This is a genomic window from Lactobacillus gigeriorum DSM 23908 = CRBIP 24.85, from assembly GCF_000296855.1.
Lineage (GTDB): Bacteria > Bacillota > Bacilli > Lactobacillales > Lactobacillaceae > Lactobacillus > Lactobacillus gigeriorum.
This window is the reverse complement of record NZ_CAKC01000037.1, coordinates 1-57671: the sequence shown is the minus strand read 5'-3', so window position 1 is coordinate 57671 and position 57671 is coordinate 1. Positions and strand designations below refer to the sequence as shown.

The following is a 57671-nucleotide window of genomic DNA, read 5'->3' as shown; positions in this document are numbered from 1 at the left end:
AGGCAAAGGGTCGACTTTTTATATTTCCTTACCATATGAACCAATGAGTGAAGGGGATGACTGGGATGAAGTTTAAATTTAAACTGAGCGAAGTATTGTTGGTGACAGGTACGATTGCTGCCATTGTGCTTTCGATCGTGTTATGGATTTTCATCATGACTAACGATCAACGTTTCAGTCGTCTGAGTCAAACTAACAATGCCATTTCTCGTCAGCAGACCAGAAGCAAAAATACTAAATCAAACTATGATTTATATATTCCAACTAAAGCCTATGGCTTTATGAAAGGAAAACCATACAGTTTGTATGATTCCAAAAATAATTTGTCTTTTGAATTTTCAAATAATTTACAACAAGCTACGGTTAAACGCATTGTTAAAATGAGTGGAAGTGTTGCTAATTATAGCGTTTTAATCAATAATCCTAACTTTTTACAGCTATCTTACCCAGATAAAGTAACATTTAATATGTTTGCTGATTTTGGTAATAAAAAGGATAACCGTGAATTTAATCGCTTCTTTATTACTAGCTCCAATAAATGGATTTATGTTGGTAACGATCAAACTAGCGCGCTTTATCGCGTTTATTTGAAAAATGCTAACTTTGATCGCCTGCGCAGATATGCTAAGAATGCCAGCCAAAAAGTACCGATCAGTTTTTATAAAATTAGTACCGGATATGCGACTTTTTATACTCAGCCAACTAAGCTTAAAGTCTATAGCTATTTAACTAATCGACAATCGGATGCTTACTTTGTTTCGCGTTTGTTGGGAACGTCAGGTGTATCAAGCCGTACCAATAAAAAGGGAGTAACCACTTATTCATTAAGCTATTACACGAGACTATCAGTTCCAACTATCCGTAGCGATGGACCAAATAATTATGTTTACACTCATTATGATAAAAAAGATAATCCTGATGCTGAGGTAAGTCTCACTAATAAGCTTTTGAATAGTATTGATTACGTGCACCAATTAGGATTGACTGAACAAGATCTCCGCTTCTTCGATGTTGACGATAATGGTGTTAGCTATACTAACTATATTGAAGGGATGCCAGTATTTTTAAATCAACATGACTTGCAAATCGTGGTTGGCTCATCATCTGATTCAGCTACGACAGTTACTTTTAACAGTTTAAACTTCCAGATTCCAATTCCTTTCGATGGTCGCACTACGACTCTAGAAGCTACTAGAAAAATGTTGAACGATCTTGAAAATCATGGAATGCGTGAAAATGAGGTGCAACGAATTGTTGTGGGTTATCGAGTAGAAAAGGATAATAGCTATAACAATTTAGTTAATCTAATTCCAACCTACTACTTGAAAGCTTATGGTGAATGGAAAAGTGCTGAAGAATGGGCTAAGCAAGACATGAATCTTTATAATTTAGCTGCTGATCGGAAGGGGGATAATTAGAATGGATCATAGAAGAATAGAATGGTTATTTTTAATTGTCTTCGTATTAATCGATATCTATCTAGCTTTTGAAATTTTGCGTTCACCTGTTAATTTAGGTAGCGTTGATACCAGCGATACAAGTACTAGTAGTATCAAGATGGAGATGCGGGCGGATGGCATCGACTTACCGGCTAAAATTTCAGAAAATCAAGCTTCAGGATATTACATGGCGATCAAAAATCGCGATTATCTGTCTGGAAAAATATCTGATTTAACCAAAGTCAATGCCACCTACTCTAAGTCTGACAATAGTATTACTGCTACCCCAAAGCTTTCATATCTAGTAACTGGTAAAGGTAAGGCTGCGATCAAAGCTTTAAATACCTTTAAAAACGATCCACATAATGTTCCTTACGGTAAGCAGTATGTTTACGAACCAAGTATGTCGGGGTCTGGAATTTATACTTTTGTACAAAAATCAGAATATGGCAAAATTTACGATAGCTCTGCCCAATTGGTGATTACGGTCAAAGACAAGGTGATTGATAGTTACATGCTAACTTATATTGGCCCAGTCAGTCCGGTGCGAGAATTGCAGTCGACAATATCACCATGGCACGCGATTAAGGCGATGTATTTAGATCGTGAATTGGCTAATAATTCAAGAATTGTAAGAGTAAAATTGGCTTATTCTAAATTGACGGTTGTTCGTGGTAGTACGATCTTCTTACCAACTTGGTTAGTTTGGGTAGAAAATAAAACAACCAAAAATACAAGCTTAAAGCGGGTTAACGCCTTTACGTCACAGGTATTGCCAGCTAGTTCAACTTACAGCTTAGAAAAATAATAGGGAAGGAAATTGTCTAGTGCAGGTTTCAATCTTAGCTAGCGGTTCAACTGGAAATACCAGTTTGATAGTTACTAAAAAACATAAAATTTTGATGGATGCTGGTTTATCAGGAAAAAAGACGCAAACTCTTTTGGGACAAGTAGGTGTTGATCTTAGTGAGATTGATATGGTCTTTTTGAGCCATGATCATAGTGACCATAGTGGTGGATTAGGGGTACTAATGCGTAGATATCCACAAATAAACGCTTTTGCGAATTCAGGAACTTGGCAATACCTTTTGAATACCAATAAAATTGGTAAGTTACCGGTTGATCAAATTAATGTCATTGAACCTGGCCAAAGTAAAATCTTCGATGATTTAGAAGTTACTGCTTTTGCGACTAGCCATGATGCAGCTGAACCACAGTACTACGTCTTTACTAGCGAGGGTAAGCGGATAGCATTTTTGACGGATACTGGCTATGTTTCTGAAGAAGTTGAAGATACGATTAAGGCAGCTGATGCATACATGATGGAATTTAATTATGATCCTATGATGCTAAGAGACGGCCCTTATTCATGGTCGCTAAAAAGTCGGATTTTATCAGATGTGGGACATTTATCAAATGATCAAGCAGGACAAGCACTTGCGGATGTAATTACTAATCGCACTAAGCACATTTATCTATCGCATTTAAGTCGACATAATAATACGGAGTATCTTGCTAAAGAGACTGCATGGGAGATGCTGGATCAGGGGGATGCCGAAGTCGATCAGGACCTGAAACTTATTATGACCGAACCTGATGAACCAACAAAATTGACAGAAATTTAACAGATTCGCCGAAAATAGTTCACGCAATCTTCAAATTTGCTGGGTATATTATAGTCATCAGATGAAGGGAGATAATAAAAAGATGGAAAACAAAAACATGCAAAACAATGAACAAGTAAAAACTAAGAGTACTAAAGGATTTTTCGTAAAGACTGCCGCAATTGGCTTGGTTGCCGGAATATTAGGTGGTGGTGCTTCATATGCAGCAATGAATGCGATTAACAATGGTTCAATTACTAATCAACCAACGCAAACTACTGTAAGCAATTCAAGTGCCCAACTTTCAAAAACTAGCGCTAAGAATAGCAGTTCAATGACTACCGCTTATGATGATGTTAAAGGTGCAGTAGTTTCTGTCATCAATCTAAAGCGCTCAAGTGGACGTTCAAGTAGCAGCATTGCTAGTCTTTTTGGTAACGACGATGACAATGACTCATCAAGTAGCAATGGTAAGCTTTCAACTTATGCTGAAGGCTCAGGGGTAATTTACATGAAAGCCAATGGTAAAGGCTATGTAGTAACCAACAATCACGTGGTTTCTGGTGCTGATGCCGTACAAGTAATGTTAAACAACGGCAAACCTGTTGATGCGAAGGTAGTAGGTACTGATAGCACCACTGACTTGGCAGTGTTATCGATTGATGCTAAATATGTAACGCAAACCGCTGAATTTGGTGATTCTAAGAGCTTAGTAGCTGGACAAACAGTTATTGCAGTAGGTTCGCCACTTGGTAGCGAATATGCTTCGACAGTAACTCAAGGGATTGTTTCTGCTCCAAGTAGAACCATTACGACTTCTTCAGCTAACCAACAGACAGTTATTCAAACAGATGCTGCCATCAATCCTGGTAACTCAGGTGGTCCACTTGTTAACTCAGCTGGTCAAGTAGTAGGTATCAACTCAATGAAGTTGGCCCAATCTTCAGATGGTACCTCAGTTGAAGGTATGGGTTTTGCAATTCCATCTAACGAAGTGGTCACAATTGTTAACCAATTAGTTAAGAATGGTAAAATTACGCGTCCACAATTGGGCGTTAAGGTAATTACTTTAGGTGAAATTCCAGAAGCTTATAAAGCTCGCTTAGGTATTACTACCAAACTTGAGAGTGGTATTTATGTAGACTCTGTAACGAAGACTGGAGCAGCTGCCAAAGCAGGAATGAAGGCTAAAGATGTTATTACCAAAGTTGACGGTAAAAAAGTCAGCGACGTAGCTTCGTTACACAGTATTTTATACAGTCACAAGGTCGGAGATACGGTAACTGTAACTGTAAACCGTGATGGTAAAGACGTTAACCTTAAAGTGACGCTACAAGGTAACTAAAAATCGTAAAATCAATGATCAAAAAAGAGGTGATCAATGGCTCTACTAAGCCGTTGGTCACCTTTTTGTTAACTTTATAAATGTGTAACATGATAAAGTTCGTAATTAAAACTTGTCAAGTTCTCAGAGTAAAGTTAACATGTTGATAATTGTGGAAAAAACTGTGGATTGTGGATAACTATGGAATATTTACCCAGAATTACTTGTTGATAACCTGTGAATTGTGTGTAACTTAATTCGGATTTAGCACTTATAAAAACCGCTAACAAACTTGATTTAATAAGCACAAATAGGTAAAATTTGTGAAAAGTAGTTATCCCAAGGCCAAATGTGGGAAAATAAATCAAAAAATTTTTTAAAAACTGGTATAGTACAATAACTAGTATAAATAAATAGATAACCACAAAATATAGATTCTTATTTTTCACAGGTGTGGATAAACTGAGTGGAAATCTTGTACATGAAGGGGAAAATGTATGAATATCAAAATAGTCTGTGTTGGTAAGTTGAAAGAAAAGTACTTTAAAGATGCAATTGCGGAATATCAAAAACGCTTGAGCCGGTTTGTAAAAGTAGAAATTGTTCAAGTACCAGATGAAAAAGCGCCTGAAAAATTGAGTGCGGCTGAAGACGAGCAGGTTAAAGAAATTGAAGGCGAACGTATTTTAAGTAAGATTAAGGATAAGGAATATGTTTATGTAACAGCAATCAAAGGTAAAGAGCGGAGAAGCGAGGATTTTGCTAAAGAAATCCAAGATTTAGCTACTTATGGTCATTCCGATATTACTTTTGTGATTGGGGGTAGTCTCGGTACTAGTAAGGCAGTTAATCAGCGTGCAGATGATTTAATGAGCTTTGGCAAGCTAACGATGCCTCATCAATTGATGCGAGTAGTGTTAATCGAACAAATCTATCGTGCTTTTATGATTAATTCAGGTAGCCCATATCATAAATAAAAGCAGCTGTCTAAAAATAGACGGCTGCTTTTTAGCCTAGGGCAAATAAATTAATGTTGATAACTAATAAGATAATTCCGGCCCATAACCAGTCACTGAAGTTTAAAGCTATTGGAACAATCACTGATCGTTGCTGACCTTCGACGTAGCCGTGTGATTCCATTCCCTGAGCTAAATTTTCAGCTGAAGTAAGGGCAACTAATATCGCTTTAAAATAAAGTTGGGGCGACCAAAAAGAGAGATACATGCCACGCATCATTCCAGCAACTCTAATTTGTTTTACAGCGCTAGCCATTTGCGGGATGATGTTTAATGCTGCTAAAACGCCATAAGCAAATTTGCTTGGTAAATGGAGATTTTGTTCAAGTGAACGAGCAAAATCCACAGCAGTCGTGTCATGAGCCACGCAGGCAATCGTTAAGGTATAAACGTAAACCCTTGTTGCCAAGCTCCAAGCATAATAAGGATCGCTTTTTTTAGTGAACCAAAAGAGAGTCGCAAAAACGGTGAAGGCAGCTAAAAAAGGAACTAACAGTAGTAGCAGTAACTTTTTCAACTTAATTTTACGAACTAACAGGTAGCCGATTGCCAGAACAATTACAATTAAATTAGTATAGAAGCTATTTTTCAAAGATAGCTCAAGGGAAATAATAAAGGCGAGTAAAAATTCAATACTTGGATTCATCGATCTATCTTTCTACATATGATAAGTGTTGATTTTCAAAGACTAAATGATAATCGCACCATTGTCCGAGTTCGGCAATTTGGTGACTGATAATCAACATGGTTTGTTTAAGTTCGCTTTGACAGCGTTGCATTAACTCGATGACCTGATGGACTGATTCATGATCAAGACCACTAAGCGGTTCATCGATAAGTAGCACTTCTTGGCTGGAGAGTAACATTAACAAGATTTGCAATTTTTTCTTTTGTCCCCCAGACAGTGAGTAGACAACTTGGTCTTGGCGATCGTATAGGTCAAGCATTTTCAATAGTTCAGCTACTTGGTCTTCTGAATAACGAAGATGAGGATTATGCTGTTGACTTAGCTGCAGCTCATCGGCGACAGTCACTGTTAAGAATTGATCGCTAGCTGATTGAAAAATTTGACCGACATGAGTTAAGTATTTTCTAGCTGGAATTTTGCGAATCTCGCGTCCTTCATACTTTATAGAGCCTTCATAAGTAATCAGTTGCGTCAAGCCTTGGAAGAACGAGCTTTTACCAATACCGTTAGCACCAGTTATAAGCGTTGGTTTACCTTTAACGATATCCAACTGCTCTTGATTCAACAATAAGCGATTTTGCTTAATTTGGGTTTGCTTAAGGGTAAAAACGCTAGCCTGCTTGTCCGGCAAGGAAAAGTGCAAATCTGGGGTTTGTTCGGCGGTTGCAAAAAGCTGCTCCATCTCGTCATCATTTAAGCGCACTACGCGTTCTTGCTTGAAGGCAAAAATTTGATCGCAGATTTCCTGATAATCAGATAAAACATGGTCGCTAATGATAATCGTTTTGCCGTGATTGCGTAGCTCAGCTAATTTAGCAATTAAGAACTTTCTTGTTTCGGGGTCACAACTGGCAAATGGTTCATCTAGGATTAATAAATCAACATCCATGGCTACTAAAACAGCTAAAGCAACGCGTTGCTTTTCGCCACCGGACATCGTAGAAATTTTTTGATCTAATAGCCGTTCAATTTGTGAGAAGGCAACCGCTTCTTTCAAGCGGACTTGATATTCCTCAGGACCAATTTGAAGATTTTCAAGGGCAAAAATAATTTCTTCACGTGGAGTTGCCATGGTAAATTGTTGACCGGCATTTTGAAACATCATGGCTTGGCGGTGGCCGGCGAGATCAACTTGCCCATTGATTATTTGTCCACCATATTTAGGATACAGTTGGGCTAAGATTTTCATTAAGGTTGATTTGCCACAACCGGTAGGACCGATCAGTAGTGAAAAGCTCTTAGTAGGAATCGTCAAATTGAGCTGATTAAGTAATGGCTTTTTAGTGTCATAGCCAAAAGTGAGATTATTAATAGTGATAAATTTCATGCTGTTCTCGTTCAATAAAAAAATCGCTCCTTATAGGGGCGACTAACTAGCAATCAACATCATTTTCCCTTCGCTGGCATTATCCAGAACAGGTTCAATGGGTCTCATCTCAGCCTTGATAGGCACCCCGTTTTTCACAATCTATTGTACAGAAAGCGCTTGAAAATGTCTAACAATGTGATTATTTTAATGAAAAAAGACAAGGGCTTGCTTTATAATATAAATAAAAGCATAGTAGGGGGCAGAGTAATGGCAGCGATTATCTTAGAACAGTATTTAAATAATATTTTAAAAGTTCGGATTAACGAGGGCGATGAGTTAGCACTAACAGCAGCAGATGAAAAGTTCTCGTGGCTCACCTTATGGCTGGAAAATCAAACTACCGGGCTCCACTTCTACCAACCGATTAGCGATGAATTATTGTTTGCTTATCAAGGAAAAGTCAATTTAACTGTTAATGGTAAGGAGTTGGCTTTATCGCAAGGGGATGTATTGTTGCTTAAGGCTGGGAGTAGCTATCAAGTTGGCAGTGAAATTAAACGGGCACTCTTGCTTAAGTTCAAGTTTCAATCACAATTTTTCATTGAAAACTTTGTAGAAACTTTAGTTAAATCGCAAAGCGAACAGACTTTGAGCAATCGGTTTAAACAAACTATTACTCAGGATCGCAGTTTGTTGTTCACAACCCGAGGAAACAATAAGGTAGTAACGTGGCTAAATGAAATGGCAGAAAGCTATTTACAAGATACTGAGTTTGTCGAAAGCTTCTTGCAAGCTGATTTAACGCGAGTATTAATTAACCTGATTCGTCACAATAATTTGACTAATACGAAAGCAGGCGTGGTTAAGGTTAAATTCAGTCAAGCAGCACTAGATGATTATATCGCCGATCATTATCAAAAACTTACTTTGCAAGATGCAGCCACGTATTTTGGCTTTAATCGTAATTACTTCTCGAATTTAGTAAAGTTAAAAACTGGTAAAAGCTTTGTTGACCATGTTGATGAACGACGGATGCAAGAGGCTAAGATGCTGTTGGCCCAACCTGATATTTCTTTACGTGATATCATTACCCGCGTAGGCTATTCTAGCAAGTCCTTCTTTTATAAAAAATTTGGCGAATACTATCATATGACGCCGGCAGCGATGCGGAGCGAATTGTTCCGCCAAGCTAATATTAATCTTAAGTAAAAAGCTGAACCTCGAAATCATAAATACGAATTTCGAGGTTTTTTAATATGCAAAAAAGATTTGGGGCAAATTTTAAAAACTTTTGGATTGCATAGATTATAGATTGATGATAATATCATTTTGAATATTTTTTCATTTTATAGGCGAAAAAGAGGAGAAAAATCATGACCTTAAAATTTGCACCCAAAAATAAAGTCTTTTTATATGTGATTTTCGCAATTATAAATGCCTTAGGAAACGTTACGGTTGCATATACTTCTAAAATCATGTTGGATTTAGCTCAGTATCGTAAAGGTAAACTGAATGATCTGATTTTAGTAGCTTGTGTAGGTGCGGGAACAATAATACTTATCATGTTGGCCAACTTTATCTATAGGTACATAAAAGTGGATCTCGTAAGGACAATTAATGTTGTACTTAAGGATAAAACTATGACCTATCTGGTAAATAAGCGCGATGTTTCTCAAAAAGAGGGTCTGAGCTTAATGACCAATGATTTGAAACAGATTGAGACGCTAAAGATAACTAATGAATTAATGATTATTTCAGAATTGGTTTCATTTGTTATCTCAATTGTGGTGGGCATTTTAAATTCATGGATTTTAACTTTGATCTTCTTAGCTACTACCTTAATTCCTGGTTTTGTCCAAAAATGGTTTGCCAAACCTATCCAAAAAAGATCAGGGCAATGGGAAAAAGCTAATGCAGAATATACCCAAAAAGTCAGTGATGCATTAAACGGTTCAAGAACTACTAATTTATACGATGCTCAAGTCCCTGTAATTAGCCAAGTAGTGGAAAGTGCTAAGAGAATGGAGCTGGCTTTAAGAAGATTAAACTATGCTCAGCAAGGAGCTTATGAAATAATCGTGGCTGTTGCAGATATTTTCAGTTTTATTATTCCCTTTTTGGTAGGATCGATCTTGATGTATCAAGGATGGTTTGGTGCAGGAACCTTGATAATGATTGTTCAGTTATCAAACGAGTTTGTTAACCCCATCGTTAATATCTTCGATCAAATTAATGCTATTAAATCGACTAAACCAATGTGGGATAAGATCGAACCTGCGCTGACCTATAACTTTGTAGCAAGTCATGAATTTAGTGACATACTAGAAGAATTAGAAATAACTGATGTCAGTTACACAGTCAATGGGCGACAACTATTTAACAATTTATCATTGAAAATTGAACCAGGTCAAAAAGTATTGCTGATGGCTCCGAGTGGTTGGGGAAAAACAACTTTTCTGCAATTACTGATGGGTCAACTAAAACCAAGCCACGGCCAAGTAATAATTAATCATAAGGACATGTCAGGAAATTATCAAGAAGCCCATAATTTCTTTGGGTACATTAATCAAAGACCATTCATTTTCGACAATAATTTGAAATTTAACCTAACTTTGGGCCGAGAGGTTCTAGACGCTGACCTTAGCGAAGCCATTAAATTAGCTGGTTTAAGCGAATTGGTGGCGGAAAAAGGGTTAGATTATGAGCTGGGTGAAGCAGGAAGCAATTTATCAGGTGGACAGATTCAAAGAATTGAAATTGCGAGAGCTTTATTATTTAAACGTCCAATTTTGTTAGCTGATGAAGCTACAAGTGCACTAGATCCCGCAATGTCTTTAGCAATTCATAAAACGTTGTTGAATAATAAGGACATAACGGTTCTTGAAGTAGCTCATAAAATTACTGATGATGAAACTAAGATGTTTGATCGGATTGTTCACCTTGACAAATTGGTCGCTGAATAAAAAGCTGAGTCTCTCAAAGGAGGCTCAGCTTTTTTAGATATCACATTTGTTCTAAGCGTTTAATTCGTTCAGCTGTAGGGGGATGCGTATCAAACAAACCGGCTGCTTTTTTCAACGGATTTGAGATATACATTCCTGCACTTGAGGGGTCAACATATTGCATTGGTTGACTGCCTTCAATTTTTTCAAGCGCTGAAATCAAACCATGTGGATTACGCGTTAATTCAACTGAGGAAGCATCAGCTAAGAATTCGCGGTTGCGCGAAAGTGCCATCTGTGCGAGGCTAGCTGCCAAGGGTCCAAGAATTAGCACGAAAATAATTGCGACGATTTTAAAAATTGCTTCAATTGGACTGCTGTCTCGATCATCATCACGATCTCGACGACCACCGCCCCACCAAATCATACGACTGGCAATTCCAGAGATAAAGGAAATTACGCCGACTAAAACTACTGCAATTGTTGAAAGCCGGATATCGTAGTTACGAATGTGAGAAATTTCATGCCCGAGTACGCCTTCTAGCTCTTCCTGGTTCATCATTGCTAGTAAACCTGAAGTTACGGCTACAGCACTGTGATCAGGGTCACTTCCTGTAGCAAAGGCATTGGGACTGGCATCATTGATAATAAATACCCTTGGCATAGGAACTTTACCTACCATCGCCATATCTTCAACGATATGCCAAAGTGTAGGATTATCTGCTTCATGAATCTCTTGGGCGTGATTTAAGCTCATAATCATGTTAGCCGGATTTTGCATAACGATGAATAAATAAATTAAGCTTCCGATAACTGCGATAATTACGCCACTTGTTGGCGAATCGCTAATTAAATAGCCTAAGCCAGCACCGACTAATGCCAAGATAATAACGAAAACTACCATAATAATGCTACTCTTGCGTTTATTATGGCTAATTTGTTGATACAACATAGATAATCACTAATTTCTAAAATTTAACTTTTGGCACTTCTTTTTCAGCTTCTGGAGTTTCCAAGTAGTTAACCTTTTGGAAGTGGTGAATCTTGGCCACAATGTTTGATGGGAAAGTTAACAACTTTTGGTCATATTGAGCAGCACTCGAGTTGTAAAGTTGACGAGAATAAGCAATCTTATTTTCAGTGTTAGTCAACTCTTCCTGTAAACTTAGGAAGTTTTGGTTAGCCTTTAAGTCAGGATAATTTTCTGATAAGGCAAAAATAGTTTTTAAGGAATCTGATAACTGGTTGGAAACTTTAAGAGCTTCTTCATGGTTGTCAGCAGGAATTTGCGTTAATTGATTCCGCAAGCTGATAACTTGAGCTAGGGTTTCCTTTTCGTGGGATGCATAACCTTTAACAGTTTCTACTAAATTAGGAATTAAATCATTACGTCTTTTTAATTGAACGTCGATTTGACTCCAGCTTTCTTCAGTATAGACTTTTGCCCGTTGCAAACTGTTGTAAGTTGCAATGTAAGCAAAAACCAGAAGAACGACAATTGCTAAAATAATCCAAAGTAACATAGAGACCTCCATAATTAATACTTAATACTTAAATTATAGCGTAGTTCAAAGTAGAGATGTAGTTTTTAGTTTTAAATCCTAAATTATCAAAAATTAAAATATGTAACTCCTGCTTTTCGGCGATATAACTTTAAGATTATAGCCATAATCATCAACAACTCCACTTAAAATAACGACTAAAAATATTAAAAAATAATTGACTAATATCTATAAAAAGAGCAATATTAAAACAATCAAGTTAAATTAAATCAATTTTATTTTATGTAATAGTTTTTTCATAAATTCAATATTATTTGCAGTCGCAATGAATGCAAGCTATTTTGATAATTTGGAGAAGAAAAATGAAACAATTGTTTAAATATGTGCGACAAGAACCTGGAAAAGTTGCTGTTGTAACATTTTTAACGGCTCTTGCGTCAGCTTTTAGAGTGGGACACTCACTGATTCAAGTAATGGTCTTGAATAGTTTGATTAAGTTGAGTGTTCATGATTTTGTTAAGTATGTTTTATTTGACGTCTTAGTTTTTGCGTTGCTATCAGTAGTGCTAGTTTTTCAAGAAATAGCTAAGGCTTGGACAATTCAACATCTATCGTTACATCTGAGGCAGGATCTGGCACGAAAAATTTCGCGACAATCGATTGTACAATTTCAGAGTCGAGATACTGGAGCCTATTCTTCATGGCTAACCAATGATGTTAACATGATCGAAGGCCAGGGCTTTGAATATTTATTAAGTTCCATCCAAGTAATTACTGATCCGTTATTTTCTTTAATTGCTTTGCTTAAATTTAGCTGGACTTACCTACCATTGATTGTAGTATTATCCTTCTTCACGGTCTATTTCCCACAATTAGTGCGTAAGAAGTTGGCCCAATCCAACCTATCAACAACTAAAGCTAATGAAAGTTTATTAAACACTATTAATGATGTTTTGCGTGGCTTCTCCAACTTAATGATTTTTGGTGCTGAACGTGAAATCGAACGTCGAATCACTATAGCCACCAGAAACTTAATTGCTAAAAAGATTACGCAAGCTAAATATACAACCATGGCTAATAATATCGCAGGCTTTAGCAACATTATTGGTCAAACCTCAATACAAGCATGGACAGGCTATCTTGCATTAACTCATGTCGTTACCGTAGGTGTAATTGCCTCTGCAGGTGGATTGGCATACAACGTTTTCAATTCACTAGCAGTTATCGCACCAATTTTGACTTCTTTGCGTTCGCTTGATCCCGTATTTGAAAAGTACGATATTGGTGAAAATGCGCAACTCCAATCTACCCGGAAAATTGCGAATGACCAAAGTTTGAATCTAACAGCTAAAAAACTAAAATTCTCCTATAAAGATAAGCCAGTCTTTAAACAGGCTTTGAATTTTACTATTAAAAATAATGAAAAAGTTGCCATTCATGGACAATCAGGTAGTGGAAAGAGTACGGTTTTACGGATTCTTTCTGGACAATTGCCTAATTATCAAGGAAGCGTTGAACTTAATCAAGTCGAATTAAAAGATGCAAATTATGATTCTTTGCGTGATTTGATTGCTTACATTGACCAAACGCCATATCTGTTTGCTAAGTCAATTCGATACAATTTGACTTTAGGTCAAGACTTTGATGATGAACAGTTGAAGAAAGCATTGAAAGAAGCTGATTTGTTAGACTACGTCAATAGCTTGCCAGAAGGATTAGATACAGAGATTCAAGAAGGTGGAACTTCGATGTCCGGAGGGCAAAAGCAAAGACTTGCATTAGCTCGTGGTTTGTTGCGGAAAAAGAAGTTATTCCTGTTAGATGAATCGACCAGTAATCTAGATCATGAAAGTGCACTGGCAGTAGAAAATAATTTCTTAAAGCAAAAAGACATTGCGGTAGTCTTTGTTAGCCACCAATTGCATGAAGAAAACTTAGCTGACTTTGATCAAGTGATTGAGGTTTAACATGAAAGTTAAATGATCCTACGAAAGTAGGATTTTTTATTTGCCAGAAAGAAATACAATAGTAAGCAATCAAAAAGCTAATCCACGCAGTGTGAATTAGCCGATAATCATGTTTAATTATCTTAGATTAATAATAGTAGCCAGCCAACAATTGTTAAGATCAATAATCCTAAGAATTGCATCGCAGTCCATTCTTTGAAGAACTTAGATTTATCAACGCTAGCGTGTTGATTAAAGGTCTTAAGTACCAACATATTGGCCATTGAACCAACAGCTGAGCCAAAACCGCCAATATTTGAGCCAAGGAATAAAGCTTCAGCGTAATTGGTGAATTTACCAACTAAAATCGTTGATGGAACATTGCTCATAACCTGACTTGAAATAATTGAAGTCAAGTAAGTTGAAAGCTCTGAGTGTACCATCATATGAATGCCGCCAACTATCGCAGGAATCTGTTGGATATCGCTAATAAAGATGAAGAATCCAGTAAAGGTCAACAGTAAAGCATAGTCGATTCTCAGCATGATTCTCGGATTGATTAAGAGTGCTAACGCAATTGCAGCAATCATCGGATAGATGATTGGCACTACACGGAAAACGCCGAAAAAGAAGAAAATAAAAATCAGCGTTGTTAACAAGGTTGGTCGCCAACTGATACGAATGCTTTCAGTCTTTTGAACGGGGATGTCTTTTTTGGGAATGAATACAAAGACGATCGCCATGATGATCAATGAAACCAAGAGATATGGAATTGACCATTTGAAGAATTCGACAGCATTGACGTTATATCGACTGACCAAAAAGATGTTGTGGGGATTTCCCCATGGCGTAAATGCTGCCCCAATATTAGCTCCCATACCGATTAAGGTAACTGGTAAAATTTGCGGTAAACGATACTTTTTAGCAATATTCAAGTAGAGTGGAATTAAGGTCAAGACGGTAATGTCATTTCCTAAAAACATACCTGATATTATGGATAAAAGGGTAAACAAGATATTTAATTTCCGAGTATTGTCCGCAATGCTAGTTAACTTGTAAGCTAAAACATCCAACACGTGCAGATAAGCATAGATTTGGATGAGCGTTAACATAGCAGCTACCGAGAATAACGTATGGAAATTGATATCTGCTAACCTAGGCCTCGCAAAAAAGAGACTAATAATGGTAATAAAGATAGTTATTTGTAAGATTTTATCTTTCACAATATTTTTAAAGACGGTCATAAAAGGTCCCCCTTACATCTATAATCGTCTGAAAACCCTATGTACCATTGTGAGCCTTTTTACCAATGATAGCAATAATTAATTTTAGGTTTAGTGGGAATTTTTCGGATTTTCCTGAGCTGATTCTTTTAAAAAGTAAGAAAAAATTGTTATACTTATAGCAAAATATAGTTCACGATATGGAAGGATGATTGCAATGACAGTTACAATGAAAATTAAACCTGAAGCAGCCGAAATTCTTGAAAAACATGTTAAGAGTGACGATCAATTAGTTTTGTTGGCTTTAAACGACGGCTCAACTAAGTACTCTAAGATGGGTGGTACTTGTACCATTGGTGCTAACTTCCAATTTGTCTTTGTAAAGCAAGCAGATCCTGATTATACAATCAAAATTGAAAACAATCTTGACTTAAACCTTTACACTGCTGAACCAGAAATGGGCTTTTTGGAAGATAACTTGGTTGTGAATGCTCGTAATTCAACGATGAGTTTGTCAGATGATAGTGGAATCATCGATGGCGCAGTTACAGTCAGTGATTATGAACCTGAAGAAGTTACTGAAAAGGATCTGCTTGAAGGCAAGACCTGCTAATAATTTCCCAGGGAATTTTTGGTCTAACCTTGCTATATAGTGCTATTCATGCTAAACTAAACTAGATTTTCGAAAATCTGAAAGGAAGTATAGTACTATGCGTAAAGGTGAAAACTACAACACTGGTTGTGAACCAAACCAAAGACCTAAGAACAAGAGAAACGCAAAGAAGCGTGTTGCTCACGTAGCAGCAGTTGTTGCTTTCTTGAACAAGGCTGCAGCAGACGAAAACAAGTAGTTGCTGTATAAGATAAAGAATAAAAAGCAGTTTAGTGCAGAAGATGCATTAAACTGCTTTTTTGTTAGCAAATCGAGATAAATTGTAACTTTATAAAATCGCAATAATTTTTAATAAAAAATCTAGCCATGGATATTTAAAAGTGTATAATTTACTAGCAAAATTTTTATTGGGGTGAAATCGTGAAACTAAAAGACAATCAAGCAGTTAGCTTGGGATTCTTTGCAGCGATCGCTTTTCCGATGCTGATAATTTGGTTTGCCCAAAATTATACCAAGGATGTTCAGACGGGAGCAATCGCAATTTTATTGTTGGCAGTAATTGCGGGTTTAACTTTAACTGACATTTTGTTGAGTTGGCTGCTATTGGTATTGATGACAATTGCCGCAGCCGTTCTGTTGCTGGGGTACGTAGTCATTGCTCGGGCTGCGAAGCTGATTTTATTAGTTTCATTTCCAATTGAGGCGGTGCTAGTTTTTTATCTGCAACAATATATTATTAATTGGCATTCAATAGGAAATAATAAGGATTCAATCAATCGCTATGTTAACCGTTTTGATAGTAATGTTAAGCTATTAACAACCTATACTGCAAGAAAGGTTTATAACAAGATTGCTCAAAATATTAAGTCACGTCCGGATTTGGATCTTTGGGTACATGCGAGTTTAATCCAATGGACCAATCACGAGCAATATGCTCAAGGCAATCGCTATGAGCATGATCAAATTTTGCGTCAATTAGCTAAAATATTGAAACAAACCAGACTGTCAGCTGAAGGAATCTACTATTTAGGCAATGCTGAGTTCTTAATTCTATCCCCTGAGATTCAGGATAAGACAATCTCTGAGATCGATGCGGAAACCGATGCAGAATTAAACAAACTTAAGCGGGAAATTCCCGGTGGGATAAAATAGGCTAAAGTACGCGTTGATCAAAGCAATATTGCAAAATTATCTGACGATAAAGAATTAGAGAAGCACTGGCATCGTATTTTACGTATTCGCAATTGTTTATCGTAGTATCAGTACATGCCGTTACCTCAGTAATGCTAGATCGCATCTTTAAGCATGATAGTACTAAGTGGGTTAAAACTAAACGATTTGCAAATTAGGTGAGAAATGAGACAAAGGATTAATTGGTATATTTTTATTGGGATAATAATTGCTTTCACGGCGGTTTTATGGCTGGTTAGAATTGACAATGAAGAAAAAATTCGCGAAACTCTGGTCACTGATTGGCATAAATACTACGTTATGCGCGAACATAATTTAGCCTATGTGAATGCCACACCTAAGAAAAAGTATCAAAAGGTGCTTTCTGAGGGCCAAGGATATGGGATGGAAATTGCAGCTATGAATCCGAATGGAGATAAAGCTACGTTTGATCGCTTATATCGGTATTATCTTGATAATCGAGAAATGGGATCAGAATTAATGTCTTGGCGGCAAATTAAGCGTGATGGCAGTGGCATTATGACAATAATAGCGCTACTGATGGGGATGTGTTTATCGCCTATAGCTTGATTTTGGCAGCTCGGCGTTGGCATGATGAAACTTATCGCCATCAAGCAGTGAAACTGATCAACGACATTATGGCTAAGAAAGTCAACAATGAAACTAATTGTTTAACTGTTGGAAACTGGGCTGATCAAGATTCTAAGTATTATTATTTGCTTCGAACATCTGATTGTTTACCTAAAGAACTGACTGCATTTTATCAGGTAACCAAAGATGAACGCTGGTTGTTGATTAGAAAAACGATGTTGAAACGAATGCGTCAATTAAGCAATCAGAGTAAGAGTGGACTAATACCTGATTTTGCTTGGGTAAGCAGTACTGGAGTTAAAGCAGTCAAGGGTAAAGCCGTTAATAGCAAATATGATGGCGATTATGCTGCCAATGCTTGTAGAATTCCAATGAACTTAGCTGGTGTTAAGGACCGAGATGCGAAATACATTAGTCGCCGTTTGTTAAAATTCTTTAGTAAACAAAACACGGTGACAGCCGGATACACTATGGCAGGTAAAGCACTTAATGATTATCAATCTCGAGCTTTTAGTGCACCGATTTTTTTAGCTGCATCGGATTATCGCAATCAAGTTTTTGATAGTTTGTTTAGTTCTCAGAAATATGTTTTATTGCAAAAACTGACAGGAATTAATTATTACGATGCAGTTTTAGTAACATTGACAGCTTTGGAAAAGTAGCATTGGCTTTTAATAAATCACTTGACTAGTTCTAAATAATAAATTAAGATATAAGAAAATAAATGAATAAAAGCTGAGAAGATGAGTAAGCTGATTATCTTTTTAAAGAGAGCTGTATCAGGTGAAAGGCAGTAATTGCATAGTTAGCCGAACATGGTCTTCATATTTGGCATAAGTTGTAAGCGTCGTGTTAGCAACTTACGATTGACTTTCGATATTAAGTCAGGATTTTCAGTAGAAAAGCCAGTGAGGATTCTAGTCGTGAGGTTAGAATTAAATACAGGGTGGTAACACGCAAAGGCGTCCCTTCAGAGTAACTAACTTTGAAGTGGCGTCTTTTTGTTTAACAGCGAGGTAGAACAATGACTAGTTTGACAGAATTTGCAAAAGAACATTTTAAGGATTACAACGAATTTTTTGAATTAAAAACAATTGCGGCTCAACATCTCAATCAACAAAAAACAGCCGATTGGTTGCTTGCTAAATTTAAGCAGTTAAAGGCTGATGTAGTTGAAGAATGGAACGATCATGGTGGACCAAGCAACGTTTTTGCAGAATTCAAAGCTGACAGCGATAAAACGGTTCTTTTTTATAATCATTACGATACCCAGCCTGAAGGGGATATAGCTGATTGGGATAGTGATCCTTATCGGGTTACGGTGAAAGATGGTAAGCTCATTGTAAGAGGGGCTTTAGATGACAAGGGTGAATTAGTTACCAGACTAATTTTGATTGATTATTTGAAGCAGACTAATCAATTGCCAGTCAATGTAAAATTCTTCGTTGAAGGTGAAGAAGAGATTGGATCAAGCCATATTGTTGAATATACCAACGCATATCGTGATCGCCTAAAAGCAGATCTTTGCATTTGGGAAGGTGGCGCCAAGAATTCTAAGGGACAGCTAGTTGTTAGTGGTGGCTTAAAGGGCGTTTCTTGTATTGAAGTTAGCGTTGAAACTGCCAATACTGACTTACATTCATCTCAAGCAAGCTATGCTGAAAGTGCGCCATGGCGTCTAGTGCAAGGACTAGCTACCTTGCGTGAAGTTGGAACCAATCGAATTTTGATTGACGGAATTTACGATGATGTTGATCCAATTAGCGATGAAGAGCGAGAGTATGTAGAAAACTATGAGTTTGATTCAGCTAAAATTACGCAGGATTCGGCATTAACCCGACCTTTACTAACTGATGATCCCAAACTTGCTTTGGTTAATGAACCTACAATTACTATTAATGGCTTGACGAGTGGCTATCAAAAAGAAGGCGTTAAAACGGTTTTACCACGCTCTGCAAAAGCAAAAATCGATTTCCGCTTATCACCAAATCAAGATCCAGAAAGAGTAGCAGAATTAACGCAAAAACAATTGATTAAAAATGGCTTTTCAGATCTAAAGGTTAAATATCTTGTTGGTCAGCCGGGTTATCGTGCGGACATTACTGATCCTGTAATTCAGTTAGTACTTCAGCAAGCAAAAGAAGTTTATGGTGAGACAGGCGTGCAGTATGTGCTAAACGACTTTGTGGCCGGACCAGCTTATGCTTTTGGCAACAATCTTGGCTTACCATTGATTAATTATGGTATTGGAAATTCAAGTTCTAATATGCATGGTGCGAATGAAAATGTTCGTTTTAGTGACATTGAGCAAATTCTTACTCTGCATGAAAAAGTTTTACATGAGGTTAAACAATTATAAATATCAAAGACGATGAAAAAATATAAGTACATTTACTATTACATAAGCATACTTTACACAGTAGGCGTATCCTTATGGAGCGGGACAATCTATCTTTTTATGCGCCATGTTGGGTACAATTATAGTCAAATAAATTTATTTCTCAGTATTTTCTGGATCGTGACCTTTTTCGCAGAAATCCCATCTGGCTATATTGCAGATAGATTCGGTTATTTAAAGACTATTATCGTTAGCGCTATAATTCGGGCGATTGGACTCTTGATATTGGCATTTAGCCCATTTAATCTAGCATATATGGTTTTAAGTGGAATCCTGACTGCGATAGGAGATTCACTCCAATCCGGAACCATGGATTCATGGATTGCAAATAAATCATCAATTCATCATGCCAAGAATGAGCTTGGCTCGATCTATTCAGGTTATAGGATAATTGCGACCCCAATAACCATGTTAGCGACATTTGTTGGGGCAAATATTTTAGGAAATATTAATTTGCAGCTTCCCTTGATTGCTGGTGCCTTTTTCTTGATCATCACCAGCTTCACTATTCTTCCTTTGCTTAGATATGATAGTCAAAACTTACAAAGCAATGTAAAAATCTGGTCCGGGATGAATTTAGTTAGTGACGTCAAAGAAGCTGTTAAACACGAAAGAAAGACTTTAGGTCTGATCTTGCTATTGTTGCCGATCGCTATTATTTCATCTGGGCCTTTGGATCAATGGCAAATTTATTTTCAACATGGAAAATACGTTAATTCAGGCACGATATCTGTTTTCATGACTTTATCAGGGATGCTGGCTATAACTATCTACAATCGATTTGTTTCAAAGAAACAACTAAAAGATAACAATCAACTAAAATTAATTGTTATAAGCTCTGTCATGATGACCTTCACTATTTGGGCGGTTGTGATGACAAAATCAAATTATTATGCTTCCCTTGCTATATTTATGATACATACTATGTTTGGTAGCGTAGAAAATTTGATCGCTGGAGTCGTATTACAGACAGCTATTGAAACAGAAAATCGCAGAGCCACCATTATATCTGTGTCTAATGCGCTAGATGCAGGAATTGAAGTAGTTGCGCTAGCTGCTAATGGATATTTGTCTGATCGTTATGGAATTGGTCCGGCTTGGATTAGCCTTGCTATTTGTGGATTAGTGATTTTCTTGATAGGTTACTTGGTAAGTCGTAAAAGATTGGTGTGATAAATAATGGCATTAGAAAGATTTTTAAAGGACGGAAAATTGATAACCATTCCGCGTAAACAAAAGGCGAAAGAAGCATTGTTCGATGCTTTAAGCGAAAAGTTTGAATTTGACCGCGACTATAGCGAAAAAGAAGTCAATGCAATTCTGGCTGAAGTATATGATGATTATGCAATTCTGCGTCGCTATCTAGTTGACACTAAGCGTTTAGCCCGTGATGACTATGGTCATCATTATTGTAGAATAAAACTTGAAAAGTAAATTGTAGATAATCTTTCTTGCATCTGGTTTATAATTTTGGTAACATAGTAAAAATTTTAGCTAGATGGAGGGACTTTTTTATGGGATTAAATGCATATATTCAAGGTTTCAATAGTTTAGAGTCAATCGATCGAGCACCAGGCTACTTTAAGTATCATCATCATTCAGTAGCCGATCATTGTTTTAGAACGGCTGAATTAGCTCAAATGATGGGTGACATCGAAGAAGTTAAGGGTGGTCAAAAGGTCGATTGGAAAGCTTTATACGAAAAGAGCCTTAATCACGATTATACTGAACGTTTCATCGGCGATATCAAGACGCCTGTTAAATATGCAACGCCAGAATTGCGTAAGATGATCGGCGATGTTGAAGAAACGATGACTAATAAATTTATCAAAGACGAAATTCCTGCCGAATTCCAAGAGATCTACACCAAACGCTTATCTGAAGGGAAAGATGATACTCTAGAAGGTAAGATTTTATCAATTTGCGATAAACTTGATCTTTTATATGAAGCTTATGGCGAAATTGAACTAGGTAATCCAAATCCAGTCTACATGCAGATGTTCAAGGAAAGTTTGGAAACTATCAAAAAATTCGACGATCTTGTATGTGTGCAATACTTTATTAAGCATATCCTACCAGATTTATTTAAAGGCGATTTTGCCGGCAAAGACAAAATGCAACGAATTGCTTTTAGTATCTTGTTAATGGGTGAGTAGGGTGAAATTTCAATGTAGTTCTTGTGGCTTGCGCATGGCATCGTTGCACTTTAAGCAAGCAGGGTTAATGAATCCCAAATTAACTAGTATTTGCGATATTTGTATTCAGCGAGGGCGTAATCCTGAGGAATATGCTAATGATGCAGTCGCAACTTTTGCTAAAGCGTTGCTCTATGCTTTTATAGGAAAAGAAGATAAACAAGAAGTTGAGTGGATTGTTAAAACTAGACAATTGCAAAAGCGCTATGAAGGTTTTATTCAAGATTATGACAATAATCGTGTGGCTTTACAGCAACTAGCAAGAGTTGATTTCAATCAAGCAGTTATCGCAAGCCAAGATGGTGAGGGTTTTGTTCCTGATCCAGGACGCGAGTTTGCTTATAATCTAGAGCAAATGGGTTTGAAGGTCGATTTTCAATTGAATGAAGTTGATTATATTGATCGTGAACGCATTAGAGCTAAGTACCATTATCGTTGCCAATATTGTGGTCGAAGCGGTAGGAGCGTCGATCATAAAGATCCAGTCTCGCTATCGCACAACAATGATTTTTCTAACTTAATTCTTTCTTGCTCAGAATGCAATCGGATTAAGTCGGATATGCCATATGATTTATTTGTCAGCTTGAATGAACAGATTAAAGGTATCAATCAAAAACTAGTTAAGTATGAAAATAGCCTCGGAACTTTGAAAGAAGAGTTTCAATATCGTCGTAGCTATTTAGCTGCACAGGTCCATTTGAAGGGAGTAATCGCAGATCCAGAATTGAATGCGATTCGTCAAGAAAATAAAAAATTGCAAGATGCCATTGACACCTTGCAAAGTGATTATGATGAGTTGCGCCATGTTAGAGAGACATACTTTTCGACTCAGTGGCGACTACATGAATTAGAACAAAATCCTGATATTGTTTAGAAGTTAACGTTTGATTTCTTTGATGAAGTCAGGCGTTTTTTAATTGGCTTGATTCCAGGCATCGATCCATTCTGGGCTAGTGCCATCGGCGTTGATCAATGTAAAACCGATACCATTTAAATCACCATGAATATCATCATAATAGAATCTAGCTGAAATAGCTCCATAAGCATAGCGTTCTTTCATTCCAGTGAGTAGAGGAAACTCAATACTGTCGCTGTTTTCTTTAAACATATTGAATAAACGATCAGCTTTAGCTTCGGGAGTTTTAGGAACAGACCAAGTACCGTAATAAACGCCATATTTTGAGTCATTGCCAATTGCATCAGTATAGCTGAAACTATGTGCCATATTTAAACCCAAACGTGTTAATTCAGGAAGGAAACTACCAATATGTTGGTAATTTTGGCTTACCATATTTCCCAAAGACTTAAATTCTGGTGTTCCAGGTAAAGCAACTTGGTTGGCTAGATGAGTTAATTCCGCATTTGTTTTGTATTTAGGATATCCCTGCTGGCATACTTTTTAGCATAGTATTCATCCCTGGCAGTAATAGTCGGTGCCGTTTTAGTAGAAGATTTAGTTAAATTTTGACGTTCTGAGTTAGGAATATCTTTATTTTTTGTAGGCTTTTCAGAATGCTTAGTTTTATCATTAGCAGTCAAGCCATATTTGCCATCAGCTGTTAAACGTGTCTTTGCCTTCTTCTTAAAGTTAGTAGCCTTTAAGCAGCTTGCCTAACCGAGTAATTTTCTTCCCTTTGGCATCATAGATATAAGCATTGCTGGTCAAAGTTTTAGACGTGCCAGCAAAAGTAGTAGTTGTTTGACTTAAGCCAAATGCTAATAAAGCTGAACTGGCTATTAATAAGGTGATTTTTTCATAATGTTTCTCCCAATAAACATGCAATCTTTATGGTGATTTACCTAAGTAAATTTTACCGTTATGTGATTATCAGGCGCAAATAAAGCGATAAGTATCCAAGATTGAGATACTTATCGCTAATAGTGAGGAGAAACAAGAAAAAAATTTAGAAATCGTTTTGCTTAAAGTTGCGCAAGAATTTTTGCGTCTTTTCGTTTGCTGGGTGATCAAAGATTTGCTCAGGAGCGCCTTCTTCAGTAATAACACCATCACTGATGAAGAGAACATGATCAGAAATGTTCTTAGCAAAGCCCATTTCGTGAGTTACGATTACCATTGTTAAACCAGTAGTGGCCAACTTTTGCATAACATCAAGTACTTCGCCAACCATTTCTGGGTCAAGCGCAGAAGTTGGTTCATCGAACAATAAGACTTCTGGGTTCATTGAAATCGCACGTGCGATCGCCACCCGTTGTTGTTGACCACCAGATAATTGCTTAGGCTTAGCATTGATGAAAGGCTCCATCCCTACCTTGCGCAAGTTTTCCAAGGCAATTTCCTTAGCCTCTTCTTTTGCCCGCTTCAAAACCAATTCTTGACCAATCATGCAGTTTTGAAGGACGTTTTTGTTTTCAAACAAGTCGAATTGTTGGAAAACCATGCCGACTTTAGCTCTAAACTTGTTGCGATCGTAGCCAGCATCCAAAACATTATCGCCGTGGAAGCGAATCTCGCCACCAGTTGGTTCTTCCAAAAGATTAATGCAGCGCAAAGTAGTAGACTTACCACCACCGGAAGGACCAATGATTGAAACGATCTCGCCCTTATTGATATCAAAAGAAATATCGCGCAACACTTGGTGTTCGCCAAATGCCTTTTGTAAATGATTAATGCTTAAAATCTTGTCGTTATTTTCAGCCATTAGTTATTTCCCTCCGAATTTTTAGGATTTCCCACTTGAATTTGATTTGCCATCAAGTTGTAGTTACGGTTACCATCGAGTTTTCTTTCAATCAAATTGAAGATTCTTGTAATAGTAAAAGTAAGTACCAAGTAGATTGCAGAAATCGTTAAGTAAGTTGGGAAGAATTGGAATGTTTGACTAGCAATCGTCGTACCAACAAAGAATAATTCTGAAACAGAGATAATGCTCAAAACGGAAGTATCCTTAATGTTAACGATGAATTCGTTAGTAATTGATGGCAATGAATTTCTAATTGCTTGAGGCAAAATGATGTGCCACATTCTTTGGTTATGGGTCATACCCAAAGCACTAGCTGCTTCAAATTGACCTTCAGGGGTAGAAATAATACCACCACGAATAACTTCGGCTAAGTAAGCACCAGTATTAATAGAAACGATAATCAAAGCAGCAAGGGTACGGTTCAAGTTCAAGTGCCAGAATTGAGCAATACCATAGTAGATTACCGCAGCTTGAACCATCATAGGGGTTCCACGGAATACTTCAACGTAAACTGACAATAACCAGTTAACAATCTTTAAACCAATCTTCTTACCAGTGGTAGTTGGGGTAGGGATAGTTCTTACGATACCTACCAATAAACCAATAATGAAACCAGCAATCGTACCAACTAAGGCAATTAAAAGCGTCATGCCGATACCACTAAGGATCATGTTGCCATATTGGTTCCAAGTAGTTACTAACCAGCTTTGCTTCTTGCCAGTCTTTTTATCAGTTGATTCAGTCTTAGGTTGTTGCTTTACTGCAGTAATCATTAATTGTTGACGCTTCTTTTCAGGAATCGTCTTCAAAATTGCATTAACTTCGTTTAATAACTTAGTATTGCCTTTCTTAACCCCGATACTAGTTACAGAGTCTGAATAAGGAACCTTGAAACCAGGCATCTTGTTAAGATTAATGGCAACGATGTTAGGGTTAACGCCCTTGTAGCTTTCGTATTCAATATCTTCAGCGACGTAACCGTCGATAGTACCTGAAATCAAGCTTTGGCGCATTGCTGAGAAGTCACGCATTGCAGGTTCACGCTTAGCACCTTTTAATTGCTTGATCAAGCCGTAGTGTAAAGTACCTTGTTGTGCAGTTAACTTAGCACCCTTAAAATCTGAAAGGCTCTTAGCAGTAACGTACTTGTTGGTCTTATTAAGGATAATAACAAAAGTACCCTTACGGTAAGGAACTGAGAAGTTGATGGCCTTGCGTCTTTCGGCAGTAGGACTCATTCCTGCAATGATCAAATCAATCTTACCAGAGGTAAGTGATGGCAACAAACCATCCCATTCAGTCTTTTCAACTACAACCTTACGGTGTAATTTCTTACCAATGATCTTGGCAATTTGCACGTCGTACCCATTTGCATAAGCATGAGTGCCATCAATTGGAACTGCACCATTGGCATCGGTAGTTTGGGTCCAGTTGTAAGGTGGGTAGTTAGCTTCCATTCCCACTTTTAACACATCACTATCATTAGCAGCTTCAACTCTTGTTGAATGATTGCCAAAAGTAATGAACAACATCAATATTGTCGCAATTAGTGCGAGTAATCTAGTTCTTGACTTCAATGAAAAAACCTCCAAAATTTTCAAATAAAGCCAATACAATAAAGCACAATAAAAACCTCGCTAGCAGTATCTGCAGCGAGGTTCACTTTTAATCATCAGTAATAAAACCAAATCATATAGCGCTCCCCGGGGACTGACCGGGACAGTCTACAGCATCTTCTCCTGTAGCCCAACCGAATTGATTCACGAAAGCCAATTCGATTTCGGCGATAGCTCTCAGAAGCAAGTTCACAGCGTTCGTGCACTCCCTTGATTCTAGTAGTTACCGCAACCTCTATTGCATTGGATAAATATTTAATTTAAATGAATGTTAAAACATAGTTAGATGCTTGTCAAGCGCCAACCTAAATTTTTTTGGAAAAATTTTTTCTTCATGGTTGAAACATATGGATTTCCCTGAGGATAGAAGCGAAGTTTTTGCCCGGCCCAATAAGGATCTCGCTGGGTAACACCAACACGTTCGGCAGCAATAATTTTTTCAGGAATTTTTCGCTGACTTAAATCAATTGCAAACGGACTGTCGCCAATAAACTGACAATCCCATTTGCGACTAGTAATTCCTAAGGCCTGCATCATTTTTCCTGGACCATTGGTTAAAAGTGGGCCAGTTTTGCCATGACGGTTAAGCTGCATTTGTTCGATCCCTAGGCTAGGTTCAATGGCGCGGATCAATATTCCTTGAGGTTCATTTTCTGCCTGAGTTGCAACATCAAAGAAAAAATATTGACGTTGGGAATAGATGTAGAGCGTTCCGGCTTTACCATACAAACCTTCATTAGCGCTAGATCTGTGTCCGCCAAAGGAATGGGCGCAACGATCGTTTTTGCCTAGATAGGCTTCAGTTTCAACAATATAGCCACCTAAGATTTCTTTGCCTGTGTCAAAAGTAAGCAAGCGCCCCAATAGATCCTGTGCTATTTCGGCAGTAGGTGCGCTTGAAAAATAAGTTTCGTAGTCCATTTTTTACATGTGCTTGTGTCCGTGACGCTTAATTTTCCAAAAGTGGAAAATCACGGTAATTCCTAAAACGCCAAATACAACAATTGCAAAGGCAACATTTGGCATTTCGTAATGGAGTGGTGGCAAGGCTAATAATAATTTTAAGGCGATGATGCCAATTAATACGTAGGCCATTGGCTGCAATTCAGGAATAATTTCCATCAGCTTAATAATAATTTCAGCTACGCCTCGCATGCAAAGAATTCCGATCATACCACCGATTAATACGACAACTGGATTATCTGAGACTGCCAAGGCTGCCAAAACTGAGTCGATTGAGAAAACGATATCCATCGATTCAATCGAAATAACGGTTCGCCAGAACAAAGAAAAGATATGCTTGCGTTGCTTTTTTTGTTTGTGAGGATGTTCGTGGTGGGCAGCCTTTTCAGGGTGATGTTGATCATAAAAGAATTTAAATGACAGGTAGAAGAGGTAGATACTACCAGCTAATTTAATTTCCCAGAAGTTGATCAAATAAGTCCCGATACCGATAACGATAAAACGAAAAATATAGGCGCCCCAAAGCCCATAAAGTAGAGATTTTTCTTGTTCTTTTTTCGTTGGCAAAACCTGAGTCTGTGCTGCCAATACGACGGCATTATCAACCGAAAGCAAGCATTCCATTAAAATTAGCGTTAAAATGATCATCCAATCTTTGCCACTGGTCAAAACGTGTTCCCAGTTGTGCAAATCAAAAAATGGGGCATATAAATTAAAAATTGAGATAGCTTCCATAGTTTCAATCCTTTTCTAAAGTATTCTTTGATAGCTTATCAAGATGTGCTAATTTGTGCAATTTATAAGTTAGGAAAGACATCTAGAGCATCCCCAATTATTTCGTTAATTCCTTGTGCTGGAAGTGGAGTCTTATTGACTGCCCAAATTTTGGCTGCTGGATTGCGATAAGCTAGCAACTGTGCAAAAGGATAAACGACAAAGCTAGTACCGGCAATGATTATCAAATCAGACTGACGCATGATTTCGACCGATTTAGTTAGCGTTTCGGGATTGATTGCCTCACCGTATAGCACGACTTTTGGACGAATAATTCCCCCACAATCTTGATGACGGAAATCTTGGGCATAGGCTTCATAGCTAACTGGTTGGTGGCATTTAGTACAATAGATCTCATACAGGTTGCCATGAAATTCTAAAACGTGTTGGTTGCCTGCTTTAGTATCCAGACGATCGATATTTTGAGTGATCAAATAGCCTTTTTCATTGCAGATTTTTGCAATTTTTTCATGAATTGGATTTGGCTGAGCGTCAGGGAAGTACATATTTTGCATAACAAAGTTGTGAAATAATTCTGGTCGTTGGTAAAGTGTATCTTCGCTAAGAATAGTTTCAGGTGGTTCAGAAATACCGTTATAAATCCCAGTTTTTGACCGGTAGTCAGGAATTCCAGAATGAGTTGAGATTCCAGCTCCAGTTAAAAAGACTACGTGTTTTGCTTCTTCGATATCGTGTTTTAAAGTGGTGATTTTGCTTGTGTCGATCATGATCTTCCTACTTTCTATTCCAGTTAATTCTAAAACCATTATAAGACAAACTTTGTTATACTTTAGTTAAAAGACTTTATTAAGGACAATATTTATGCAAGATTCTTTATTTTATCCTATTGTTGACGTTTTATTGTTAATCTATGCTGTTTATAGCTGGTATTGGCAAGCTAAAGTAAATTTACGCGCTAAATTTCGTATATCATTAGTGATTTGGACGCTTTTGATCATTGGGGGCTTTTTCTATAGTGGCTATCTAAATCCGCAAATGCCAGCCATCAACTTCTTTTTGGCACTATTATTGTTGACGAGTTTAATTGATGGCTCAACTGGATTGGCTCAGAAGCGGGCTGTGGTATCGGGCTTTTTTAAAAGAACGATCGACTACAGTAAAATCAAACGCGTTTTATTGATTGACTATTCCGGCGATCAGCGTGATCGGGTTATCTGTATTTTGGGAACAAGCGATAATCGCCAATATTATTTACAGTTTGCGACTAATCTCCGCACAGTAATCCAAGCGCTCGAAGAGCATTTGGGCAGAGACGTGAAGTTTGAAATAGGCAAATAAAAAGCTACCGAATGCGGTAGCTTTTTAAAGTATCGGTGATAACATGCGTGAAAAGCTTTGTAATGTTCTAAGCCAGCGACTTTGCTGGGCAATCATTTCTTTAGTTAACAAGGTTGATTGTTCCATGTCTTGTTCAAAACTAGCAGCTAATTGAAGATTAAAATCGCGATCGTAAAAAATTGCTAGATCCTCAAAATTAAGATCATAAGAACGATAATCTTGGTTCATCGAGCCAACGGTTGCATAAAGATCATCGACTACGATGGTTTTAGCATGGATAAAGCCGTTATTGTAGATATAAATTTTGATGCCACTGCGTGCTAATTCATTGGCATACCATTGCGTTGCCCGATAGATAAAAGGATGGTCGGGCTTGCAAGGGATCATGATACGTACGTCAACGCCAGAATGAGCAATAATTTGAAGGGCAGCAAAAACAGCATCGTCCGGAATCAAATATGGCGTTTGAATCCATAGTCGCTTGCGTGCTAACATCATTAAGCGAATAACGCCATTACGCATATAGCGTTCGTCGTTATCTGGTCCATCAGAAATAATTTGCGTAGCAATATCGCCATTGGAGATATTGCTTTCGTCCAGATCAGGGAAGAAGAGGTCGCTGTAAGTGATGATTTGGGAGTCTTTAGTAATTGAGGCATTCCAATCCATCACAAAGCGTTCTTGGAGTAGCAATGAAGCGGAGCCCACAATACGAACATGGCTGTCACGCCAATAGCCAAACTTCTTTTTCTTGCCAAGGTATTGATCGCCAATATTAAAGCCCCCAGTCCATGAGGTTTTGCCATCAACGACCACAATCTTTCGGTGCAAGTGGTAGTTAATCCGGTATCGCGTAATCATATTGCGTGAAGTAACGAATTGAAGGACGTGACCACCGGCATCAGTTAACTGCTTAAACCAAGACCGGGTTGCCCCCATTGAACCCCAAGCATCGTAGAGTACGTGAACATTGACGCCTTCTTTAGCTTTAGCAATTAAGAGCTCGAGGATTTTATTGCCGATCTCATCGTTGTAAAAAGTGTAGAATTCAACGTTAATCGTTTCTTTAGCCTGTTCAAGATCACGAATCATGTCCGTGAACATTTCTTGGCCATCGGTGTAAAGCTTTACGCGGTTGTTTTTCGTAAGCGGAGCTTCATTTTTCTTGTTAAAAAACTTAATTGCGATCTTAGCCTTGTTGCTGGTATCGGAGTCGCTGATTTTTTTCGGTGGTGCAGAAGTAATCGAACGTTGAACATTGCCTAAGCCGATGTGACGCTGTTTATTGATGGCAAAGAGATTTTCCTGGGAAATACCCCGTCCAAAGAAAGAGTAGAGCGTAATTCCGATGACTGGAAGTACCAAGAGGATGATCAACCAGGCCCATGTAGTAGCTACCGAACGACGGCGGTGGAAAACAATATAAAATGCTAGGATTGAGTTAGTGATAATAATAATTCGCCAAATATCCGTTAAAATTGCCAAGTTAATCACCTCCCTAATAATCTTTCAAGCCAACAAACTTATTGATGATATCAATTACGAATGGATTGTCATGCATGATACTATGCTCAGCATATTTTTCACCACGAATTTCAACTTCTTGATAGCGATGTGCGATTGGAGCAAGGATATACCGGATACTTTTAGCAGAAACTACTGAAATGAACCGATCAGTATTTGTTTGATCAAGGATGTTGCCATAGATATTTAAAACGGAAATATTCGGATTGAATCGTTTGCGATGCCATAGCAAATATAAATAATGTGGGTTCATCAAGTTGGGGCGACCTTTTTCATTTAGTCGATTCACGTTAGGAATGTCTCCCAGATAAGTAACACCATTAAATGGACCAGCAACTAAAGCACACTTATCTAAGTGGGGGAACTTTTTGTTACGAGAGTGCTTGATCTCGCTTCTTATGATACAAGGGCAAGATAGTGAATGGGCTACAGCAGTGTAGCGATTAAAGTTATAGCGTTTAGCCAAAAATGGCAAGAGCAGGCTAAGGTAATAATCGATTGTATAAATGCCAACGATTCTTTGTCGAAAAACGACTTGAACCATGGGATGAAGATCATTAGTCCAAGTTCCCTCTAAACGAAAATTTCCCCAAAGATCGACGGTGACTTTGAGAAAATCGTTTTTACCCTTATCTTTTAAACCTTGTTCAACCATGATTTTTGTAGTGTAATCACCACCACGAAAGCCATGGAAATAAATAATCGGAACTTGTTCATGGCGCACTTTGCTAGGCTCTTGCGTTGTCAAATCTTGAACGTGTTGCGGATGCAAGCGCAGCAACGGTCTAGTAAGCGCAAAGGAGGCTAAAAAAGCTAATGAAAGCATGTTAAACATGCTAGGTTCTTGCCAAAGATTAGCTTGCCGATTTTTTTCTGCTTCCTGTGCGTACTTTTTTGTGTTGAAGAACATGTTCCCCCGCCTTATAATTTTCCTTGTGTATTTAGATATATTTTAACATGGAAAAAATAAACTGCTTAAGTAATTTACCAATAGTAAGGGATGAAGCAAATGACAAATGACTATTATGCAACGATTTATACCGACGGTGGCACACGCAACTCTGGAGCTGGCATCAAAGGCGCCAAAGTAGCTCCTGATGATCCAGCAGCTTGGGCTTATCGAATTGAATGGCAAGGTCAAGAAGTGCACCAAGCGGGTGGAGAAAAGGGCAAAACCAACAATCAAATGGAATTGACCGGTTTTATTGAGTCCCTGCATAAGCTGATTGAATTAGGAATCAACCAAGAAAAACTATTGTTTGTACTTGATTCGAAATATGTACTAGATCCCATCAATCAAAAATGGCTTCAAGGGTGGAAGAATCGTGGCTGGAAACGCGCAGCTGGTCCGCTTAAAAATAAAGAGCTGTGGCAAGAAGTTGATCGCCTATTGCCAGAATTTCCTAATGCTACTTATAGTTGGACTAAGGGTCATGCGAATAATGCTGGCAATGAATTTGTCGATAGCTTGTTAAACGAATTTATGGATCAAGAATAAAAAAAGAGACGACTAGCATATTGATGCTAGGTCGTCTCTTTTTTTATTGCCAGCTTATTTGAACAGGCTGGTAAAGAAGTTAACGATACTATCAATTAATTGTTGGAAAAAGTTGCGATTTTCAGGAGTATTCAACTTATCAAAAATATTTTTCGCTCCTGCCTGAATTTGCTTTGATAATTCTGCAGCTTGTTGCTTAAAATTGCTGTTTTTCAAAGCACCAGAATCGCGAATTTCAATTAGGATGTTGACAATTTGGTTCTTTTGTTCGTTGGTAATCGTATCGCCTAAATGATTGATATTGATTTGATTGGTGACAATATCGCGAATTTGACTATCAGAAATATTATTGCCGACTTTCGCCATTTGCGATTTAGCACCAGCTACGGCATTGTTAAGCTGTGAATCAGTATAGCCGTCTTTATCTTTATTTTCTTGAGTAATGCCACTTAAGGTATTGATTTCATCTTGAGCCGCATTGACTTGTTCTTGATTTAAAGAATTGCCGTTTTTCGCATAGGCTGCATAAACGCCGGCCAAAGCGCCAGAGCCATCGATTGGCACGGCACTGGTAACATAAATATTGGCATCGGTGATACCAGCAGTTAAAGCAGCGTTCTTATATTGATTTGCAGTAATTGTCGTAATGTTGTTTTTGCCATTGTAAGATAAAATTTTAACGTTAATGCCGGAACCAGAACTGGTTTTCTGGATCATTGCACTAGACCAAACTCCTGATGAAGTGGTGAAATTATCGCCAGATGGATTGAGATACTTAACCAAATCGCTACCAGTAACGGTGATCGTTTGGTAATTACTACCGTTAAGAGGCTGCGTAAGCGTATCGATTGTACCTTGACGCTGGCTTGCAGTTAGCGAGCCACCTAAGGTAACCACTGGGGTTTCAGTATCGGCAAGAGCTTGTCCATGATTGAAAGCAAGGAAAGTCCAACTTGCCAAGAGGATCGAAATCATCGTAATAATCTTTTTCATAATTTTTCTCCTTCGCATAATATGGATATTATAATAGACAAAAATTATTTTTGGTCAAGTTGTACTATACAAAAATAGTAATATTTAGTAAAATTTAAGTTTTATGGTGAAAGATGCAAGCCAAGCCTTTAAGATGGTATAATTGGAACAATATGGGGGAATAATATGTTACAACAACCTGAACTGACCGTGATTATGCCAGTTTACAATATGGAAAAATATCTGGCGCGAGCATTGGATCATTTAGCTGAGCAAACTGATCCTAATTTTGAATTGTTAATCGTAAATGACGGTTCGCAAGATCGAACTGCTGAAATTGCAGAATCATATCGTAATAAATTTCAACATTTTAGAATAATCAATAAGGCTAACGGTGGGTTATCTGATGCTAGAAATGTCGGTATGCAAGCAGTGACCACGCCATATTTTACTTTCCACGATGGGGATGATTGGGTCGATCCCGATTATACGGCTTATTTCGTTAAGGCTTTTCATGAACATCCTGAAGCAGCCATGGTAAGTTGTGGCTTTTGGATTGATTATGAAGGTAAGCCGGCAATTAATGCTTGCAAGAAGGCGATTGAAAAGAGTATCAGCAAGCGTGAAGCTTATCGCTTAATTGTCAATTTCTGGGGTTCATTTTTCTTCAATCATGCCTTTGTTTCACCAGTAAAAGGCTATACCTGGAATAAGGGTTATAAAACTAATGTAGTTAGAAAGCATAAGCTCCAATTTGTAAAGAAATTGGCCTTTATGGAGGATCAAATCTTCAATGTTAAATATCTCTCTTTAACTGATGGCTATTATTGTAGCAGTCGCCCACTTTATCATTACTGGCAAAGAGAAGATAGTATGGTTCACAATTTCAATTTGAAGATGGTGCCAGATAATTTTAAGGCCAACTATTTGGTTTGGAGCTTGATTGCTAAAAGTTTGTGGAAAGAGTATCGGTCAAGTAAGAGCTCAGAAAAATTGATCAGCATCAACGAAGGGAACAACAATGAAAGAAAAGGTTAATGGCGTCGAGCTGTATTATCATAAGTTAGGAACCGGGGAGCCACTTTTGTTGATTCACGGACACCACTTGGATGGCGGGATGTACGATAAAATTGTGTCGCCACTGTCATTGCATTATACGGTCTATGTAGTCGATATGCGTGGCCATGGTTTAAGTGATGGCGATATAGCAGAACACTATCAAACCGAAGTTGAGGATATTTATAGTTTTATCAAGCAAATGGGCATTGTTGGCTGCTATTGCTTTGGTTTTGATGCTGGTGGATTAGCTGCGATGATGCTAGCTAGTCAACATCCTGATGCTTTTAAGAAACTGATCGTTGCCGGAGTTTTTGTTAATGGTGCTGGCATCAAGCCTCATCATTATTTAACTGAAGGCTTCCACCGCTTTTTACGCTTAGATCGCGATAGCCGAGTTGAGCTTACCGAGAGTTTTATGTCAGAGGATATGCTGAAGAAGATTCAAGTTCCAACTTTGTGTGTGGTTGGTGAAAAAGATTGGGTCAAAGTTGAGCATGTGCGTTGGTACAGTCAGATTATTCCTAATGGTCGGTTGATTATTATGCCACGACAAAAACATGATAGCTATACGGTAAAGAGTTTGAAGCTGTTAGACTTAATTAAAGACTTTTGTAAATAGCAGCAACTAGCAATAACCTAAAAATAGGATATATAGTTAGTTTTTTATCGGCAAAAAATAAACTATCTAGATTTAACAAGCTTTTATTGCCAATTTTAGTTATAATAAAACTGTATATTGTATTTTTACAGAAGAGGTAACTATGGATAAGGAAGAGCTTCATCAATTATTACACCCAATGAAAGTCATCGGCTTGGGTGGTAATCCGGTTTTAAATGAAAAGATTGCGCAACAATTACACCAACCATTGATTGAAACTGCAGTTCATCATTTCAGCGATGGGGAAATTCAAGTTAACATTGGCGAATCGGTTAGAGGATGCGATGTTTTCGTAATTCAATCGATTCAAGATCCAGTCAACGAAAACTTCATGGAATTAGAAATTGTGCTTGATGCTTTACACCGCGCTTCAGCACACAATGTCAATGTCGTAGTTCCTTACTTGGCATATTCACGTTCTGATACCAAGACTAGATCGCGTGAGCCAATTACTGCAAAGTTGATCGCTAACTTATTGCAGCTTACTGGAATTGACCGTTTGATTTCGGTTGATTTGCACGCTTCGCAAATTCAAGGTTTCTACAATATTCCGGTCGATCACTTGCACGCAATGCCAATCTTGGCACAATACTTCCTTGACAATGGTATTGCTAGAAAGGGCGACGATGATGTTGTAGTCGTTTCTCCAGATCACTCAGGGGCTAAGCTGGCTAGAAACTTTGGTCAATACTTTGATGCTCCAATTGCTATCGTTGATCAACGCGGTGCACGTTATGACACTGAAATTCACGATATGATTGGTGATGTTAAGGGTAAGAAGTGTGTTATCGTTGACGATTTAATTGATACTGGTTCAAGAATTGCTTCATCGACTAGATCCGTAATGGCAGCTGGTGCTAAGAAGGTTTACGTTGCCGCTACTCACGCATTGCTTTCAAAGAATGCTAACGAAACCTTGAATGAATTGCCAATTGAGCAAATTGTGGTTACTGATACTATTATGCATAAGAATTATCCTGACCGCATGGTAAGAATTTCGGTTGATCAATTGCTTGCTCGTGGTATGGATTATGTCTATAACGATCGTTCAATTCACCAGATTTTTGATGAACAAAATCGTTTGAAATAAACGATATGGTAATAAAGTACAGCTTTTAAAATAATCCTCAAAAAAGTGAGGGTTATTTTTTTGTAGAAAATACAAAATGTTATGTATATAATTAGATGATTGATATAATATTAGTAAAACATACGGAAGGAAAGGTATAGATAAAATGGCAAGACGTAAAAACATGAAAAGAAGAAGAGAGATTCTTGGAAATACTTTTCGCTTAATCAGAGAAAAAGGCTTGGAGAATGTATCATTACAAATGATTGCAGAAAGATCCAATATTTCGAAATCATTATTGCAATCCTACTATCCTCATAAGGCAAGATTGATCAACGATATTGCGCGTAATTTGTTGACCACATTGAGTAAAGAAGTAGATAAGTACGATGACATTGATCACACTTCTTCTTATGCTCATATGAAAGCATTTATTTATACAATCTTTATTCTTGGTTCAAGAGATGAAGGGCTTGATCGGATTATTTCACAAGCAATTACTGCTAATGATTCACTTGATAATTGGGGCGACATTTTGTTTAATTGGATTCAAGAAACTAATGTTTTCGATGGTATCAAGGCAACTGAAGATGAAATCGAAAGTGGCATTACTTTTATTACCGTTGGTGTTGGTAGATTGTACCATGAACGCAAGAAGCATCATTTAACGCCAGAAGACTTGTCTAACTATGCAACTAGTTCATTGATGTACAGCTTCTGCCATGCAAAGCCTGAAGAAATTGAACAAGCTTTGCGCGATGGTCACCGCATCATTGCTTCAGCCGACATGATTAACGTTCATCGAGCAATCGATCACATGTTTGACGAAGACAAAGAAATTATCAGTTAAAGGGGTTTTTAGATGGCAGGACGATCACGTGCTGATCTTAGAAGATTAAGTCAAGAACAGAGTCATGAGTATAAACGGACGCTGGCTTTTGTGCTGTTCTTAATTGTTACTCTGTCTATGATTACGGCAACGTTTTTAAATCCGTTTTTTATGAAGAGCCAGATTAGAACTAGTAGCAATCAGGCGGTAATCGTTCGTCAGGTTAACAATAACTTCGATAAATTGGCCGATTTGCTTAATGCACAAGGTGAAGAGGCCTCTAATTTGTTGACGGAGAAGCAGACGCAACCAATTGCAGATCATATTATCGACTATAGTTTGGGTTTTCACTGGTTTAAGGTCAGCAACACAGATCTGGCACAGCAGATTTTGAATGATATTGATGCTAATATCGATCATGATTCATCTAGCGAAGCGCAGGTGATCAATAGTCGTCTGAAAAAGCAAAAAAATAATCAAGTTTATTTGGTCAATCAGGCATTCAATTTGAATGTGGTTACGCTTGGAGCCAATATTGCTGGTTTGTTATTGGTAGTTAACATTGTGATCATCATTGTTACTATCATCACTTTGGTCTCGTTGATGCGGGATTTACAATCACGTTCAAGTTTGAAGGCCTTAATTCATACAACTACTGGTGCAGGAATGTGGGCTGGTTTTTGGTTAATTCTAATTTGCGGAATTTTGGCAATTATTCCAGTGTTGTTTAATGTAACGACAACTTCTTTTGCTGGCATGGGTTTCTTATTAGAGATCAGTAGTGGTATCTTTTTGGAATTTGTAATCGCTGGAGTGATTATGTATGTGTTGTGCGCCTTGCCTTGGCAAGCGACAACTGCTAATTAATAAGTAGATAGGGGTAGAGTTTTTGCTCTACCCTTATTTTGTGTAAATAAATAATGTGGTACTCTAGTAAGCAAGTAGTAACAAGGAAGTGGGAGGCTAGATGAAACTACCAAAAAAGACGATGATGGCAATCATGACCAGTTTATTGGCATTTTTGACCATTTTGCTCACGGTAATGCCAGTAAAAGCTGCAGATCAAGTGACGAATAATTCAGTTATGCAGCGAATTAAACAAAAGAAAGAGTTAGTAGTTGGAACTTCGGCCGATTATCCACCATTGGAATTTACGGCAAGTGAAGCTGGGCAGACTAAATATGTTGGCGTTGACATCGAATTAGCTAAAGATATCGCCAAAGATCTTAATGCCAAGCTTGTTATTAAGAATATGAGCTTTGATTCGCTGTTAGTAGCATTGGAAACGGGCAAGGTTGATATGGTAATTTCCGCAATGACACCAAGTCCAGAGCGTAAGAAGAGCGTAGATTTTTCTAAGATCTATTACCATCCAAGTGGCGAATTTTTCTTAATCAATAAAAAGGATCAGGCAAAATATCGTAAAATTGCGGACTTTAAAGGCCAAACTTTGGGAGCACAAACTGGCAGTATTCAGTATGAACTGATCCAAAAGCAGATGAAGTCCAGCAAAGTCAAGGGCTTAAGCAAGATTAATAATTTAGTCTTAGCCGTACAATCAGGTAAAGTCGCAGGGGTAGTAGTTGAAGAATTGATTGCCAAAGCCTATGCTCAAAATAACCACAATTTATTAGCGGTACAATCAGATTTAAAAGAAGCTCAAGCCGGTAACGCTGTAGCCATTGCTAAAGGCCAAAAGGATTTAGTAGCTGCAGTTAATAAGACGATTGCTCGAGTACAAAAAGAGCAACTGATCGAACACAAGTATTTGCCAGCAGCAGCCAAATATATGAAGACTGCTAAAAAGAACAATTCAATGATGAAATATGCACCATACTTTGTTAAAGGTGTGGGCTATACAGTTGAAATTACGATTTTTTCAGTCTTGATTGGAGTAATTTTAGGGACGCTATTTGCTTTGATGCGCTTATCAAAGATTAAGCTGGTCCATTGGCTGGCAGTAGCTTATATTGAGTTCATTCGGGGAACGCCACAAATGGTACAGATTCTTTTCGTTTACTTTGGCGTGGGCTACTTTGTTTCCAACTTGTCAGCGGTCGTAGCTGGAATTATTGCGATCGGTTTGAACTCAGGTGCGTATGTAGCTGAAGATATTCGGTCTGGTATCGGGTCGATTGCTAAAGGCCAAACTGAAGCAGCAAGATCACTAGGCTTGAGTCAAGCTAAGACTTATCGCTACGTAATTATTCCTCAAGCGCTAAAGAATATTTGGCCTGCCTTGGGCAATGAGTTTATTACCTTATTAAAGGATAGCTCCTTAGTTTCAGTAATCGGAGTTTCAGAATTAATGTATCAAACGCAATTAGTTCAAACTTCGACTTATCGAGGCGTATTACCATTAGCGATTGCCATGGTAATTTACTTTATTATGACTTTTACCTTAACGAGATTGTTGAATTACTTTGAGAAACGGATGAAGCACAATGACTAAAGCAATGATTGAAATCAACCACTTGAAAAAACGCTTTGGCAATAATGAGGTGTTGAAAGACATTTCCGCTGAAGTCGACAAGGGTCAAGTGATCTGTATTATTGGACCTTCAGGATCAGGAAAAAGCACCTTTTTGCGTTGCCTCAATGTTTTAGAACATCCTACTGAAGGAAAGATTATTTTTGATGGAACTGATTTAGCAAAGTTGAACGAAGGCAAGGAACTCGACCAATTGCGGGAAAAGATGGGAATGGTTTTCCAAAACTTCAATTTATTCCCCAATATGAACGTCATTGAGAATATCAAGTTAGCGCCAATGAAAGTTAAGGGGATCAGCGAAGCTGAAGCTGAAAAAACTGCTTTAGAATTGCTAGCGCGTGTTGGTTTAGAAGATCGGGCAAAACAATATCCGAGCAGTTTATCTGGTGGTCAGCAGCAACGGGTGGCAATTGCTCGTGCTCTAGCAATGAATCCCGAGGTAATGCTATTTGATGAGCCAACAAGTGCTTTAGACCCGGAAATGGTTGGTGAAGTTCTAAAAACCATGCAAGATCTAGCTGAATCTGGGATGACCATGGTCGTGGTAACTCACGAAATGGCTTTTGCCCGTGAAGTAGCGGATGAAATTTGGTTTATGGCTGATGGCTATTTACAAGAAAAAGGCGCGCCTGAAGTGATTTTTACTAATCCAACTAGTCAACGTGCAAAAGACTTTTTGGCTAAAGTTTTATAGTAGTCGTTTTGGAGGATAAGAATGACAATTAAACAATATTTGCGTTTTGTAAAAATTCATACTTCGGTACTATCATTATTCGGTTATGTTTTGGGAGCAGCTATTATTTTCTTTATTGGTGGTAGCTGGAATTTACAAAATAGCTTGATCTTCTTCGTAGGCTCAATGATTTTTGACAATATGATTACTGGCGTTAATACGGTAATGGACTATGTTATGGCCAAAGACGATCACTTCAAAGAGATCAGCGTAATGACAGTGGAACATATTTCAGTTAAGCAAGCTTTCAGTGTGATTGGTGCCATGGTTACCATCGGATCAGGATTGGGCTTATGGCTCTGCTTTAGAACTAATTGGATGCTCTTCTTCTTGGGTGGAGCCATGTTTTTGATTTTTGCTTTTTACACCGCTGGCCCATTTCCTATTTCACGGATGCCATTGGGAGAGATTTTTAGTGGTACGGCACAAGGACTAGGAATCCCATTTTTATTCATTTTTGTTAATGGCAATTACAATGAATTGTTGGCTTTAAACTTTACCCCAGCAGCTAATGGCTACAACTTTACCATTAGTGGCAATGTGTTAACTTTATTGACGGTAGTGTTAATCTGCGTTCCTGCTTGGTTATTAACGTCAAACGTAATGCTGGCCGATAACTTGTCTGATCGTGTTTTAGACAAAGCTAATGGTCGTCATACCTTGCCAGTAGTCTTTGGGGCTGATAAAGCATTGGTATTATATCAAGTACTAGCATACTTCCCATATATCTTTATTGCTGTAACGGGAATTTTGCACATTGCACCTTACATGTCGTTATTGAGCTTGCTTACTTTCCCATTGGTAAGAAAAAACGTGCAAACTTTCTTACACAAGCAAGTTAAATCTGAAACTTTTGTAACAGCATTGCAGAATTTCCAAATCGTAGTTACGGCACAAGCAATTACGATCTTTTTAGGGACGCTATTACATTTCTAATAAACTAAAAAAGAAGTCATCTAGGCTTCCTTTTTTAGTACAGTTTTATAAATGTAGGTCCTTAAGGAAATTATGAATGAAGAAGTTTTGCTTCCATTGTCCTTTCTTTAAGGCATCAAAGTAATTAAAAACTTTCCGAGATTGATTCTTGGGATTAAACATAGCCCAAAGTTTCGCGCTTTGTGTCGAGAACGCCGACTCTTGGTTCGCGTTTTTTTGTGGCGATGCCGTTTGATATGTTTGGGCTTTTTCCTGGGTTTCTTGGCGACTACTAACTGTTTCTTGTCTAAAGAATTTAAAACGGTAGTTATAAAGGTCTTTAATTTGCACGTGGTATTCATGACCCTCAATCAAAGGCGTTTTACCAGGAGAGTAGGTGATGATGGTTTTGAAATTGCCATAGCCTGAACTGCTATAGTTAGTCACATCAGTAGCTTGATAGTTCTTACCAGTATCAAGATCAGTAATCGTGATTTTAGGCTTGCCCAGGTAGACCTTGTTGGAAAGGTATAACGACCAAGCAATATTTTTTCCTTTACCTAATTCAATTGGAAATAATCCAGCTGCCGGATAGCAGATCAATGGCTGTGAGGGTTCGTTAAACAAATCCTTGATATTCAAAACTTTTTGTACTGAATAGCGGTAGCCATTAGTTCCATAAGCAGCACCGATACCAGTTGTCGTTAATCTAGTCGATAAAATCCAAGCCCGGTGTCCTGTATCAGAACCGGTTAGATTGTAGCGGTCTGTCAACAGATCGGTAATTACGTCACCTGCAGATTCATTATTAACATTGAAGTTCAGGTTAGAAGTTTCAGAAGTATCTTGAGCTAACTTCCACATTGAAGATGAAAGGTAGTTGGGCTTAGTTTCATTGGATAAACCATGTTGATTGATAAAAGGGTTGGCATTAATTGCGGCCATTACAGCTGCAGTTTGTTGGGCATTTTCATTAGCAATCTCAGTAGCCGTAACTGGCATCAAGCCAAATAGGCTACGATAATAGTTAATGTAAGCTAATTGCGCTTCAATATACTTGGGCTTAAGTTTACCTGCTGAAAAATCAGTCGCAAAGACAGGTGATTTTTCATAGAGACTATTCCGATCGTAGCGAGTCTTATCAAGATCTGCATAGTTTTTTTGAAATTGATGAACTTGCGTAATTTCGCCTTGGCTAAAATCTGCTGCCAAAACTGGACTAGCGGAAACAAGGGCTAAGAGCGAGCTTAAAGCAATGGTCATCAATCTTTGTTTAAGCGTCAATGTCATCATAACCAATCCTTTCACCTTAATTATAACCTGTGTCCAAAAGCTTTAGAAAAAATATTCCTCATTTTTACGTATTTATTAAGCGTATTCGTTTATAATTAAAAACAGTGACAATAAAATTGATGATTAAAGAGGATTAGACTTATGACTAAAAAAACACAAGTAGGATTAATTTTTGGTGGAAATTCATCTGAATATGAAGTATCAATTATGTCTGGTAGCAATATCTATGATGCAATTGATAAAGATAAATATGACGTTCACCCTATTTGGGTAACCAATGATGGCTATTTTGCAGATGAAGCAGAATCTTTCAAGGTATTGAAGGATCCAACTTATCAAGTGAAGAATCCACATAAAGTGACTAACTTATCTAATTTGATCGAATTAACTAATCTACCTGAAATCGATGTCTTTTTCCCAATCGTTCACGGTAATTTGGGCGAAGACGGTGGTTTACAAGGTTTATTCCGTTTACTTGATAAGCCATTTGTTGGGGATGACATTTTAGCAGCCGCTGTTACTATGGACAAGGAATTTACTAAGATTTTGGCACAACGCGTCGGCGTACCAGTTGCTGATTGGTTGACGATTAAGCGTCCTGAATATGAAGATAAGGCTAATGACAAGCTTAACTATGATTTCGTTAGTCAAAAATTGGGAACAGATCTATTCGTTAAGCCATCAAATCAAGGATCTTCAGTTGGCGTTAGCCATGTAACTAACAAGGCTGAATATGAACAAGCCTTAGCAGAAGCATTCAAATATGATGATAAAGTTTTGGTTGAAGAAACAATTCCTGGTACAGAAGTTGAAACTGCTGTTTTAGGCAATGATCACCCCATCGTTTCTGGCGTTGGTCAAATTACAAACGCTGCTGGTTCATGGTATTCATACGAAAACAAGTATGCTGCTGATTCAACTTCAACTTTGGAAATTCCAGCTAAATTGCCAGCTGAAATCGTTGAACAAGTTCGTAGCAATGCTCTTAAAGTTTACCAAGTAACTGAATGCTCAGGTTTAGCAAGAATCGATTCCATGCTTACGGCCGATGGACGCGTAGTTTTGACAGAATTAAATGCCTTGCCTGGATTCACTAACATCAGTATGTATCCTAAGCTATTTGAAGAAGCTGGAATTCCTTATACTGAATTAATCACTAAGTTGATTGAAACTGGTCAAGCTCGTTATGCCCACAAGAAGACTTTATTGCACAAGCACGATTAAATAAGGTTAGTGGGAGTATTCAGATATGACAATTGGCAAAAGAGATTTTGAAGAGTTGACAGCACCAGCTAGTGCAGCCAAGCAGTTAGGAATTAGTGCAGCTACGCTTCGCAAGTATTCATTGATCGTTGAACAAGTAACCGGCAATCCTGATTACTTTGAACGAACTAAGCAAAAAGCGCGCCTATATCATCAAAAAGACTTAGAAGATTTAGATGCATTGCATAAGTTAGCTAAAGAAAAGGGTAAAACGCTCAAAGAAGCTGCAAGACAAATTTATGCAGTTAGCGAAAGTAAACCAGACGAAGTTGAAGATAGCACCGAAAATCAAGCCTTGATGGATACGGCTCAAGTCGTTAAATTGCTGGGTGCGCTCCAGCAAACAATTGCCAGCCAGAATCAAGCGATTAAGCAATTGCAGGAACAATTGGCACGGGTAGAAAAGCAAAATCAGACTTTGCTCGATAACCAAAAGCAGTTAGCAGCACCAAAAGATCAAGAAGTCGATCCAGCGATTGCTGCTTTACCTGATATTTCGGGAATCGTAGTTAATAATGGTCCAACTCGCAGTGAATCAATGGCGGAAGAAACCGCTAAAACACCTGAACAGAAGCGTCAGGAAGTAGCTGCTGATCGAAATAAAAGTCAACAAGAAGTTCATGACGAAATTTTGAATAAGGCCAAAGAAAATGCTAAAAAACGTGCAAGTGCAAATGTACATCGAACATTGGAGGATATGCAATTGCGCGATCAAAAGAAGCATTGGTGGCAAAAGTTTTTAAATTTATAAAGTTTTATTGAGAGGTCGGGACATTTGTCCCGACCTTTGCTATAACTGATTCTAGCTGAAAACTGCAGGCTGAAAGAAGGATAACTATGATTCTCAAACAGAAACGCTTTTGGTGGGCATTAGGAGTTCTGCTCTTAGGGTCGATCTTAACGGCTGTAACTTATTTTGCCACTGATATTTACCAAAAAGATGAGGTAGCGCTAGTTACCGATCATCAAATCGAAGATCGGTTAATTGAAAATAACCGAGATGTTTATAACAACTATGACCAGACAAGAGAACAAATTTTACATTTACAAATTCTCTCAGGTAAACAAAAAGGAAAGACATACACAGTAAAAAACGTGTATTATCCATCACAATTAGTAACTGAAAAGTACCGTCCACGCCAACGGGTTTTTGTCAGTTTAAAAAAGGGTAGCTTAGCTTTGGTTAATCCTAAGCGTGATTGGGTATTGGTTTTGACTTTGACGATTACACTAGCGTTGATGGTATTAGTAGCAGGGAAACACAGTTTATTATTGATCCTCTCAATGGCGCTTAGCTGGTTGATCTTCTATGGTGTGATTGTTCTTGATGTTAAGCTTAATGGTACACAGATTATTCTAGTCTTCGGGTTAGCAGACATCATCTTTTCATTTGTAAGTTTATTGATAGTTCAAGGATGGAATCGCAAGATGCTAGCAACTTGGGTCGCGACCTTGCTAGGAGTATTCGTTTCTTTTGGATTAGCCTTTTTGATCATGCAGTTAACTGGGCAGTCAGAAATGAAATATGAAACTGGTGATTATGCAACTCAAGATCCTCGAGGAATTTTCTTAGCTCAGACCTTATTAGGGGTTCTAGGAGCAGTAATGGACGAAGCTACGGATATTGTGTCCAGCTTATATGAAATCGTCCAGCAAAAGCCTCATATCACGGCTAAAGAATTAATGAAAAGTGGTCGGACCATGGGACAAGAAATCATGGGCCCATTGATTAACGTCTTAGTGCTGATTTTTATGGCAGAAGCATTGCCGATGACTATTCTATATTTACGTGACAATAATACTTTAGGTTCAGCCTTTGGTTTTACCCTGTCATTAGGAGCAACGCAGAGTACAATTTCCGCAATCAGTATTGTTTTGACCGTTATTTTTGCGACGGGCTGCAGTTTATGGTTTTTAAAAGTACAGAAATCAGGTGAGAAAAAGTGAGTACCTTATTGGCATTAGTAATTGTATTAGCGATTTTGATGACGGTAGTAGGGGGCGAAACGGGAATTCGTAGCTTTTTCAGTGTCTTGATCAATACTTTTTTATTGATCCTGGTTGCAATGTTGATTTCATGGGGCGTAAGTATTCCAATAGTAACGGTAATCTTTATCCCGCTAAAATTGGCGACGATCATCTATCTTGGAACTCATGATTATACCGTGGCGAAAAATTCCTTTTTGGCAGCTTTCATAGTATGTTTGTTAGTTGGACTCTTGATTTTAGGCTGTCAATGGCTAGCACAAGCAGCAGGGCTTGGTCCAGAAGCAGGGGAAGTGCTGGTTGGGTTATCGCAAATGCCAGGAATCAGCTATCCATTGATTGCAGTAACAGTTGCAATCTTTTCAACCTTGGGAGCCGTAGCTGAAGCAGCGGTTGCGATGAGTTCAGGATTATTGGAATTGAAAAAACATAATCCACTGATCACCCCACTAGAACTAGAAAAAAGTGGTACGAGCATCGGCAAGGATGTGTTGGGAACGGCAATGAATACCATTTTGTTCGGAATGTTCGGCAGTTTTTTGTCCCTATTTTTATGGTATTTCCGCCTAGGCTATTCTTTTGGTGAAGTAGTCAATGAAAAATTATTCGTTAACGAAGCGTTGATTATCATGTATTCTTTAATTGGGGTATTGTTGACCGTACCTTTAGCAACAGTCTTAATTTCAAGAAGCATGATAAAAAATGAGGCGAAAAAATGAAGCAAGCAAACTTAACTTTAAAGAATTTTGCTGGTCGCGAGTTCACCTTAAGAACTTATGCGGCTGAAAGTGGTAAAAGACCCGTAATGATCGTCGTTCCCGGAGGTAGTTTTGATCATTTGTCAAAAAAAGAGAGTACTCCAGTGGCTTTGGCATATTATGAAGCGGGATTCAATACGGCTATCGTTGAATATAATTTGATAACTGATCCAGGCATGATCTATCCTGATGCTGCCTTGGATGTGTTGACGACAGTTAAGTTTTATCGTGATCATGCCGATGAATATGGTACTTTTACGGATGAAATCGTAACGCTTGGTTTTTCAGCTGGTGGACATGTAACTACAACCGCTAATTATTTTGCGGTTAGTCCAATTTATCAAGCAGAATATGGCTATGATAAAGATGAAGTCTTGCCAAATAAAACGATTTTGGGCTATCCATTAATTGATATAAAAAAGATCGGCTTCCCTATGCCTGAGGGAAGGGATGACTTATTGCCAGCTGATCCTAAGATTAACGATACAGCTCTAGCAGTTACACGTGAAACACCAGCAAGCTTTATCTTTCAAGCATTAGATGATCGAATTGTTCTAGTAGAAAATTCAATTAGTTATTTACAAGCTTTACGGGAAGCTGAAGTTCCTGCTGAGCTACATTTATTTGAAACGGGTGGCCATGGCTTTGGCTTAGCAAATTATCATGAACATGGTTGGCCAAACGACGAACATTTAGCCAGTTGGTTTAAGCTGAGCTTGACTTGGCTAGGGATGTAAAAAGACGGCACGTGATCATTTTTGATCAGTGTCGTCTTTTTATTTATTCAGTTTTATCAAAATATGACTTATCGCGATAGAATACGACTTCTTTTCCTGCTACCAGTGGGCCTGAAGATTGATGAATCGTTAATCTAACGGCGCGAGCTTGAACGTCACGCAAGCCAATAACTTTATTTTTGCTGTCAGCTTTCCAAGCATAATGGTTGCCGTAAGGTTCGAAGTTTTGGCCATCAAGTGATAATTCTACGCTAACCTCAGTTGGATCATTTTGATGATCGATATTATGTGGAACAAAAGTCATGCGACTTAGTTTTTCCAATTTATCGAAAGTAAAGGTTAAAGTCAGCGGATTAGTTTCATCAAACTTATCCTTAGTTTGCCACTCACTAGCTGATTTTAGATCGGTCAAATAAGCCAATGGATGTTCTGGATTAGCTTCATAGTTTGATTTTACTTTAACGCCATGGATTGCATAATCACGGGCAGCACGTTTAGTAATTGCTCCAAATGGCTCGGACCATTCAGAAGCTTTGTTGCCTGAAACATTTCTTAATCTCATGAGGTAGCGCGTATTAGGCGTTAATTCATGGAAAGTATAGCTATCGCCAGAAATACCATCGTACAAAATACCATTGATTTCTACTTGTACTTGATCTGTAACTTTTGGCCAAGTAATTGTGAGTGAATGAGCCGTAATTTGATCTTGATCGACGCTTGGCTGCTTAGGTGAGCGAAGCAAAGAATCAGTGATTGAATGAACTAAGGTTTGAGCTCCATAATTGAAGTTACGGATAGTCAATTCAATTTTACTATCGGTAATTTCACGTGGCGCAAGTTTAATTTGAAGAGCAGTTTGACCCTTAGGCTGATATTGAGCAAATTCTGGCAACAAGTTGTAGTTGGTATTGTAGAAAAAGCCTTCTCGTGCATGTGCAAAAGTATCAACTGTACCGTATTCTTGCATTTTGACTGGTTGATCATTGATTTTTAGACTAATGCCATCAGGATACTCGTCACATAAGATAACCAAATTAGTGGCTTTTTCTGTTGTCATTCCAGTGAAATCACCCTTAGTAGGCTCAATTACGATTGTTAATTGACTACCCTCAAGAGTGCTAGACACTTTAGTCTCGGTATGATGGTGAAGATAATCGATATTACCGTTGTCATCATAGAAAGTGATCTCGCTTTGACCATGAGGATAAAAGACAAAGTTGCGATCACCCAAGTCGAAGATAGCCCCACCCTTAACAAAGATTGGTAAATGCCAAGTTGGGTAAGACAGTTGGTTATAAACGCGACCACCCATATATTTTTCACCAGTGAAGAGATCGATCCACATCATGCGGTGACTTGGTAAGTAGAGATTATCTTTACGTGAGTTGCCGGCGCCATCTTCGCGACCATTCGTGATTGGTGCTACTAACAAGTTGCTTCCAAGCATAAATTCATGCTTAACCTGACTGGTGTAGTTAATCTGTTCATGTGGAAATTCCAAGAACAAGGCTCTGACAATTGGGTTGCCTAATTGTGCTTGGTATAGCAGAGTGTACAAGTAAGGCGTTAAGTGCTTGCGCAAAGCTAAATATGAACGATTGATTTGCGTCATTTTGTGATTGTAGGCAAAGGGATGCTTACTGTAGTTACCTTGATCATCAATGCTGAAAAGTAGCGGCGTTAAAGCTTTCCATTCGAAATCGCGAATTGCAATCTGCGCATTGCCACCACCAAGCGTACCATCGACGCTACTACCAACAAGTGGTTCTCCTGATAAACCAGCGCCAATGAAACCGGCAACTTGGGTACCGATATTTTCCCAATTACCACCATTGTCGCCGAAGAACAAGGCAGCTGACTTTTGACTACCCGCAATGCCATTATTGGTTAAGATAAATTGTCGTTTATGATCCAGCAATTCTTTAAGGACATTGCTGCTACGCTTCAAAGTTTCTGATGAGCTGTCGTTAGTGGCTAAGAAGCTAAAGCCTTTGGCAAAAGCAGGACTAGAGTTGGTCCAGAGCCCACTTTCAACGCCTTGGGTTTTGGCATACTCGCTGAAAGTAGCAAAAGTTGCAGCTTCTACCGGCACTTGATAGTTAGGAACAAACCAAGCAAGTGGGAAATCGCGTTTGTGGAAACGATCGATCATTGCTCTAGCTGAAAATTGATATTCCTCTTCACCATTTAATGATGCTTTGCCACTTGCTGCCGTTTCGTCTTGGGTTCGTACATAATAACCACCATCTTCAAAAAGATTGGCGTTACGTTGCTTAGCTTCACTCGGTTGCCACATTGTAGAGACAAAATTACCAAGGTAACCCAAGCCTAAACTATATTTTGGTGGCATTAAAGGCTGTCCTGTCAATAAGTAGTATTTAGCCAATAATTGGCTTGGGGAATCGCCGAGTAAGTAAAAATTATCGAATATGCCGTCATTATGGGCGATCTTGCTAGCTTGAGGATTAATGCTACCAAAGTCATAGCTACCGTTAGCAGTAGTATTACGAAATTCCGCAAATCCAGCATTTGACCAGAAAAATGGTACTTGGCTAATTACACCGCCGGCTCCTGTAATTTGGTCGTGCTTAATTTCAATCTGCTTGCCTTTATGGCTAAAAGAGCCATTTTGCAAACCACCACCAAAGTAGAATTCATTTTTATTTTGCTGTAGAATTTCGCACGTTTGAGTTGGAGCAATTTCAAGCGGGCTCAATTGACTCATCCGACTACGATGCAAATGGTTATCGAAAATCGTCATCGTTGCTGGCTTTTGTTGGAAAATCAACTGATAGTCGCCAGTTTGAATAATCAAGGAATCGCTGGTAGCACGAGGACGAGATTTTTCAAAGTAGCTATTGTCGAAATTCTCAAGTTGAACTAGATCAGTATGTGCTTCGTCGAAATTATTATTAGGATCGAGAAAATAACGGAAAATTCCATCCGCTAAAATATATAAATGGGCAATCTCGCCAGTCGCATAATGTAATTCATAGAAGTGTTCGCGTTTATTTGCGCCGACAAGTTGACCTAATTGGTGTCGATTTAATTGCATAGCTTGTATTATGTGCTTCTTCCTATTTAGACTTTGTTTCTATTATAACCAAATTATGGCTAAAAACGGAATTCAATTGGCTTTATCCGCCAACAAAAACTGGTAAAGACCAATTTCTTTGGTTAAAATGGAAAGTAGTATTTTAAACAGGTAATGATTGTAGAGAAGGTAGAAAAAATGACTTATTACATTCATGCGGATAAATTTTTCCTAGAAAATCGAACTGAAAACGGCGGCTATCTTGAAGTCACTGATGATGGCAAGTTTGGCTTCTACTATCCAGAAGCTAACAAGCCAGAGGGCGAGATTCGCGACTATGTTGGCAAGTGGATTGCCCCTGGGTTGGTTGATACCCACATCCACGGCTCGGTCAAAGAAGACGTCATGCACAGCGACTGGGACGGTATCAATAAGCTTTCTGAAGCTTTGCTCAGTGCCGGCGTAACTTCATGGCTGCCAACCACCATCACGGCAGCTGACGAGACCCTGACCGAGATTTGCCGTATGTTTGCCGCTCATCGAGGCGAAGAGACGGGAGCCAAGATTCAAGGAATCCATTTTGAAGGACCGTTCTTTACCGAAGAGCATGCAGGAGCTGAGAACCCTAAGTACATGCTCGATCCTGACATCGAAGTCTTTAATAAGTGGCTTGAAGCTTCAGATGGCATGCTTAAGAAGATCTCGATGGCGCCTGAGCGCAAGGGCTCTAAGGAATTTATTCGTCAAGCAGTTAAGGAAGGCGTAGTCGTTGCCTTAGGGCACTCCAGCGCTAGCTTTGACGAAGCGGTAGCTGGGATCGAAGCCGGAGCCAGCATGTTCACCCATACCTTCAACGGCATGCCTGATCCTGCTCACCATGGCACGACGATTTCTAACGCAGCCATGGCTTTGAACAATGTTACCGACGAATTGATCTGCGATGGCCACCATGTTGAAGAAGCAATGGCAAGAGCCTTGATCAATGCTGTTGGTCCAGAACACGTTGCCTTGATCACAGACTGCATGGAAGCCGGGATGATGCCAGATGGCGACTACATGCTGGGTGAATTGCCAGTATATGTGAAAGACGGCATGGCTCGACTTAAGAAAGGCGATAATTTAGCTGGAAGTATTTTGCAATTGAAGCAAGCGGTTAAGAATGTCGTTGACTGGAATATCGTAACTCCAGAAAAGGCGATTATGATGGCGTCATACGTGCCAGCGAAGAGTGCACATATCTTAGCAGACTGCGGTTCGATTAAGCCAGACAAGGCTGCCGATTTCATTGTCTTGAACCCAGACCTGACTTTAGTAGAGACTTATCTTGATGGTGAATCAAGATATAACGCATAAGAAAAGAGCTGATCGGATGATCAGCTCTTTTTTAATAAACAGCACCCTCATAGTAGTTAAAGCGAGGATTGTTGAAGTCATAATCCTTGAGTTCACTCATTTTAATTACGTTGTCAGCAACTCCCCAACTCATCAAGTTGATCGGTTTGCCATAATATTCATCAGGAATGACCAATAAAATGAACTTGCCACGGCTTAAAGCATAGCCTAGTTCCATTCCTAAACCAACGTCTTCTTCATCTGGAAGATAAACGCCGAGCATGATATCGCTGGTTTTAATACCAATTAGATCATTGTGGTAGGTTGCGGAAGCCCATTCGATGTCATGAAGATATTCAGGATGTTCGTCAACCCTGATATCTTTATATTGGTTTTGTAAGGGTACGTAGCTGTTTTCAAGATCAACGGTGGGATTAGCCTTTAAAGCAGCCATAGCTTCATCATAAGCCTTGGTTTGCATATCGTTAAACCAACCTGCACCAAAATAGACGGTCTTTGTTTTTGTCATAGCGGTCCTACTTTCTAATAAATAAACAATAACTACTTATACTTTATCATGTTATCTAGCATTCTAGGCAAAAAAATAAGCCAATTTCCTTGGCCTACTTTTCAAGATAAATTCGTCTTAAGTCCATCAAATCGCCACTTGACAAGTGCATGATCTCACGCAAATAGTCGTTGACGCTACCGTAGCTGTCGTTGATGACTTTGATTGCATGATCAAGATATTCTGGATAAACGGTTTGAATATCGTAAATTGATTTCAAAGTGTTTTCGTTCTTGCCAGCCTGACGTTCTTTTTCAATTAAGTGTTCAACAAAATCTTTAGTTGTGATACGCGTAAGTAGATAGTCTTCACGAATTGTGGCTAAAGGAACGCCTAAAGCGGTAAGAGCTAGCAGGGCTCCAAAGCCAGTTCGATCTTTACCAGCAGTACAGTGGAAGATTAAAGCTTCGTTTTCAGCGGAGTTCGCAAGCATAGTTGCAAAAAGCTTGCGGTAAGCATTGCGAGCAGATTCGCTACTGATCATATCTTCATAGGCAATCAACATATGATCGAACCCAAATTGGGCATCATTTTGAGATAATTCGTCTAAACGATCGATACTCTTAGATGAATTGGTCAAATCTTCACTGAATACAGGGTCGAATTCATAAGTAGCGCCCTCTGGTACTCGATCTGGCTGCCTGGTTACTTCTTCGCTACTTCTGAAGTCAACGATATATTTAACGCCATAATCAGCTAAAAAAGCTTGATCTGCTTCTGAAAGGTCAGCTAAATGACCGGTCCGCAATAATTTGTGGAATTTAATTCGTTTGCCAGATAAAGTTTCATAGCCACCTAGCTCGCGAAAATTTCGACCGCTAGTAACGCCAAGTAATTGATTTTTAAGTTTTTCCATGAAAAAATCCCCCTTTCGAATTTTTAGACATGAGTTTAATTTTAACAAGAAATCAGCTTTCCGACAATTAAACAGGATTAGATAAGGAAAAATTATGATAGAATAGATATGAAAACGTTAATATAATTCCTAGGGGATGAAACAATGACAAATTCAAAGCAAAGTATTCTTGTTCCAGTTGATGGTTCAGAATCTGCCGAAAGAGCTTTTGACAAGGCAGTTAAAATCGCTAAGCGCGATGGTGCTCATGTGGATGTTTTGAACGTAATTGATACGCGTCAATTCATGGGCGAAATGCAAGATACATTAATTTCTGGCGATACGATCTACCAAATGACCCAAGATTCAGAAGAATATCTTAAGAGCTTGCAAAAGTGGGCTAAAGACAATTTTGATTTTGAGGATCTTGACTACCATATTCGTTATGGTAGCCCGAAGCGGATTGTTTCCTATGATTTCATTAAGGATCACCACAATTCTTTGATCGTAATGGGGGCTACCGGTTTAAATGCAGTTGAAAGAATGTTGATGGGCTCGGTTACCGAATACGTAAATCAACATGCTTTAGCTGATGTTTTGATCGTAAGAACAGATATTGATAATAATCCAATTAAGCCAAAAGCTTAATTAATAGAAAGATCAGCAGGTAAAGGGCTGATCTTTTTTTGTAAAATATTACTAAAACTCTTGATAAAATCCGAATGTTTCTGTTATCATCATTACAAACGGACGCAACTTCTTGAAAGGTGGGGGAAATCGACATGGCATGCTCAAAGATTGTAAAATTTAATGCAATTGTTCCAATGGTCGTAGTGTCTGCTTTCGTGCCCCAATTTCAATTCGTTCGCTTTTTAATTAAAAATGCTATTTAGAAGACTTAATATGATCGGTTTTTTACCGTTTTCATATTAAGTCTTTTTTATGGTGTTGTTTGTTAGATAGGTTTTTCATCAATTCATATGGGAGGACAAGATGAAAAAGTTAAAAAAACTGCTCGTAGGTGCACTTACCTTATTAGTAGCTGCTGGTGTTGCAGCATGTTCAAAAGGTTCAAGCTCAAGTAATAGTTCAAAGAGCTACACACCAAAATCATTGAACATTCAATTTGTTCCAAGTCAGGCTGCAACTAAATTGGAAGCTCGTGCTAAGCCTCTTGAAAAGATGCTTTCAAAGCGCTTAGGTATTCCAGTTCACGTTTCAATGTCAACTGACTACAACACTGTTGTCGAAGCTATGAAGTCAAAGAAGATTGATGTTGGCTTCTTGCCACCTGATGGTTACGTTTTAGCCCACAAGCAAGGTGCAGCTGATTTGCTTTTGCAAGCTGAACGTTATGGTATTTCTCAACCAGGTGGAAAGCAAACTGATAAGCTTGTTAAGTTCTACCGCTCAGAAATCCTTGTTAAGAAGGGTTCAAAGATCAAGTCATGGAAGGACCTTAAGGGTAAGAGCATTTCCGTACAAAACCCAACTTCGAGTGCTGGCTACATTTTCCCAGTTGCTGAATTGAAGGAAAAGGGCCTTGATGTTGTTAAGGACTCTAAGTTGGTTACTGTAACTGGTCACGACCAAGCAGTCTTGAACGTTTTGAACGGCGATACTGATGCAGCCTTCGTCTTTGAAGATGCACGTAATACTGTTAAAGCTGATAATCCAAAGATTATGGGCCAAGTTGTGCCAATTTACTTTACTAAGCCTATTCCAAACGACACTATTTCAGTTCGTCCAGATATGTCAAAGGCTTTCCAAAAGAAATTAGCTAAGGCCTTCATCGCTGTTGGTAAATCACCAGAAGGTAAGAAGGTTATCGAAAGCGTATACAGCCATGAAGGTTATGACTACGCAAAAGACAGCGACTTCAATGTAATCCGTAAATACGATAAGATTGCTGCAGCCGCACAAAAGTAAAAATAAGTTAGGGGTTAATAATCAATGGCAGATTCCGTAAAGCCAATTATTGAATTGAAGCATACAAGTAAGGTTTACGACAACGGAACCGTCGGCTTAAAAGATATTAACTTAACGATCAACCAAGGTGAATTTGTGGTGATCGTAGGTTTATCTGGTGCCGGTAAGTCGACTTTGCTTCGTTCGATCAATCGTTTGCATGATATTACTGAAGGCGACATTTTAATTGATGGAAAATCAATTACTAAGGCCAAGGGCAAGAACTTGCGTTTGATTCGCCGGGATATTGGTATGATTTTCCAAAGTTTTAACTTAGTTAAGCGTTCTAGCGTTTTACGCAACGTTTTAACTGGTCGAGTAGCCTATTATCCAACTTGGAAGACTACGTTCAACTTATTTACTAAAGAAGACAAGCAAAAGGCTTATGAAGCACTGCAACAAGTTGGCTTGGCTGAAAAAGTTTATGCAAGAGCTGACGAATTGTCTGGTGGTCAACAACAACGTGTCGCAATTGCGCGTGTATTGGCACAAAATCCTAAGATTATTTTGGCCGACGAACCAACTGCTTCGCTTGATCCAAGAACATCTGAACGAGTTTTAAATGACTTGCGAATGCTCAATGAAAAATATGGTATGACGGTTGTTGCCAACTTGCACAGCGTTGAACTTGCTAAGGAATTCGGTAACCGCGTAATTGGTATCCGTGCTGGTGAAGTTGTTTACGACGGCAAGATGAGCGAAACTCCTGAATCAGTCTTTACTGATATTTACAATGGTGGAAATGGAAGTGAGGACGAAGATGAGTAAAACTGAGCAAGATTTAATGAGCTTGCCCAAGAAAAAATTCAAATTCATGAATTTGGCTTGGATAGTTATTCTCGTTGCGGGTTTATTCGTCTCCATCAATGTAACTAATACCCACTTAAGCGAATTATTTGCTAACTTCGGTCAATTTACTGAAATCTTTGTGCAAATGTCGCATCCTGACTGGAGCTACTCCAGTACAGTTATTCCCCTCTTGTTAGAAACGATCAAGATGGCGGTATTGGGTACGTTGTTTGGTTCGATCGTAGCGTTTGTCTACTCACTTTTAATTGCGCGTAATATTGTGAAAAATAAAGCCGTTACTGGAACTTTGCGAGTAATCATGAACATCATCAGAACGATTCCGGATCTGCTGTTGGGTGCAATTTTCGTTGCCATCGTAGGTATCGGACCAGTTGCTGGTATCTTAGCTTTATCTGTGTTCACATTTGGTGTGGTAGTTAAGCTATTTTACGAAGCCATTGAAACCATTGATCCTGGTCCAATTGAGGCTTTAATTGCTGTTGGAGCAAATAAATTGCAAATCATTCACTTCGCTGTTTTGCCTCAGATCATGACCTACTTCATTTCTTATGTTTTGTATGCTTTTGAAATCAACGTCAGAGCTTCAACTGTTTTAGGTTACTTGGGTGCTGGTGGTATCGGTTTATACCTCCAACAAACGTTACAAGTCTTTGATTACGCTAAGACAGGTACGATTATTATCGTTATCATCGTAGTAGTGGTAATCATCGACTACATTTCATCTAAATCACGGGAGGCTTTGATGCGCTAATGAATACGACATATAAACAGTTACCTCCAAAACCAGTTGATATGAAGAAAAAGATCATTCACTGGGCAAGTACTATTTTAACAATTGCCTTGATCATCTGGTCATGTATAGGAATTGACTTTTCAGGTATCAAAGCCACGGCAGCTCAAATTGCAGGAGCGATTTTCTCTGGGATTTTGCATCCTGATTGGAGTTATGTCTACAATGGCAGTGGCGAAGACTTGGTATCGCAATTGTGGCAAACGATTTGTATTGCTTTCTTAGGTACTTTTATTTCTGCCATTATTTCCTTGCCTTTTGCTTTTTGGGCAGCTAACACTAGACATAAAAAGTGGTATGCATCTCGAAGCGGTAAGATTGTTTTGGCAATCATTCGTTCGTTCCCAGAAATCATTTTGGCTTTGATGTTTATCAAGGCCGTTGGTCCTGGTTCGGCAGCCGGTGTTTTAGCATTGGGGTTCCACTCAGTAGGGATGCTTGCGAAGCTGTTCTCAGAAGCGATTGAAAACTTGGAAGATGGACCTAATGAAGCTGTTACTTCAGTTGGTGGGTCAAAGACCAATATTATTATGTTTTCAATTATGCCTAACTTAATGCCAGCTTTGATTTCCAACACTTTGTACCGGTTCGACGTTTCGATTCGTTCCGCTTCAATCCTTGGGTTGGTTGGTGCCGGTGGTATCGGTTATCCATTGATTATTTCTTTGCAATATCGTCAATGGAACCGGGTCGGAATTATCTTACTTGGAATTATCGTCATGGTTGTGATTATCGACTGGATTTCAGGTCAGATCAGGAAACGATTAGTCTAAAGATTATTAATAACTAAAAAGTCCTACTAAATCTTGGTATTAATAAACCTTGATTTAATAGGACTTTTATTTTGTTTTAGAGCCTGAACCAAGCTGAATATAGCCTTTTATGCATGTGTACCATATACTCGATTCAACTCAGCTATAATCTGTTTTTCTTCAAAGTCTTGGCCAAAAATAATTTCTATGTTGTCTTTAGCAGTTTCGAAATCAATTTCCTTAGCCTTTAAATTCTGGATTGCATTAATAAGATATCTTTCTCGTTCTTTTTGGCGACCGATCTCTTCGCCTTCCTTTTTGCCTTTCTTCAAGCCTTCTTGTAAACCTACAGCTCTACCTTCTTTGAGACCTTCTTCGCGGTACCTCTTCTTATAGTATTCTTCTCTTATTTTTGCTTTCTCTGCTATATCCATAATTCTCACCGCCTCAATTCTATCTCGT

The 57671-nt window shown here is 38.4% G+C and carries 59 protein-coding genes, 3 pseudogenes and 2 riboswitches (1 of these 64 running past the window's edge); of the genes and pseudogenes, 41 read left to right on the top strand and 21 right to left on the bottom strand.

Annotated features, from left to right (window positions below; all coding sequences use genetic code 11):
- The 6 genes from walK to rlmH form a co-directional block, all read left to right on the top strand.
- Positions 1-76: the end of a cell wall metabolism sensor histidine kinase WalK gene (walK, locus tag BN52_RS03465; protein ID WP_008472821.1), read on the top strand. It extends 1784 nt beyond the left edge of the window; the window shows 76 of its 1860 coding nt (coding positions 1785-1860); the start codon falls outside the window, past its left edge; it ends in the stop codon at positions 74-76.
- Positions 66-1418 (top strand): YycH family regulatory protein, encoded by a 1353-nt coding sequence (locus BN52_RS03460; RefSeq protein WP_008472820.1) that lies wholly within the window; start codon positions 66-68, stop codon positions 1416-1418. Before walK ends, BN52_RS03460 begins: the two co-directional genes overlap by 11 nt.
- A 1-nt stretch (position 1419) precedes the next feature.
- Entirely contained in the window at positions 1420-2247 is an 828-nt protein-coding gene (locus BN52_RS03455; RefSeq protein ID WP_008472819.1) for a two-component system regulatory protein YycI, read from the top strand.
- A gap of 19 nt (positions 2248-2266) precedes the next feature.
- Positions 2267-3064, top strand: a complete 798-nt coding sequence (locus BN52_RS03450) for an MBL fold metallo-hydrolase (RefSeq protein WP_008472818.1) — start codon at positions 2267-2269, stop codon at positions 3062-3064.
- 82 nt (positions 3065-3146) lie between these two features.
- Positions 3147-4388: a S1C family serine protease gene (locus BN52_RS03445; RefSeq protein ID WP_008472817.1), complete on the top strand. Its 1242-nt coding sequence runs from the start codon at positions 3147-3149 to the stop codon at positions 4386-4388.
- A gap of 476 nt (positions 4389-4864) precedes the next feature.
- The gene (gene rlmH / locus BN52_RS03440; RefSeq protein WP_008472816.1) at positions 4865-5344 is read left to right on the top strand and encodes a 23S rRNA (pseudouridine(1915)-N(3))-methyltransferase RlmH; all 480 of its coding nucleotides are present in this window, start codon (positions 4865-4867) and stop codon (positions 5342-5344) included.
- A 31-nt stretch (positions 5345-5375) separates the two neighbouring features.
- On the opposite strand, the gene BN52_RS03435 is transcribed toward rlmH, so the two are convergent.
- Together BN52_RS03435 and BN52_RS03430 are read right to left on the bottom strand one after the other, a co-directional pair.
- A complete protein-coding gene (locus BN52_RS03435; RefSeq protein ID WP_008472814.1) occupies positions 5376-6029 on the bottom strand; it encodes an energy-coupling factor transporter transmembrane component T family protein in 654 nt (217 codons plus the stop codon).
- Positions 6030-6033: 4 nt separating this feature from the next.
- Positions 6034-7398 carry an ATP-binding cassette domain-containing protein gene (locus tag BN52_RS03430; protein WP_040473349.1) on the bottom strand — a complete coding sequence of 455 codons (1365 nt, stop codon included), beginning with the start codon at positions 7396-7398 and terminating at the stop codon, positions 6034-6036.
- 47 nt (positions 7399-7445) lie between these two features.
- Positions 7446-7538: riboswitch (TPP riboswitch) on the bottom strand.
- A gap of 109 nt (positions 7539-7647) precedes the next feature.
- Between BN52_RS03430 and BN52_RS03425 the strand changes: the two genes are divergently transcribed.
- Positions 7648-8589, top strand: a complete 942-nt coding sequence (locus tag BN52_RS03425; protein ID WP_008472811.1) for a helix-turn-helix domain-containing protein — start codon at positions 7648-7650, stop codon at positions 8587-8589.
- 164 nt (positions 8590-8753) lie between these two features.
- Positions 8754-10343, top strand: coding sequence for an ATP-binding cassette domain-containing protein (locus tag BN52_RS03420; protein WP_008472810.1), 1590 nt, complete (start codon positions 8754-8756; stop codon positions 10341-10343).
- A 40-nt stretch (positions 10344-10383) separates the two neighbouring features.
- Here the strand turns inward: BN52_RS03420 and htpX are convergent, their stop codons facing one another.
- Both htpX and BN52_RS03410 read right to left on the bottom strand, forming a co-directional pair.
- Positions 10384-11274, bottom strand: coding sequence for a zinc metalloprotease HtpX (gene htpX / locus BN52_RS03415; protein ID WP_008472809.1), 891 nt, complete (start codon positions 11272-11274; stop codon positions 10384-10386).
- Positions 11275-11290: 16 nt separating this feature from the next.
- Positions 11291-11845 carry a LemA family protein gene (locus tag BN52_RS03410; protein ID WP_008472808.1) on the bottom strand — a complete coding sequence of 185 codons (555 nt, stop codon included), beginning with the start codon at positions 11843-11845 and terminating at the stop codon, positions 11291-11293.
- 341 nt (positions 11846-12186) lie between these two features.
- On the opposite strand from BN52_RS03410, the gene BN52_RS03405 reads away from it, so the two are divergent.
- Positions 12187-13791 (top strand): ABC transporter ATP-binding protein, encoded by a 1605-nt coding sequence (locus BN52_RS03405; RefSeq protein WP_008472807.1) that lies wholly within the window; start codon positions 12187-12189, stop codon positions 13789-13791.
- 122 nt (positions 13792-13913) lie between these two features.
- Here the strand turns inward: BN52_RS03405 and BN52_RS03400 are convergent, their stop codons facing one another.
- Positions 13914-15014 carry an SLC13 family permease gene (locus BN52_RS03400; RefSeq protein WP_008472806.1) on the bottom strand — a complete coding sequence of 367 codons (1101 nt, stop codon included), beginning with the start codon at positions 15012-15014 and terminating at the stop codon, positions 13914-13916.
- A 187-nt stretch (positions 15015-15201) separates the two neighbouring features.
- Between BN52_RS03400 and BN52_RS03395 the strand changes: the two genes are divergently transcribed.
- From BN52_RS03395 to BN52_RS03360, 11 genes and pseudogenes are all read left to right on the top strand, one after another.
- Positions 15202-15606: an iron-sulfur cluster biosynthesis family protein gene (locus BN52_RS03395; protein ID WP_040473348.1), complete on the top strand. Its 405-nt coding sequence runs from the start codon at positions 15202-15204 to the stop codon at positions 15604-15606.
- 97 nt (positions 15607-15703) lie between these two features.
- Entirely contained in the window at positions 15704-15844 is a 141-nt protein-coding gene (locus BN52_RS09770) for a hypothetical protein (RefSeq protein ID WP_008472804.1), read from the top strand.
- Between the two features lie 182 nt (positions 15845-16026).
- Entirely contained in the window at positions 16027-16758 is a 732-nt protein-coding gene (locus BN52_RS03390) for a hypothetical protein (protein ID WP_008472803.1), read from the top strand.
- Positions 16759-16820: 62 nt separating this feature from the next.
- Positions 16821-16955 (top strand): annotated as a pseudogene (locus BN52_RS10365) (glycosyltransferase family 2 protein); the annotation flags it as partial.
- A 7-nt stretch (positions 16956-16962) separates the two neighbouring features.
- The gene (locus BN52_RS10525) at positions 16963-17367 is read left to right on the top strand and encodes a glycosyl hydrolase family 8 (protein ID WP_008472801.1); all 405 of its coding nucleotides are present in this window, start codon (positions 16963-16965) and stop codon (positions 17365-17367) included.
- On the top strand, positions 17346-18050 hold the full coding sequence (locus tag BN52_RS10200; RefSeq protein WP_008472800.1) for a glycosyl hydrolase family 8: 705 nt from the start codon (positions 17346-17348) through the stop codon (positions 18048-18050). Before BN52_RS10525 ends, BN52_RS10200 begins: the two co-directional genes overlap by 22 nt.
- A 362-nt stretch (positions 18051-18412) precedes the next feature.
- On the top strand, positions 18413-19747 hold the full coding sequence (locus tag BN52_RS03380; protein ID WP_008472799.1) for a M20/M25/M40 family metallo-hydrolase: 1335 nt from the start codon (positions 18413-18415) through the stop codon (positions 19745-19747).
- A gap of 12 nt (positions 19748-19759) precedes the next feature.
- Positions 19760-20959, top strand: coding sequence for an MFS transporter (locus BN52_RS03375; RefSeq protein ID WP_040473347.1), 1200 nt, complete (start codon positions 19760-19762; stop codon positions 20957-20959).
- Between the two features lie 6 nt (positions 20960-20965).
- Positions 20966-21220 carry a DUF2087 domain-containing protein gene (locus BN52_RS03370; protein ID WP_008472796.1) on the top strand — a complete coding sequence of 85 codons (255 nt, stop codon included), beginning with the start codon at positions 20966-20968 and terminating at the stop codon, positions 21218-21220.
- Between the two features lie 80 nt (positions 21221-21300).
- Positions 21301-21942 carry a YfbR-like 5'-deoxynucleotidase gene (locus BN52_RS03365; RefSeq protein ID WP_008472795.1) on the top strand — a complete coding sequence of 214 codons (642 nt, stop codon included), beginning with the start codon at positions 21301-21303 and terminating at the stop codon, positions 21940-21942.
- 1 nt (position 21943) lies between these two features.
- Complete coding sequence (locus BN52_RS03360; protein ID WP_008472794.1) at positions 21944-22855, top strand: HNH endonuclease; 912 nt, start codon at positions 21944-21946, stop codon at positions 22853-22855.
- Positions 22856-22894: 39 nt separating this feature from the next.
- Here the strand turns inward: BN52_RS03360 and BN52_RS03355 are convergent, their stop codons facing one another.
- The 8 genes from BN52_RS03355 to BN52_RS03320 form a co-directional block, all read right to left on the bottom strand.
- Positions 22895-23272, bottom strand: coding sequence for a hypothetical protein (locus BN52_RS03355; protein WP_008472793.1), 378 nt, complete (start codon positions 23270-23272; stop codon positions 22895-22897).
- Between the two features lie 59 nt (positions 23273-23331).
- Entirely contained in the window at positions 23332-23520 is a 189-nt protein-coding gene (locus BN52_RS03350; RefSeq protein ID WP_008472791.1) for a hypothetical protein, read from the bottom strand.
- A 49-nt stretch (positions 23521-23569) separates the two neighbouring features.
- On the bottom strand, positions 23570-23764 hold the full coding sequence (locus tag BN52_RS03345; protein WP_008472789.1) for an SLAP domain-containing protein: 195 nt from the start codon (positions 23762-23764) through the stop codon (positions 23570-23572).
- A gap of 121 nt (positions 23765-23885) precedes the next feature.
- A complete protein-coding gene (locus BN52_RS03340) occupies positions 23886-24641 on the bottom strand; it encodes an amino acid ABC transporter ATP-binding protein (protein ID WP_008472788.1) in 756 nt (251 codons plus the stop codon).
- The gene (locus BN52_RS03335) at positions 24641-26260 is read right to left on the bottom strand and encodes an ABC transporter substrate-binding protein/permease (protein ID WP_008472787.1); all 1620 of its coding nucleotides are present in this window, start codon (positions 26258-26260) and stop codon (positions 24641-24643) included. Before BN52_RS03335 ends, BN52_RS03340 begins: the two co-directional genes overlap by 1 nt.
- Before the next feature lie 109 nt (positions 26261-26369).
- Positions 26370-26545: riboswitch (Lysine riboswitch) on the bottom strand.
- Positions 26546-26581: 36 nt separating this feature from the next.
- Entirely contained in the window at positions 26582-27220 is a 639-nt protein-coding gene (locus BN52_RS03330) for a DNA-3-methyladenine glycosylase (protein ID WP_008472786.1), read from the bottom strand.
- Between the two features lie 3 nt (positions 27221-27223).
- Positions 27224-27988 (bottom strand): TerC family protein, encoded by a 765-nt coding sequence (locus BN52_RS03325; protein ID WP_040473355.1) that lies wholly within the window; start codon positions 27986-27988, stop codon positions 27224-27226.
- A gap of 71 nt (positions 27989-28059) precedes the next feature.
- Positions 28060-28764: an NAD-dependent protein deacylase gene (locus BN52_RS03320; protein ID WP_008472783.1), complete on the bottom strand. Its 705-nt coding sequence runs from the start codon at positions 28762-28764 to the stop codon at positions 28060-28062.
- Positions 28765-28858: 94 nt separating this feature from the next.
- On the opposite strand from BN52_RS03320, the gene BN52_RS03315 reads away from it, so the two are divergent.
- Complete coding sequence (locus tag BN52_RS03315; protein WP_008472782.1) at positions 28859-29335, top strand: hypothetical protein; 477 nt, start codon at positions 28859-28861, stop codon at positions 29333-29335.
- 24 nt (positions 29336-29359) lie between these two features.
- Here the strand turns inward: BN52_RS03315 and cls are convergent, their stop codons facing one another.
- Positions 29360-30820: a cardiolipin synthase gene (gene cls, locus BN52_RS03310; protein ID WP_040473345.1), complete on the bottom strand. Its 1461-nt coding sequence runs from the start codon at positions 30818-30820 to the stop codon at positions 29360-29362.
- Between the two features lie 13 nt (positions 30821-30833).
- Entirely contained in the window at positions 30834-31769 is a 936-nt protein-coding gene (locus BN52_RS03305) for an alpha/beta hydrolase (protein WP_008472780.1), read from the bottom strand.
- A 102-nt stretch (positions 31770-31871) separates the two neighbouring features.
- Between BN52_RS03305 and BN52_RS03300 the strand changes: the two are divergent.
- Positions 31872-32357 (top strand): annotated as a pseudogene (locus BN52_RS03300) (ribonuclease H family protein); the annotation flags it as partial.
- 54 nt (positions 32358-32411) lie between these two features.
- Here the strand turns inward: BN52_RS03300 and BN52_RS03295 are convergent.
- Entirely contained in the window at positions 32412-33350 is a 939-nt protein-coding gene (locus tag BN52_RS03295; protein ID WP_008472775.1) for a DUF1002 domain-containing protein, read from the bottom strand.
- A gap of 165 nt (positions 33351-33515) precedes the next feature.
- On the opposite strand from BN52_RS03295, the gene BN52_RS03290 reads away from it, so the two are divergent.
- The 8 genes from BN52_RS03290 (at position 33516) to BN52_RS03255 (ending at position 41104) form a co-directional block, all read left to right on the top strand.
- Positions 33516-34367 (top strand): glycosyltransferase family 2 protein, encoded by an 852-nt coding sequence (locus tag BN52_RS03290; protein WP_008472774.1) that lies wholly within the window; start codon positions 33516-33518, stop codon positions 34365-34367.
- The gene (locus tag BN52_RS03285) at positions 34351-35007 is read left to right on the top strand and encodes an alpha/beta fold hydrolase (RefSeq protein ID WP_008472773.1); all 657 of its coding nucleotides are present in this window, start codon (positions 34351-34353) and stop codon (positions 35005-35007) included. Before BN52_RS03290 ends, BN52_RS03285 begins: the two co-directional genes overlap by 17 nt.
- Before the next feature lie 142 nt (positions 35008-35149).
- Positions 35150-36136, top strand: a complete 987-nt coding sequence (locus BN52_RS03280; RefSeq protein ID WP_008472772.1) for a ribose-phosphate diphosphokinase — start codon at positions 35150-35152, stop codon at positions 36134-36136.
- Positions 36137-36281: 145 nt separating this feature from the next.
- Entirely contained in the window at positions 36282-36965 is a 684-nt protein-coding gene (locus tag BN52_RS03275; RefSeq protein WP_008472771.1) for a TetR/AcrR family transcriptional regulator, read from the top strand.
- Positions 36966-36977: 12 nt separating this feature from the next.
- Positions 36978-37811, top strand: coding sequence for a hypothetical protein (locus BN52_RS03270; RefSeq protein ID WP_008472770.1), 834 nt, complete (start codon positions 36978-36980; stop codon positions 37809-37811).
- 100 nt (positions 37812-37911) lie between these two features.
- On the top strand, positions 37912-39396 hold the full coding sequence (locus tag BN52_RS03265; protein ID WP_008472769.1) for an ABC transporter substrate-binding protein/permease: 1485 nt from the start codon (positions 37912-37914) through the stop codon (positions 39394-39396).
- Complete coding sequence (locus tag BN52_RS03260) at positions 39389-40129, top strand: amino acid ABC transporter ATP-binding protein (RefSeq protein WP_008472767.1); 741 nt, start codon at positions 39389-39391, stop codon at positions 40127-40129. The genes BN52_RS03265 and BN52_RS03260 overlap by 8 nt, the downstream gene beginning before the upstream one ends.
- Before the next feature lie 21 nt (positions 40130-40150).
- Positions 40151-41104, top strand: a complete 954-nt coding sequence (locus BN52_RS03255) for a UbiA family prenyltransferase (protein ID WP_008472766.1) — start codon at positions 40151-40153, stop codon at positions 41102-41104.
- 45 nt (positions 41105-41149) lie between these two features.
- Here the strand turns inward: BN52_RS03255 and BN52_RS03250 are convergent, their stop codons facing one another.
- Positions 41150-42373 (bottom strand): CAP domain-containing protein, encoded by a 1224-nt coding sequence (locus BN52_RS03250; protein WP_420843278.1) that lies wholly within the window; start codon positions 42371-42373, stop codon positions 41150-41152.
- A gap of 144 nt (positions 42374-42517) precedes the next feature.
- Between BN52_RS03250 and BN52_RS03245 the strand changes: the two genes are divergently transcribed.
- The 5 genes from BN52_RS03245 to BN52_RS03225 all read left to right on the top strand — a co-directional run bounded on the left by BN52_RS03245 (position 42518) and on the right by BN52_RS03225 (position 47120).
- Positions 42518-43600 carry a D-alanine--D-alanine ligase family protein gene (locus BN52_RS03245; RefSeq protein ID WP_008472764.1) on the top strand — a complete coding sequence of 361 codons (1083 nt, stop codon included), beginning with the start codon at positions 42518-42520 and terminating at the stop codon, positions 43598-43600.
- A gap of 25 nt (positions 43601-43625) precedes the next feature.
- Positions 43626-44390, top strand: a complete 765-nt coding sequence (locus BN52_RS03240; protein ID WP_008472763.1) for a transcriptional regulator — start codon at positions 43626-43628, stop codon at positions 44388-44390.
- Between the two features lie 86 nt (positions 44391-44476).
- A complete protein-coding gene (locus BN52_RS03235; protein ID WP_008472762.1) occupies positions 44477-45586 on the top strand; it encodes a YibE/F family protein in 1110 nt (369 codons plus the stop codon).
- Complete coding sequence (locus BN52_RS03230; protein WP_008472761.1) at positions 45583-46344, top strand: YibE/F family protein; 762 nt, start codon at positions 45583-45585, stop codon at positions 46342-46344. The genes BN52_RS03235 and BN52_RS03230 overlap by 4 nt, the downstream gene beginning before the upstream one ends.
- A complete protein-coding gene (locus BN52_RS03225; protein ID WP_008472759.1) occupies positions 46341-47120 on the top strand; it encodes an alpha/beta hydrolase in 780 nt (259 codons plus the stop codon). The genes BN52_RS03230 and BN52_RS03225 overlap by 4 nt, the downstream gene beginning before the upstream one ends.
- Positions 47121-47163: 43 nt before the next feature.
- On the opposite strand, the gene BN52_RS03220 is transcribed toward BN52_RS03225, so the two are convergent.
- Positions 47164-50175, bottom strand: coding sequence for a TIM-barrel domain-containing protein (locus BN52_RS03220; RefSeq protein ID WP_008472758.1), 3012 nt, complete (start codon positions 50173-50175; stop codon positions 47164-47166).
- A 177-nt stretch (positions 50176-50352) separates the two neighbouring features.
- Between BN52_RS03220 and nagA the strand changes: the two genes are divergently transcribed.
- On the top strand, positions 50353-51507 hold the full coding sequence (gene nagA / locus BN52_RS03215; protein WP_008472757.1) for an N-acetylglucosamine-6-phosphate deacetylase: 1155 nt from the start codon (positions 50353-50355) through the stop codon (positions 51505-51507).
- Positions 51508-51538: 31 nt separating this feature from the next.
- Here the strand turns inward: nagA and BN52_RS03210 are convergent, their stop codons facing one another.
- Together BN52_RS03210 and BN52_RS03205 are read right to left on the bottom strand one after the other, a co-directional pair.
- A complete protein-coding gene (locus tag BN52_RS03210) occupies positions 51539-52015 on the bottom strand; it encodes a nucleoside 2-deoxyribosyltransferase (RefSeq protein WP_008472756.1) in 477 nt (158 codons plus the stop codon).
- A 94-nt stretch (positions 52016-52109) separates the two neighbouring features.
- Positions 52110-52910: a tyrosine-protein phosphatase gene (locus BN52_RS03205; protein WP_008472755.1), complete on the bottom strand. Its 801-nt coding sequence runs from the start codon at positions 52908-52910 to the stop codon at positions 52110-52112.
- Positions 52911-53054: 144 nt separating this feature from the next.
- Between BN52_RS03205 and BN52_RS03200 the strand changes: the two genes are divergently transcribed.
- The 5 genes from BN52_RS03200 to phnE (BN52_RS03180) all read left to right on the top strand — a co-directional run bounded on the left by BN52_RS03200 (position 53055) and on the right by phnE (BN52_RS03180) (position 57230).
- Positions 53055-53537: a universal stress protein gene (locus BN52_RS03200; RefSeq protein ID WP_008472754.1), complete on the top strand. Its 483-nt coding sequence runs from the start codon at positions 53055-53057 to the stop codon at positions 53535-53537.
- Positions 53538-53882: 345 nt separating this feature from the next.
- On the top strand, positions 53883-54818 hold the full coding sequence (locus BN52_RS03195) for a phosphate/phosphite/phosphonate ABC transporter substrate-binding protein (protein WP_008472752.1): 936 nt from the start codon (positions 53883-53885) through the stop codon (positions 54816-54818).
- A 24-nt stretch (positions 54819-54842) separates the two neighbouring features.
- Positions 54843-55625: a phosphonate ABC transporter ATP-binding protein gene (gene phnC / locus BN52_RS03190; RefSeq protein WP_008472751.1), complete on the top strand. Its 783-nt coding sequence runs from the start codon at positions 54843-54845 to the stop codon at positions 55623-55625.
- Complete coding sequence (phnE, locus tag BN52_RS03185; protein WP_040473343.1) at positions 55618-56418, top strand: phosphonate ABC transporter, permease protein PhnE; 801 nt, start codon at positions 55618-55620, stop codon at positions 56416-56418. The genes phnC and phnE (BN52_RS03185) overlap by 8 nt, the downstream gene beginning before the upstream one ends.
- Entirely contained in the window at positions 56418-57230 is an 813-nt protein-coding gene (gene phnE / locus BN52_RS03180) for a phosphonate ABC transporter, permease protein PhnE (protein ID WP_008472748.1), read from the top strand. The genes phnE (BN52_RS03185) and phnE (BN52_RS03180) overlap by 1 nt, the downstream gene beginning before the upstream one ends.
- A 107-nt stretch (positions 57231-57337) precedes the next feature.
- Here the strand turns inward: phnE (BN52_RS03180) and BN52_RS03175 are convergent.
- Positions 57338-57671: pseudogene (locus BN52_RS03175) on the bottom strand (hypothetical protein); the annotation flags it as partial.

Excerpts from the sequence above, each read along its gene's own strand:
- BN52_RS03460 (WP_008472820.1), top strand. The coding sequence starts at position 66 with ATGAAGTTTAAATTTAAACTGAGCGAAGTATTGTTGGTGACAGGTACG.
- BN52_RS03455 (WP_008472819.1), top strand. The coding sequence starts at position 1,420 with ATGGATCATAGAAGAATAGAATGGTTATTTTTAATTGTCTTCGTATTA.
- BN52_RS03445 (WP_008472817.1), top strand. The coding sequence starts at position 3,147 with ATGGAAAACAAAAACATGCAAAACAATGAACAAGTAAAAACTAAGAGT.
- rlmH (WP_008472816.1), top strand. The coding sequence starts at position 4,865 with ATGAATATCAAAATAGTCTGTGTTGGTAAGTTGAAAGAAAAGTACTTT.
- BN52_RS03435 (WP_008472814.1), bottom strand. The coding sequence starts at position 6,029 with ATGAATCCAAGTATTGAATTTTTACTCGCCTTTATTATTTCCCTTGAG.
- BN52_RS03430 (WP_040473349.1), bottom strand. The coding sequence starts at position 7,398 with ATGAAATTTATCACTATTAATAATCTCACTTTTGGCTATGACACTAAA.
- BN52_RS03425 (WP_008472811.1), top strand. The coding sequence starts at position 7,648 with ATGGCAGCGATTATCTTAGAACAGTATTTAAATAATATTTTAAAAGTT.
- BN52_RS03420 (WP_008472810.1), top strand. The coding sequence starts at position 8,754 with ATGACCTTAAAATTTGCACCCAAAAATAAAGTCTTTTTATATGTGATT.
- htpX (WP_008472809.1), bottom strand. The coding sequence starts at position 11,274 with ATGTTGTATCAACAAATTAGCCATAATAAACGCAAGAGTAGCATTATT.
- BN52_RS03410 (WP_008472808.1), bottom strand. The coding sequence starts at position 11,845 with ATGTTACTTTGGATTATTTTAGCAATTGTCGTTCTTCTGGTTTTTGCT.
- BN52_RS03405 (WP_008472807.1), top strand. The coding sequence starts at position 12,187 with ATGAAACAATTGTTTAAATATGTGCGACAAGAACCTGGAAAAGTTGCT.
- BN52_RS03400 (WP_008472806.1), bottom strand. The coding sequence starts at position 15,014 with ATGACCGTCTTTAAAAATATTGTGAAAGATAAAATCTTACAAATAACT.
- BN52_RS03395 (WP_040473348.1), top strand. The coding sequence starts at position 15,202 with ATGATTGCAATGACAGTTACAATGAAAATTAAACCTGAAGCAGCCGAA.
- BN52_RS09770 (WP_008472804.1), top strand. The coding sequence starts at position 15,704 with ATGCGTAAAGGTGAAAACTACAACACTGGTTGTGAACCAAACCAAAGA.
- BN52_RS10525 (WP_008472801.1), top strand. The coding sequence starts at position 16,963 with ATGAGACAAAGGATTAATTGGTATATTTTTATTGGGATAATAATTGCT.
- BN52_RS03380 (WP_008472799.1), top strand. The coding sequence starts at position 18,413 with ATGACTAGTTTGACAGAATTTGCAAAAGAACATTTTAAGGATTACAAC.
- BN52_RS03375 (WP_040473347.1), top strand. The coding sequence starts at position 19,760 with ATGAAAAAATATAAGTACATTTACTATTACATAAGCATACTTTACACA.
- BN52_RS03370 (WP_008472796.1), top strand. The coding sequence starts at position 20,966 with ATGGCATTAGAAAGATTTTTAAAGGACGGAAAATTGATAACCATTCCG.
- BN52_RS03365 (WP_008472795.1), top strand. The coding sequence starts at position 21,301 with ATGGGATTAAATGCATATATTCAAGGTTTCAATAGTTTAGAGTCAATC.
- BN52_RS03355 (WP_008472793.1), bottom strand. The coding sequence starts at position 23,272 with ATGGTAAGCCAAAATTACCAACATATTGGTAGTTTCCTTCCTGAATTA.
- BN52_RS03340 (WP_008472788.1), bottom strand. The coding sequence starts at position 24,641 with ATGGCTGAAAATAACGACAAGATTTTAAGCATTAATCATTTACAAAAG.
- BN52_RS03330 (WP_008472786.1), bottom strand. The coding sequence starts at position 27,220 with ATGGACTACGAAACTTATTTTTCAAGCGCACCTACTGCCGAAATAGCA.
- BN52_RS03320 (WP_008472783.1), bottom strand. The coding sequence starts at position 28,764 with ATGATCGACACAAGCAAAATCACCACTTTAAAACACGATATCGAAGAA.
- BN52_RS03315 (WP_008472782.1), top strand. The coding sequence starts at position 28,859 with ATGCAAGATTCTTTATTTTATCCTATTGTTGACGTTTTATTGTTAATC.
- BN52_RS03305 (WP_008472780.1), bottom strand. The coding sequence starts at position 31,769 with ATGTTCTTCAACACAAAAAAGTACGCACAGGAAGCAGAAAAAAATCGG.
- BN52_RS03295 (WP_008472775.1), bottom strand. The coding sequence starts at position 33,350 with ATGAAAAAGATTATTACGATGATTTCGATCCTCTTGGCAAGTTGGACT.
- BN52_RS03290 (WP_008472774.1), top strand. The coding sequence starts at position 33,516 with ATGTTACAACAACCTGAACTGACCGTGATTATGCCAGTTTACAATATG.
- BN52_RS03285 (WP_008472773.1), top strand. The coding sequence starts at position 34,351 with ATGAAAGAAAAGGTTAATGGCGTCGAGCTGTATTATCATAAGTTAGGA.
- BN52_RS03280 (WP_008472772.1), top strand. The coding sequence starts at position 35,150 with ATGGATAAGGAAGAGCTTCATCAATTATTACACCCAATGAAAGTCATC.
- BN52_RS03275 (WP_008472771.1), top strand. The coding sequence starts at position 36,282 with ATGGCAAGACGTAAAAACATGAAAAGAAGAAGAGAGATTCTTGGAAAT.
- BN52_RS03270 (WP_008472770.1), top strand. The coding sequence starts at position 36,978 with ATGGCAGGACGATCACGTGCTGATCTTAGAAGATTAAGTCAAGAACAG.
- BN52_RS03265 (WP_008472769.1), top strand. The coding sequence starts at position 37,912 with ATGAAACTACCAAAAAAGACGATGATGGCAATCATGACCAGTTTATTG.
- BN52_RS03260 (WP_008472767.1), top strand. The coding sequence starts at position 39,389 with ATGACTAAAGCAATGATTGAAATCAACCACTTGAAAAAACGCTTTGGC.
- BN52_RS03255 (WP_008472766.1), top strand. The coding sequence starts at position 40,151 with ATGACAATTAAACAATATTTGCGTTTTGTAAAAATTCATACTTCGGTA.
- BN52_RS03250 (WP_420843278.1), bottom strand. The coding sequence starts at position 42,373 with ATGACATTGACGCTTAAACAAAGATTGATGACCATTGCTTTAAGCTCG.
- BN52_RS03245 (WP_008472764.1), top strand. The coding sequence starts at position 42,518 with ATGACTAAAAAAACACAAGTAGGATTAATTTTTGGTGGAAATTCATCT.
- BN52_RS03240 (WP_008472763.1), top strand. The coding sequence starts at position 43,626 with ATGACAATTGGCAAAAGAGATTTTGAAGAGTTGACAGCACCAGCTAGT.
- BN52_RS03235 (WP_008472762.1), top strand. The coding sequence starts at position 44,477 with ATGATTCTCAAACAGAAACGCTTTTGGTGGGCATTAGGAGTTCTGCTC.
- BN52_RS03225 (WP_008472759.1), top strand. The coding sequence starts at position 46,341 with ATGAAGCAAGCAAACTTAACTTTAAAGAATTTTGCTGGTCGCGAGTTC.
- BN52_RS03220 (WP_008472758.1), bottom strand. The coding sequence starts at position 50,175 with ATGCAATTAAATCGACACCAATTAGGTCAACTTGTCGGCGCAAATAAA.
- nagA (WP_008472757.1), top strand. The coding sequence starts at position 50,353 with ATGACTTATTACATTCATGCGGATAAATTTTTCCTAGAAAATCGAACT.
- BN52_RS03210 (WP_008472756.1), bottom strand. The coding sequence starts at position 52,015 with ATGACAAAAACAAAGACCGTCTATTTTGGTGCAGGTTGGTTTAACGAT.
- BN52_RS03205 (WP_008472755.1), bottom strand. The coding sequence starts at position 52,910 with ATGGAAAAACTTAAAAATCAATTACTTGGCGTTACTAGCGGTCGAAAT.
- BN52_RS03200 (WP_008472754.1), top strand. The coding sequence starts at position 53,055 with ATGACAAATTCAAAGCAAAGTATTCTTGTTCCAGTTGATGGTTCAGAA.
- BN52_RS03195 (WP_008472752.1), top strand. The coding sequence starts at position 53,883 with ATGAAAAAGTTAAAAAAACTGCTCGTAGGTGCACTTACCTTATTAGTA.
- phnC (WP_008472751.1), top strand. The coding sequence starts at position 54,843 with ATGGCAGATTCCGTAAAGCCAATTATTGAATTGAAGCATACAAGTAAG.
- phnE (WP_040473343.1), top strand. The coding sequence starts at position 55,618 with ATGAGTAAAACTGAGCAAGATTTAATGAGCTTGCCCAAGAAAAAATTC.
- phnE (WP_008472748.1), top strand. The coding sequence starts at position 56,418 with ATGAATACGACATATAAACAGTTACCTCCAAAACCAGTTGATATGAAG.